This window comes from Pseudomonas sp. GW821-FHT01E10 (genome assembly GCF_059422365.1).
The window spans coordinates 1-55,082 of the sequence record NZ_JBWKWT010000012.1 but is presented as its reverse complement, the minus strand read 5'-3'; the positions used below and the strand labels follow the sequence as shown (position 1 = coordinate 55,082).

Sequence of the window (55,082 nt, the reverse complement as noted above, 5' to 3'; positions counted from 1 at the left end):
GCATGGCGGCGCCGGGCTCGTTGATCTGCGCGAGAAAACGCATGTGCCGGGACTCGGGCGACAGGCGCTTGATGAAGGCGTATTCAAGTTCGCGGTCCTTTTCCAGCAGTGGCCGGATCAGCACATGGCGGCCGTCCTTGAGCGCTTCGATCCAGTATTTTCCGGGGACTGCGGCATAGGCGGCCGCGGCCCGATCATTATGGTCTTTGACAGTGAGCATGGATGATCCTCCATCTTGTTTGAAAGGTCGGTGCGTATTCACCCATCACGCGGTTGATTCCTTTCTACGCCACTGGCAGCCCTTGAATCTGATCTGGATCAGACACCCGTCACGAGGGCGTTCATTTGCGGGTATTTGATGTAAATCAACCTCGGGGAGGGGGCAACGGGCGCAGTCTTGGCCCATGCCGGCGGGTAAGGGACCGGTTTCGAGCGGAGGTGTGAGATGGGGCAATATCAACGTTTGTTACTGATCGCCGACCGGACCCTGCATCAGTCTCCTGCCTTGCTCCGGGCCGTCGCGCTGGCCAAGGCGAGCGGGGCCGCGCTGGATGTGCGGGCCTTTGTCGATCCGGCACCGATTGTTCATTTATGGGAAGAAAAAATCGACGAGGCGGGGTATCAGCGTTATTTGCGCCACTGTCATCGTTGGGTGGCCGACGAGGTCGAGCGGCTCAGCGGGCAGGGCGTGGACGTAACGGTTGAAGCGGTCTTCACCACCCATCCGCTGCTGGATATTTTGAAGACAATCGAAGACCTCAAGCCCGACCTGCTGATCAAGGATGTCACCCTGGAACCGGCGCTCAAACGGGTGTTCATCACTCCGCTCGATTGCCATCTGCTGCGCGAATGCACGATCCCCGTGCACCTGGTCAATCAGGTCCGTTACGGGTTGCCGCACCGGGTCGTGGCCGCCGTGGACCCGTTCGATCCGGCGACGCAAATCAGTGGCCTGAACGACACCATCATCCAGACGGCCAACGCACTGGCGCTGCAATGCGATGCACCGCTGCACCTGCTGTACGCCTACGACTTGTCGCCGGCGTTCAATGGCGATGCGCCGCTGATCGCCGGTGGCTGGGGCATGGACTTCGTCGAGGAGCTGCGCGAATCCCTGCACCGGGCGTTTATCACCCTGGCGGATCGCTACGGTGTTCCTCCCGAGCGTCGGCACTTTGTCATGGGCCTGCCGGTGCCGGTGATCAGCGAGTTTGTCGAGCAATACCTGGCGGATGTGGTGGTGATGGGCACTGTGCATCGCGTGGGGATCGACCGGTTGATTGGCAGCAACACCGAGCGGGCGTTGTACTCGGTACCGGGCAGCATTCTGGCGGTCAGGCAGCCGGGTTCGAGCGTCGCGCGGTAAGCCGATCGCTGGCCGGCCATTAGTTGATAAAAATCAGAGCCGCCTGGCGAGAGCCCCCCGATACTTGAGCCACAACCTGAAGCTATCCAGATGAGGTGGGTGAGGGTGAAAATTCAACGTTTGCTATTGATTGCCCCGACCGAAATGGTCCGCACCCCGGCGTTCGATCGGGCGCGGGCCCTGGCCTGTGCAACCGGTGCGATGCTGCACATTGTCGCTTTCGATTATGTCCAGGCGCTGGCGGCGGCCGGCCTGTTTGACCACGACGCCATGGCCCAGGCGCGGGAGGGTTACTTGCAGGTACATCGTCAATGGCTGGAGCAGCAAGCCCGGTTTCAACGACGCGAAGGCGTGCAAGTGAGCACTGAAGTGGTGTGGGCCAGACCAACCCTGGCGCATCTGCTGGAGTACGTGAATGACTTCCATGCAGACCTGGTGATCAAGGACACCCACCGCGTATCAGCGCTCGATCGCGCCTTCCATCGTCCGCTGGACTGGCAGTTGCTGCGCGACTGTCCGGCGCCCTTGCACCTGGTCATCGATGCCACAAATCCCAAGCCGTTGAGCATACTGGCGACCATCGACTTGTCCCATCTGGAGGAACTGACCCAGGGGCTCAATGACCGGATTCTCGACTTGGCTTCGAGCCTGGCCGAATCTTGCGGCGCCACCTTGCACCTGCTCAATGTCAGCGGCTGGTCGGAGTTGGGGGAGGCGCAAGTGAATGTGCCGACGGCGACTCTCGATGGCAGTTTGGAAGACGCCGTCAACGATGCCCAGTTGGAGGCCTTTGAAGCGCTTGCCGAACGCTACGGAGTCGAGAAACAACGGCGCCATCTGCTGCCTGGCATCCCTCCCAAAGTCATTGCCCATTTCGCGCAACAACATGCCTTCGACATGGTGGTGCTGGGAACGACCTACCATCGCGGGATCGATATATTCATCGGCAGTACGGCGGAAAGCGTATTGAACCGGTCGCCTTGCAGCCTGACGATCATCAAGCCATTGCCGCGGCTCGACAAAGAAGATGAACCAGTGTGACCTCGATTGATAAAAATCAACTGCCCACAAGCGCAAAGGAGCGATCAATAGTGCTCCATGAATGCTCAAGGAAACGGCCATGCGAATGACATTTCTCGGTGCTGCGGGCACGGTCACGGGTAGCAAGTATTTGCTGGAACATCGCGACCAGCATGTGCTGATCGATTGCGGTCTGTTCCAGGGCTATAAACAACTGCGCTTGCACAACTGGGACCCGTTCCAGTTGCCGGTTCGCGACCTCGAAGCCATTGTGCTGACCCACGCTCATCTGGATCACAGCGGCTACCTGCCGGTGTTGGTGCGCAACGGTTATCGCGGCCCGGTGTATGCGACGCCAGCCACCTGTGAACTGGTGAAAATCCTGCTGTGCGACAGCGGCCGCTTGCAGGAAGAAGAGGCCGAGTTCGCCAATCGCCACGGCTTCTCCAAACACTCTCCGGCCTTGCCGCTGTACACCGAGCAAGACGCCGAGCGGGCATTGAAATTGCTGCGGCCGGTGCAGTTGCACCACCGGGTCGACATTGTCCCGGGGATGAGCATTCTGTTGCGCGGTGCCGGGCATATTCTGGGCGCAGCGACCGTGGAAGTCGTCGCCGATGGCATGACCCTGGTGTTTTCCGGGGATCTGGGGCGGCCGAACGATCCATTGATGTTTGCCCCGGAGACGATCGAGCAGGCCGATTATCTGCTGGTGGAGTCGACCTATGGTGACCGCCGGCATCCCGACGAATCCCCGGAAGATCAACTGGCCGAGGTCATCACCCGTACCGCGCTGCGCCATGGCATCACGCTGGTGCCATCGTTCGCGGTCGGTCGCGCGCAGTTGCTGATGTATCACCTGTATCGCTTGCAACAAAAACGCGCGATTCCCGATCTGCCGATCTACCTCAACAGCCCCATGGCCACCGACGTCACACGCTTGTACCAGCGCTTTCGCAGTGAACACCGGTTGTCCCTGGAAGAGTGCGAAGGCATGTGCCGTGTCACGCGTTTTGTGCGCTCCACCAGAGACTCCATCGACCTGGACCAGCAGCGCACACCCGCGGTGATCATCGCCGCCAGCGGCATGGCCACTGGCGGGCGGGTGCTGCACCACCTCAAGGCGCTGGCGCCCAACCCGCTCAATACGCTGCTGGTGCCGGGCTTTCAGGCGGGCGGCACCCGCGGCGCGCAGATCATCGCAGGCGCCCCGTCGGTACGTATTCACGGCAAAGACGTGCCGATCCGCGCCGAAGTGGTGCCGATGGAAACCCTGTCCGCACACGCCGACTGCGATGAAATCATGCTGTGGCTGCGCGGCTTCAAGCGGCCACCGAAACACACCTATGTGGTACATGGCGAACCCAATGCCTCGGATGTATTGCGCCGGCGCATCAGCCTGGAGCTGGGCTGGTCGGTCTCGGTGCCGGAGTACCGCGACAGTGTGGAGCTGACGGGGCCTCTTTAGTGCTCTGGCCACTACAGAAAAGGGGCTCTAAAAAAAGCCCCTGGCCGATTTGTTTCGCCACGCGAGCCGTCTATTTCGAGAACTTTCGTGCCCCGGCCACGCAAAGAATCACCGCCACGGTCACCCCCAGCATGGCAACGCTGACCTGCTCGTGCAGCAACGTGGCCGCCAGTGCCAGGCCAAAAAACGGCTGCAGCAACTGAAGCTGGCCGACGGCGGCAATCCCGCCCTGAGCCAGCCCGCGGTACCAGAACACAAAGCCAATCAACATGCTGAACAGCGACACGTAAGCCAGGCTCAACCACGCAGGCGGGGTAATTGCCGAGAGCGAAGGCGGGGCCAGCAACCAGGTCAACGGCGCCATGACGGGCAGCGACAGCACCAGCGCCCAGGAAATCACCTGCCAGCCTCCCAGAGTCTTGGAAAGCTTCGCACCTTCGGCATAGCCCAACCCGCACGCCAGGATCGCCAGCAACATCAGAATGTCTCCCGCAGGAGAGGCCGTCAGGCCTTGGGAGACGGCAAACCCCACCACCAGCAGGCTGCCCAGCACCGAGAAGAACCAGAACACCGGCCGGGGCCGCTCGCCGCCGCGCCAGACCCCGAACGCTGCGGTGGCGAGCGGCAACAGGCCAACGAAGACGATGGAGTGCGCAGACGTTACATATTGCAGCGCCAGCGCGGTCAACAGCGGAAACCCTAATACAACGCCCAGGGCCACGATGGCCAGGGAGAGCAACTGATGCCTGGCCGGGCGTTTTTCCTTGAACAGCAACAGCAAGCACAGCGCCACAATGGCAGCGATACTGGCCCGGGCAACCGTCAGGAAGACCGGGTCGAACTGTAGAACGGCCACCCGTGTCGCCGGCAGCGAGCCGCTGAAGATGAGCACGCCAATGAACCCGTTGAGCCATCCGCTCGCGGTCTTTTCCGTGGTGTGCTGTTGCAGGTTCGATGTGCGTTCCATTCTGGATCCCCTTCATGCTCAGGTTGCATGGAAGGCATCGTATGGACGAAACTCAATACAATCAAAATATTGTCATGGATACATCTGCTCATGCCTCGTTCCCGCTACAAATCACTGGTGGATACGTTTGCCGCGGATATTCGTTCAGGGCGCCTGTTGCCGGGCACACGCTTGCCGACTCACCGTCAGTTGGCGACCACGGAAGGCCTGGCCCTGGTGACGGCTAGCCGGGTCTATGCGGAGCTGGAAGCCATGGGCCTGGTCAGCGGGGAGACGGGGCGGGGGACGTTCGTCAGGGAAACCTCGTGGTCGCCCAACCAGGCTATCGATCAACACAGCGTTGCCGCCGGCATGACCGACCTGAACTTCAACTATCCGGCGCTACCCGGGCAGGCAGAACTGTTGCGCAATGCCCTGCGCCAACTCGCCTCGGCCGGTGATCTGGAAGCGTTGCTGCGCTACCAGCCTCACGCCGGGCGACCCCATGAGCGCGCCGCTGTGGCGCGCCATCTGCGCGTTCGAGGGCTGACGGTCGAGGCTGAGCAAGTGCTGATCGTCACCGGCGCCCAGCAAGGGCTGGCCGTGACGATGATGGCGCTGTTGCAACCCGGTGACGTGATTGCCGCGGACGCGTTGACCTACCCGGGGTTCAAGGCCCTGGCCGACACACTGCACCTTGAAATCGTGCCCATTCCGGTGCTCGATCACGGGCCTGATCTGCAAGCGCTGGAAAGCCTGTGCCGGCATCGACGCGTGCGGGCTGTGTACACGATGCCGACCCTGCACAATCCGCTGGGCTGGGTGATGAGTGCCGAGCAAAGGGAATACCTGGTGACGATTGCGCGCCAGCATGGGCTGCTGATCATAGAAGACGCCGCTTACGCCTTCCTCGCCGAAAATCCACCCGCGCCGCTGGCGGTACTCGCCCCCGAGAGGACGATTTATGTGTCAGGGCTCTCCAAAAGCGTGGCCACCGGACTGCGCGTCGGCTTCGTCGCCGCCCCCCTGCAGAACGTGCCCGCGCTGGAACGCACAATCAAAGCGACCACCTGGAATACCCCGGGTGTGATGACGGCGATTGCCACCACCTGGCTTGACGACGGCACCGTCATGCAACTGGAAGCCGAAAAGCGCCGGGACGCGCAGGCCCGGCAAATCGTGGCCGGCGAGGTACTGGCGGGGCTGCGCTGTATTCGCCACCCCTCGTCGTATTTTCTTTGGCTGCCATTGTCGGAAGACGCACGGGCCGACCAGATCGCCATGGCGTTGATGCGGGAAAACGTCTCGGTTTCAACCGCCGAACCGTTTGCCACGTCGGCCAACGTTCCACATGCGTTTCGCCTGGCGCTGGGCTCCGTGGAGATGGGGGCGCTCAGGGAGGTGCTGGAGAAAGTGAAGTGGGTGGTTGGGGCTTATACATAGTCTCGTTATTACCGAAGAGTATGTGCCTGCGCCGTAGTGGTCAGTAGAGAGCCTTTATTCCAACAACTAGCGCATTACAATCTCACTGAATTTGACGGTAAGCGTCTCATCATTCCCATCTCGAAACACCAACTTGATCGCTGGTGTTTTGCTGAGTTTGCTGTTGCTCTGCTGGAAGATCAGCGTAACGCGTGTAGGTACGTTGCGAATCAGCTGAAAGCGCAGCCAGGCGTTGTCCTCGACCTGGCCCACCCGGATCGACTCGAACTTCAGTGGACCGCCAGACTCGTCGAATAGCCGGGTGCCGTCGTCGAAGCGAAAGCTGCGGTCTACGTTCAGATTGGTCAGTTCAAAAGTGCAGGTGGGCAGACGGCCGATGTTCTCGCAACCCTCCAGTTCGATGCGAATGTTATCCAGCACTTCCATGCGTTTGCCGAGCAGGTTGTTGCCTTCGTTTTCGACTATTTTGGCTTGCAGTTTGGCGAACTCGAAAGAGGGCTTGGCGTATTCGGTGCCTAGGATGAAGAAGCCGAAAGACAAGCCGGCGATCATGAAAAACTGCAACGCGCCGCGGAGCATCGGCGTGAAATTACGAATCTGCCAGCCGATTGAAACGGCTCCCAGAAATATGAATGCACTCACCAGCAGGACCACGTTTTTCCAGCTGATGAAGCTGAAACCGAACACGCTCGGGTCCGGCACGGCATAGGTGATTAACGCCCACATGGCGCCCAGCACGACGCTGAGGCCTGCCATGCCGCGGGTGATCAACGAGGTGAATTTCTGAGTGCGGGTAAGCGGTATTGCTGAGTCTTGCTGGGATATCACGGTGCTGATTCCTTGTTCCGTAGCCGATCGTCCGTCCTTGAAGGTGACTGTCAGGCTGTAGCAATATAAAACCTTGAGAAATCAAGGTCAGAGCCTGGTTGTGGCAGGGGGCCATTATCCAGTAATGGCAGGCTGGGTAAAGACGTGGGAGCACCAATCACGAGTAGGTGAATGGCTCAAGAAAAATTTGCGGATCAATCCAGAGTCTTAAACCGTAAGGAATGACTGAATAGCCGTCGTAGCGACCCGAGAAGGTATTAGACGCAGCGAACTCTAAAAAACGACCACGTTTATCGTTAACGACGCGTATACCCGGGCAATCGAGCATTGAGTACCGCACTATTGGGTTTGGTAGCGGAGCCGCCCACAGCTGGACTTCAACATCGCAATCAAATTGCCAAATGGTCAATTGCAGTCTGACAGCGCCCTGTTCGACGATGTACTGGTGCGAGATCCCGGACTCTCCTTCAGAAGGAGCAACCCCAAGTACGTTGAAAAGGTCAAACGGGTCCCATATCAGCGGTGGCATTGCACTTTCCTTTATCGAAGAGCAGTTCGGGTTGTTTCACGCCCCATCGAGCCCAAATTTTTTGGAGTCCAGGCGTCGCTGTTAGCGTTATCTACAATGGGGTTCCTGGACTCCGAATACCTCATCCATCACTGGTCGATCATGGGTTAGTAAAAAACGCTGATGTTTCTGATACAGCTGCGCCAGGGCAGTCCTGTTCGGTCCGACGACATCCATGCCGCGATCATCGTAGGGAAATGCCATAACCTGCAGGTTCAGGTTGAAAAAGTAGATGTCACAAAACGGGCGGGGCCGAATGTCTCCAATGTCCTTCGCCAATGCACACCATAGAAAGTTCTGAAGTAGCGACAATGGGGCATGAAAGGCGACATTTGCCCAATGCTCTTCTTCATGTTCATTAAACCAATTGTCCGGATGAATGGGGTTAAGCCATCGGGAATGATTCGAGGGGATCTTGATACCGGCCGCCCGAAGCTCCGCTAGAACAGGTCGGTGTGCAAATGGATTTGCTCTGGAACGAACACGAAGACAGACAACGAGCGATCCTTCCTCGGAGAATATGTCCTCGCAAATGCACCGTGCTTTTTGAAGCGCCAGGAGAAACTGTTCAATGGCAGTTCCCTTTTCGGAAAGGCTGAATCGCAAACCTCCCGGGTAGGAATAGAACAGTGGCCGTTCGAAGGCTTTTCTTTCGTAAACCTCGTCAATTTCACGCTGTAGGTTCACTACTTTACGGTCCTTCGTAAGAGGAGTTAGTAAAAGGGAGTCGGCGGCCAAGAGCACAACTTTAGGCACATCGGGCTTTCCGGCGAGTCCAAAGACCCGTGGGGCCGGGCTTTTGAGGAGCAGGGGCTCTGCTGGGCTGGAATAACCCTCGAATATTTGCTTAAGTCCAGCTATCGCAGCCACACGGGTGCTGCACTTCAATCCCTGAAGGGCATTCCACCCGGAGAATTCCATGTCTCTTCGATTCCCGCGTTTAGCCGCATTGCTCGCCATCCTCACGATCGGCGTCTTGCCCTGTGCCCAAGCCGTTGAATACACCCGGGTCAACACCACCGCCAGCAAGATCTCCTTCACCTATAACCAGTTCGGCTCCAGGGTGTACGGCACCTTCGGCAAATTCGACGCCACGCTCGATTTCGACACGGCAAACCCCACCGCGGCCCATGCCAGGATGACCATCGACCTTGCCAGCATCGACGCCGGCAGCAGCGATGCCAATACCGAGCTGCAAAAGCCTGCCTGGTTCAACACGGCGGACTATCCGGTGGCGACCTTTGAATCGACTCGGGTAAAAGCGCTGGGCAATCAACGCTATCTGATCACCGGCAAACTTAACCTCAGGGGCATGACGCGCGAGTTGCAGGTGAAGGTGCTGTTGAAGCCGGAGCAGGCCATCGGGATTTTCGATGGCAACATCATTCTCAAACGCAGTGACTTCAAGATCGGGGAGGGGGAGTGGGCCGATACGGTGGTCTCCAACGACATCGACATCCGCTTCCGCATCGTCGCGCCGCAGCGTTGATTTTCCTGCGAGGGGCTCGATCTGTGACAATGGCCGGGCTGATGTTCAGTAAGCCTTGATCCGGAGTCAGAAACGCAATGCCCCAGCTCACCCACTTTGCCACTCCATGCCCGGAGCCCATCAACAGCCAGATTCTGCAGATGGTCGTCGACAACCTGACCGACATCAGCATGGTAGGCATCGCGCCGAGCAACCCGTTGTACAACGTCTATCAATACGCGGTGGGCTATGAGGTTCATCTCTACCTGGAAGCGCTCGGCGGCGCCAAAGGCATTGCGGTCGAGTTGATCGTCGCCATGGATGATGAAGATCCCGAGAAGGTCATCGGGTTTTTGCTGTACCTGCCGGTCAAGGACGATCCCGAGGCCTGCGGCGTGGCGTACATGGCGGTGCAGGCCAGTCACCGGCGACAGGGTGTCGCGCGGGCGATGCTGCAAGACATGCTCGGTCGCTACCCCCATGCCGAGTTGACATGCACCGTCGCCAAGGTGCCCTGGTTCGAGTCGATGGGTTTTCAAGTGCTGGGCGTGCGCGGCACTCAGGTGCTGATGAACACCCGGGATCACGGCACCGAAGGCCTGATGGGCCTGTTGGATGTCACCTCGATCTACAGTTCTTTGGAGGTGCGGCAGATACATACGTATCTGCTGCAAAAACACGGCAAGCGGGCAATGATCGATGCGGAAAAGCAACGCGACCGGCATCTCGACCAAATGACGCGCAACGCCAAGGCGTTTGTGCTGGATCGTTTGAGCAAAAACGCCGAGCGCGGGCCTCGTCCCGTCTAGACTGTCGAGTCCTTTCGGGCGCGCAGGCTGGCCGAGGCGTGATATTCTGTCGCATTAACTTGGTTTGACTTATTCGGTTCGTACGTCCACAGACGTGCGGCAGAATCAATGTCGCTCAAGTAGCTGAGCCAATAATGATAAGAAGTCAGTGCACGAGGGACATATAACTGAGGTCGATGGAGACACGTCGGCCTTGTGTGCCCACCTTCAAATCTTTCTGAATGCAGAAACCCGCGGCACGCTGCCTGCGTACCCGTGAACCTGGGTTGCTCATGAATGAGGGTTGGAGGCGGATGGCGTTTATCATAGGTGCTACAAATGTTTAAGAAACTGAACACAGCCCTGCTGGGGCTGGCTTTGTCGATGGGGATCACGTCCGCTTACGCGGAGGCAAAGAAAGTCGATGTGCTGCTCATTGGCGGCGGCATCATGAGTGCAACGCTGGGTGTATGGCTCAATGAGCTGGAACCCGACTTGTCGATGGAAATGGTAGAGCGCCTCGATGGCGTCGCCCTGGAAAGCTCCAACGGCTGGAACAACGCCGGTACCGGTCACTCCGCCCTGGCCGAGTTGAACTACACCCCGGAAGACGAGAATGGCAAAGTTCAGATCACGAAAGCCGTTGAAATCAACGAAGCCTTCCAGATCTCCCGTCAGTTCTGGGCCTGGCAAGTTCAGCAAGGCGTGCTGAAGAACCCGCGTTCGTTCATCAACTCCACTCCGCACATGAGCTTTGTGTGGGGCGATGACAACATCAAGTTCCTGAAGAAGCGCTACGAAGCCCTGCAAGCAAGCCCGCTGTTCGCCGGCATGCAGTACTCCGAAGACCCGGCAGTGATCAAGAAATGGGTTCCGCTGATGATGGAAGGGCGTGACCCGAACCAGAAAGTCGCGGCCACCTGGAGCCCGCTCGGTAACGACATGAACTTTGGCGAGATCACCCGCCAGTTCGTCGCGCACCTGCAAACCACGCCGAAGTTCGACTTGAAGTTGTCTAGCGAAGTGCAAGACATCACCAAGAACGCAGACGGCAGCTGGCGCGTCAGCTACAAAAACCTGAAAGACGGCACCAAAACCGAAACCGACGCCAAGTTCGTGTTCATCGGCGCGGGCGGCGGTGCACTGCACCTGCTGCAGAAGTCCGGCATTCCTGAAGCTCAGGAATACGCAGGCTTCCCGGTTGGCGGCTCGTTCCTGGTCACCGATAACCCGGCCATCGCCGAACAACACCTGGCCAAGGCCTACGGCAAAGCCTCCGTTGGCGCACCGCCAATGTCGGTTCCGCACCTGGACACCCGTGTCCTGGACGGCAAGCGCGTCATCCTGTTTGGCCCATTCGCGACCTTCAGCACCAAGTTCCTCAAAGAAGGCTCGTACCTGGACCTGCTGAGCACCACCACCACGCACAACGTGTGGCCAATGACCCGCGTCGGCATCAAGGAATACCCACTGGTCGAGTATCTGGCAGGCCAACTGATGCTGTCTGACGAAGACCGCATGAATGCCCTGAAAGAATACTTCCCGAATGCCAAAGCCGAAGACTGGCGCCTGTGGCAAGCCGGCCAGCGCGTGCAAATCATCAAGCGTGATGAAGCCGCCGGTGGCGTGCTGAAGCTGGGTACCGAAATCGTTGCTTCGCAAGACGGCACCATCGCCGGCCTGCTGGGCGCATCGCCAGGCGCATCGACTGCCGCACCGATCATGCTGACCGTGCTGCAGAAAGTGTTCAAGGACAAGGTTGCCACCCCAGCCTGGCAGGAAAAACTGCACCAGATCGTGCCAAGCTATGGCACTCAGCTGAACAACAGCCCTGAGAAAGTGGCTCAAGAGTGGGCTTACACCGCCAAGGTGCTGGAGCTGACTCCGCCGCCGGTGATTGGTCAGGTGGCGACTCCTGCTGCTCCGGCTGAGAAGCCTAAGGCTGTGAAAGAGAATGCTGCGACGGATATGGCTCTGTAACTAGAGGCCCTGTCAAAAGCCCACTGAACCGGTGACGGTCAGTGGGCTTTTTTGTGTCTGCGAAGATATCGCCGATACAAAACGACACCCATGAAAACCGAAAGCAACCCAACCCCCGCATTACCCAAAAGCCAAATTGCAAAGTTTCGACTTTGGTCTGCCTCACTCTCGTAGAACGGCCCAAAGTAGCCAGACACTGCCACGAATATCAAGTTAAACGCTCCAATGGCCAGGGCAACAATAAGAATGACGAACAACGCCCCTTTAACAGTTTTCATATGACCTTCCCAAACCATATTTCCTTCGACTCGTGGTAGTCGGAGAAGCTGCCCTCAATGGAAAACCCCAACTGAATACGAGGGTAGCTCAGCCAGTCCGTGAGTCTACGTCCGTTCCATAGATCAATATGATCGCCGCTGCGATTGCCGAAGGTCTCGTTTCCTCGGCGCCAGAAATCCTTGAAGAAAATGATGCCTTGTTGCCCTTCAAGATCATCTTCGAAGTCCTTTGGCTTTATCTTTTTGATGGCGTGCATACCGGGAATTTTGGCTTGGCTTAACGCTTGCGCTATTTCTTCTGCTGCCAGTACATGCCCTTCGCTCTTGGGGTGCTGCCAACAGTGGCGGACATCCTTGAGCTTGCCGAGATCAGCACCTGCCCGGCGTAGTGCCACGCCGAGGTTGATAGCACACTGATCACTGAAGTTTTTGGCGCCGTTGGTTCTGCACGGAGCTGCGTCTCCAAATATTTCTGGGTGGTTTTTCCATAACGTGTCGAATGTGAGGCACCCTGCCTTCTCCCTGTGGCCCTTTAATCCTGACGGCTAGCCTAGCAGAAGGCCCTGTTTGCTGAAGAGACCTCTCAGAGGTCAATGGAAAAATCGGAATTCCTTCATCATGCCGTAGGGAAGGGCAGTCTGTGGCAAGCCGGTCAACGCGTGCAAATCATCAAGCGTGATGAAGCCGCGGGTGGCGTGCTGAAGTTGGGTACCGAAATCGTTGCTTCCGCTGACGGCACCATCGCCGGTCTGCTGACCGTGCTGCAGAAAGTGTTCAAGGACAAGGTTGCCACCCCAGCCTGGCAGGAAAAACTGCATCAGATCGTGCCTAGCTACGGCACTCAGCTGAACAACAGCCCTGAGAAAGTGGCTCAAGAGTGGGCTTACACCGCCAAGGTGCTGGAGCTGACTCCGCCGCCGGTGATTGGTCAGGCAGCGGCTCCTGCTGCTCCGGCTGAGAAGCCTAAGGCTGTGAAAGAGAATGCTGCGACGGATATGGCTCTGTAACTAGAGGCCCTGTCAAAAGCCCACTGGACCGGTGACGGTCAGTGGGCTTTTTTGTGTCTGGGATTCAGCTCTGGCAGGTAGCGCAATACCTGAGTTTGGCGCGTTTTTTGTGGCGAGGGGGCTTGCCCCCGTTAGGCTGTGAAGCAGGCCTGAGGAGAGCGGTTTCACTCATCGTCATGCATCAATTCCAGGCTTTTTATCCATTTATCCGTAGCCTCAAACCTTGCGTAATACGCCTGCTTTTCTGAATCCAAAAATCTTCGCCTCCCTTACTGAACAGGGCTGCGGTTTGCGATTGCTTCCAAAACCGGCAAGGTTCCAGGTTCTATCATTTCAAGGGGGACGTTAACGAGGACCAGCTTTGCAAATTCGGGAAGTCCCATGAAGAGGATCGAGATCCGCGCGACACTGCTCATATGCGTTTCCAGCCGAAAGTAATTCATCTTCCTAGAGTATCGAACACTACAAACCTCGACCCAACTTAAATATCCGTGCTTTCGGAACACTCGGCCGAATGTAAGGCCGTGCTCCGAGACTTCGTGTCGTTCGAGAAAATAAACGGCAACTAGATAGAGTCCCAGTAGCGCAAAACTGAGAAAGCCAGCCGTTGTCCACGCAGTAGTCGTTTTATTGCTGATGATATTTGAGATAATTGCCAAGGCGGAGAATCCCAAGAGGCAAGTAAGGCCAACAATAAGGACGCCTCTCGGTAATCTCAATAGTCCTGATTCCTCAGTCGTCCGTTCCTTTATCTGCTCTTTCATGAGCCATCGAAGAATAATCAGTATCAGAAGAGTTACACTTGTCCATTGTATTATGGAAGCCAAGAATGAGTTGCTCATTGTGTCCCTCGTCGTTCTTGAATCCATATGTTTTTTGGTGCTGTGGAGTTTGTTTGAATGCTCTGAGGTTGGTGGGCGTCCCGACGCGACTGTATATCCGGTACGTGAAGCAGCATTGCCAGTCGCTCACCGTAACTTTGCCTTTGCCTTCTTCAAACATTCATCCATTGCTCTTTCTTGCACTGCTAATATCTTGTTTTGAGGTTGATAGAGTCCCGACACGGTTGTATATCCGGTACGTGATGCGGCATTGTCAGTCGCTCCCTGTAACTTTTCTTTTTCCTTCTTCAAACATTCATCCAATGCTCTTTCTTGCTCTGCCGATACATCGATTTGAGGTTGATGGTTTTCCGGGGTGGCTATATATCCACTGCTGTCATCATTGGGCTCATTGTTCTTAATGGCCCCATCCTTCAAGCGCTCCGATGAACTAGCTATTTCGCTTGAATTACTATCGTCTTTCTTGTTTTTAGTCGCAGCCTGGCTTGAGTTCTGACTGACAGTGTTGTCACTCGATGTCACGGTGTTTGCGGTGGGTGTATCACTAGCTTTATTAGATTTCAGAGGGTGGGCGGCGGGAGCGGAGACGGTGTCTAATTTAACTGTTGGCTTGTTTTTTTTTGTCGACTTATTGCTATTTTTTTGCGTTTTCTTGGCCATTGAAAAAGCAGAGTTCAGTTCTTTTTTGTTCTTGTGGATAAGACTGTCAATCGGCACGTAGCTAATAATTTGGTTGGGTTTTCTTTTGATATTTGAATTATAAAATTTCACTTGCTTCTGCGTTAGCTGGATGTCGGCAACAGGCGACAATCGAATGAGGCCAGAAATCGCCTCGCGAGCAATAGCGTATGTCAGTTGATCAAGGCTGTAAGAAAAGCTATTACTGGTTTTTGGTATGGCAGAGGGTGGTGCTATTAATTCAATGGTACTGTCATGCCTGGAGAGTATTTTTCCTGCCGCTAAATCTTTATATGTGTAAACAACATTGCATTTCGAACGAGTCCCGCCTCGGGCGTTGCTTATAGATACTGAAGATATTTCTGTACCTATTTCAATGCGGCCGCTGTAATGTCCAAATTCGATAAAGCGATCACTGTTATGAATTTCTTTCTGGGTCGCATTCTTGATGGAATTTCCCCAGTTTGAAATTTGTAATTCACCTGAAAAGTTGTTGTCTGTATCTGCATTTTCTTTGGTTTTTATTTCTGTAGGAAGCACAATAACATCTACATTGTATGCGAGGTCATAATAGTCAATATCAGGAACAATGCTCTTGTTTCTTTCGCTTGAGACTTCTGAATAATTTCTTATGTTGGCACAACTCGTCACTCCGAAAAAGCTAAAAGCCAGCACGAGTAAGGCAGTTATTTTTTTTGTCGACATGTTACCCTCCCATAATTATTGATTAAGGGCTTGCGTTGTCGTTGACGCATAACAATGATTGGGCCGAATTCGGCGATAACGAAATAATAGAAGCCTCTAGATAACTCTGCGCTACCAATTCCGACTTTTTTAAAAGTCTATATAAATCATAGGCCTATATTTTACGCCCAACCCCTTAGCTGTAATCGCGCGACTTCTGTTTTTTGACGTCAATATCCTGTTGGGTCAGATTGATCCGCAGGAGTAGGTGAAGTTCAAGACGGTATCTACGGTCACCAACTGCCTGTGCTCAACCAGTTCAGGCATATAACTGGGAGCCATGAAGTCAAGGCTCACCACTGGTCTTTCTGATCATTCTTTCCTGGCAAGGGATCAGAGGACTGGCAGCCGTGTTCAAACTGAATGTCCGCCCCCCCAGGAGAGATGCATCCGGTCCCATTATTCTGGCTTCAACAGCATGTCTACCCATCACCAACTACACTTTCTCCAGCCAGTCCGGGCAATCGTCCGGGGGCACACTCCAGGAGGAATCATGACAAGGAAAAATGTCTCCAGCCCTGAACCCTCAGCTACCGAAGCCAACGTGCTGTCGAGCCCGCCCGACATAGCTGCTCTCGCCGAGATATCCATCACTGATCCTGACAAAATGCACCCTGCGTGGATCAAGGAGCAGTTTCCCGAGTACGTGGACCCGCATGCAGGCCATGAGGCCAGGACGGTTCGCGAGATTAATCACAAAGGGCACGTTGTCCGGATCGTGACCACCTACCAGGTGGAGGTGGATGGGGCCCCGGTCCAGGCGCATCTGTTTGTGGACGATGCTGGACAGGTCCATACGCATGCCACTCCATTCGTTTCTTACGGATCGGCTCTCGATTTGATGACAGCGGTGATCGATGCCTATCCCGAGTCTTTCGCCAAGGGCAATGGCGACGGGGGAGAGCACTCCGACCATCCCGTTCACCATGATCACGGAGCACATCATGATCAGGTCTAATGCTGTCAAAGATCTCGCGGCGCTTCAGAAATACGTCGAAGGGGTGAAGCTGCTCAAGGACCCTGCGCTGAATCCCTGGCCTGGGCAGGCCAATCTCTCGATTTATGACTCCTTGGTGGCCTGGCACCACCGGGCCATGATGATTTCAACGCCTGCGGGGCAGATGGCCAGGAATGCTGCGCATGGAGGCCCATCATTTTTACCGTGGCATCGCTACTTTCTAGTGCGGCTGGAATCGTTGCTTCGCAAAGCGGTAAATGACCCACACTTTCGAATTCCATATTGGGACTGGAACACTGACGCGGAACTTCAGGACCCCAGGACATCAGTCATCTGGTCGAATCAGTACCTTGGACAGTTCGTGGACGGGAAGTGGCGGGTACGACTGATGGGTGATGGCCGCACCATGGAACTGGGCCGGGTAAACCGCCCCCTGGTGCGTTATCTGGGGGGAGGTGGGGCGCTGCCCAGCCGAGCCAATGTACGCAAGGTCATCCAGGAAAATACCCTGTATGACAAAGTGCCCTACGACGCGGCGCAATCCACCGGTGGTGCGCGCAACTACATCGAGGGATGGACTGGCAAAGAACGCATTCACAACAACGTCCATGTGTGGGTCGGCGGTGACATGGGGTTGTCGTCTTCGCCAAACGACCCGGTGTTCTTTCTGCATCATTGCAATGTCGACCGGCTCTGGGCGGCATGGCAAGCGAAGCATCCCGCCGCCGCTTACGTACCTGACGCAGCGGCTCCCGATACGCTCAAGTTCCATCGGATCGATGACCCGATGTACAGCCCTTTTCCGGAAAAGGTGACACCTCGAGATGTTCTGAATTACAGCCAGTACTACAAGTACGACACTTTGAGCGACCTGCTTTAGGCAGCATCAAGCGGGGGAGCCTCTAGTCATACTGAACGCCTGCTCTTGCAGACTCGTTTGTATCAACGCAGCCAATTGTCGGGGGGCAGGCGCCAAGTGTTCTGCCCCTCGATAAAGCACATAGCCGAGGGTCGGCAGCGGGGGTAGACCGGCAATCACGGCGAGATGCCCTGGCAGACCAATGCGGGTTCGCAACGTGAGGCCCAAACCGGCCGCAACGGCCGCCCAGATTCCACCAACGCTGGGGCTGGTCAGCGCGATTCGCCAGGGAATCCGCGCCTCATCCAGTGCCTGGGTGGCCGCGCTGCGCAACACGCAAGGGGCGTCGAACATGATCAATGGCAGGGGGGAATCGACAGAGCGGTTGATGGGGGGCGAGTCACGAGGCCCGATCCAGTGCATCTGCGTTTCACCCAGGTGCGTGGCATAGGGGGACTTGTGCCCTGTGTCCCAAGACAGGGCCAGGTCCAGGCCGCCGCTGTCGATCAATGCAAGCAGTTCGGCATTGCGCGCGATCCTGACTTCGAGGCTCACCATCGGGTACATCTTGACGTAGCGTCGCAGAATGTCGCTGAGAAAGTGTTCGCCAAAGTCTTCCTGAAGCCCCAGGCGTACCGTGGCGGCGGTCTGGCTTTCGTGCAGGGTCTGGAAAATGCTGTCGTTCAGTTCAAGCAGTCGGCGTGCATGGCTGAGCAGGGTTTCACCCACCGGCGTCAACACCAGCCCTCGACCGGATTTTGACAGCACTGGTGTGCCTACCTGTTCCTCAAGCTTCTTGAGTTGTGCGCTCACGGCAGACGTCGAGCGATTAAGCCGATCCGCCGCCTTGGCGAAGCTGTTGAACTCCACGCCGGTCACGAAAGTACGCAGCACATCAAGATCGAAGGTCGGACGGCGCATCGAATCATCCATTAATTCGGGACTAAGGCCGCTATTAAATCTGATATTCGGAATGATCGCGACTTGATAGTTTTCCCCTGTCAGTTGGATTTTCAGGAGTAGGTCTTAATGCCATTTGCACGTATTTCACTGCACCGGGGAAAGTCTGCCGAGTATTTACAGGCCCTCTCACAAGGGCTGCACGACGCCTTGGTAGAAAGCTTCGAAGTGCCGATGGCTGATCGATTCCAGGTCATTCACCAACATGAAACGGGCGAGCTGATCTTTGATCCCGACTACCTGGGCGGTCCTCGTAGTGATGACTTTGTGCTGATCGCGATTACTGCCGGTCGCCCTCGAGACATCGAGACGAAACAGCGTTTTTATCGCAACCTGGTCGAGAAACTGGGCCGAGCGCCGGGCATCGATTCTGAGGACGTGATGGTGGTGATTACCACGACAGCGGCAGATGAGTGGTCGTTTGGTGGCGGGCGGGGCAACTAGTTTTTGCTCTCAAGCCTGTATTCCGTAAATGTGGGCTATCTGTGTCTATCGGCAGCGTGGCCCGGTTGATAGGGTCCGTATTCACTTCAAGTTGATGAGGCAATAATGGACCTTACCGCCATCCCCTTTGGGACTACCGATTGGTCGAAGATCGAACCGGTCGAACATGCCGGCCAGACGGGCATGGCCTATTGGCGGACCTGCCAGTTTGGTTCAACGCGTGTGCGGATGGTTGAATACAGCCCCGGATATCTGGCCGATCACTGGTGCTGGAGAGGTCATATCCTGTTGTGCCTGGAAGGCGAGCTACACACAGAACTGGAAGATGGCCGCCAGTTCACACTGACTGCCGGAATGAGCTATCAGGTGGGCAACGATGCCGAGGGGCACCGCTCGTTTACCACCAGCGGTGCGAAGTTGTTCATTGTGGATTGATGCGTCGGATCTGATCCGTATTTTTCTTGGCTATCTGCATCTGTAATGGGATCAGCCCGCGGCTCACAATGACAGCACGGTCAGCAGTTACGCCAACCGCTGCACCGCAAACTCATAGCGTAGGAGGCCCCATGGGCAAGATGGCAATTTTCCTGGGTGGATTTCTGGTGTTGACCATTTTGATTGGTGCGCTGGCTACGATTTCTCCCGTTTAGTCTCGTCCTGCGATCAGCAAAAAGCACAACGCCTCCACACTGGGAGGCGTTGGTTTTCTTCGGACAAGCTGATGGCAGGGGGGCCAAGACCGCCTCAACGAATATGCTTGGAATAGGCCGCTTTAAGTGCCTCGGATACAAGGGCAATCAGTATCGGGGTAGAGCTGGACTGCATGTCTCTGCCGATGTCAGTTCGCCGTTCCAGCACTTTGCCAGCGTATTTGGATGCCTGGCCTTCAGACGCGAGTGATAACAGCTCTTCTTCAGTAAAAGACTTCTCATAAGCCGCGGCAAGATTTTGATTCCATTTCGGCTGGTACTGCGGAAGTAGCGCGTCAATTTCGCTCGATACGGCACTGTGTGCTTTTTCACTTCCTAACTTTTCAATGAGCATCGCAAAGGTTTGTGTTTTCTTTGCCGCCAGCAGTGCCAGTGTTGGCAGGCTGTCACCCACATGGGTTTGGGCAACAAAAGCGAGCGCTGTCTTATGCGCAAGTACTTCAGCCGTGACCGTGGTGGACAACACGATGGGCGCTACGAATGCGACCGCGACACAAAAAGACCTCATCAATTGATCTGGCTCCTTCGGTTCGCCACGTCGGTGATGCGCTACTGAGAACCCTAGTTGGGAAATACCTATATCGCTAGTGATTCGGTTCCACTTTGGCTTGAGCCAGGGCGACGTTGATGGCGTGACAGCCGTCGTGTACCCAGACTTGAAAAGCCCACTGAACCAGTAACGGTCAGTGGGCTTTTTTCACGCTGGATTGAGCGCCAGCATCACCTCAGATCAAACCGATCCAGATTCATCACCTTGACCCAGGCTGCCACGAAGTCTTTCACAAACTTCTCCTTCGCGTCGTTGCTGGCATAAACCTCAGCCAACGCCCTCAGCTGTGCATTCGAGCCAAACACCAGATCAACACGCGTCCCCGTCCATTTGAGATCGCCGGTTTTGCGGTCGCGCCCCTCGAACTCTTCATTGGCCTCAGAGACCGGTTTCCATTCCACGCCCATGTCGAGCAGGTTTTTGAAGAAGTCGTTGGTCAACGCTCCCGGTTGCTTCGTGAACACGCCGTGTTGGGTTTGGCCGACGTTGGTGTTCAGCACGCGCAGGCCACCAATGAGCACGGTCATTTCCGGCGCGGTGAGGGTCAGCAGTTGGGCCTTGTCGATCAGCAGGGCCTCGGCCGGTACGCTGTAGCGGGTTTTGAGGTAGTTGCGGAAGCCATCGGCGGCGGGTTCGAGGTAGCCGAAGGATTCAACGTCCGTTTGCTCTTGCGAGGCGTCCATGCGTCCCGGTGTGAAAGGCACCGTGATGGTATGGCCGGCATTTTTTGCCGCTTGTTCGACGCCGGCACAACCGGCCAGCACGATCAGGTCGGCCAGGGAGATTTTCTTGCCGCCGGTTTGCGCGTTGTTGAACTCGTTCTGGATGCTTGCGAGTTTCGCCAACACGCTCGCCAGTTGCTCAGGCTGGTTGGCCTGCCAGGATTTCTGCGGGGCCAGGCGCAGGCGTCCGCCGTTGGCGCCGCCGCGTTTGTCGGAGCCGCGGAAGGTGGAAGCCGCTGCCCAGGCGGTCGACACCAGTTGCGAGACGGTCAGGCCGCTGGCCAGGAGCTTGCCCTTGAGTGCGGCGATGTCGCTGTCGTTGACCAAGGCATGGTCGACCGGCGGGATCGGGTCTTGCCACAGGAGTACTTCGTTGGGCATTTCCGGGCCGAGGTAGCGGGTGAGGGGGCCCATGTCGCGGTGGATCAGTTTGAACCAGGCGCGGGCGAAGGCGTCGGCCAACTGATCCGGATTGGCGAGGAAGCGCCGCGAAATCGGTTCATAGATCGGGTCGAATCGCAGCGACAGGTCCGTGGTCAGCATGGTCGGATTACGCCGCTTGGACGGGTCGTGAGCATCCGGAATGATGCCCGCGCCGGCACCGCCTTTCGCCGTCCACTGGTTGGCGCCCGCCGGGCTCTTGGTCAGTTCCCACTCGAAGCCGAACAGGTTTTCCAGGTAGTTGTTGCTCCATTTGGTCGGCGTGGTGGTCCAGGTCACTTCCAGGCCGCTGGTGATGGTGTCGCCGCCTTTGCCGCTGCCGAAAGTGCTCTTCCAGCCCAGGCCCTGTTGTTCGAGACCAGCGGCTTCGGGCTCGGCACCGACGTTGTCGGCAGGGCCGGCGCCGTGGGTTTTGCCGAAAGCGTGGCCGCCAGCGATCAGCGCCACTGTTTCTTCGTCATTCATCGCCATGCGCCCGAAGGTTTCGCGGATGTCTATCGCCGCAGCGACCGGGTCCGGGTTGCCTTCCGGGCCTTCGGGGTTGACGTAGATCAGGCCCATTTGCACGGCGGCGAGCGGGTTCTCCAGGTTGCGTTCGCCGGGTTGTTGCGTGGCTTCTTTGTCTTTGCCGTAGCGGACGTCACCGCCCAGCCACTTGTTTTCGGTGCCCCAGTAGACGTCCTCATCCGGTTCCCAGACGTCTGGCCGACCGCCGGAAAAACCAAAGGTCTTGAAGCCCATGGACTCCAGCGCGACGTTGCCGGTGAGGACGATCAGGTCAGCCCAGGAGATGCTGTTGCCATACTTTTGCTTGATCGGCCAAAGCAGTCGCCGCGCCTTGTCGAGGCTGACGTTGTCCGGCCAGCTGTTGAGCGGGGCGAAGCGCTGCTGACCGGAGCCGGCACCGCCACGACCGTCACCGACGCGGTACGTGCCGGCGGCGTGCCAGGCCATGCGAATAAACAGTGGCCCATAGTGACCGAAGTCCGCAGGCCACCAGTCTTGCGAATCAGTCATCAGTGCATGCAGGTCTTGCTTGACCGCCGCAAAGTCCAGTTTTTTGAACGCTTCGGCGTAGTTGAAGCCCTCGTCCATAGGGTCGGACAGGGGCGAGTGCTGGTGCAGGATCTTCAGATTCAGTTGGTTCGGCCACCAATCGCGGTTCGTCGTACCACCGCCAGCGGCGGCGTGTTTGAACGGGCATTTCGATTCATTTGCCATGTGTGCGCTACCTTTGGTCGTGTTCATCCGGCTATCCGGCCCGGGGTGGGCACGCAATAGCGACGAGCGGAATCAATGACATAGGCTGCGGCCGTGCGATCAATTGATCGTCGTGGTCACACGGGAAATCCGGATAGCGGCAATCGAGTTGCCAGCACGGTGGCCCACGGCAAGCCTAGTACGTTTCCTGACTCATTCGTATCTCTTCTCAGGTCTCAACCGGCCGGCTGATGCCAGCGCTCCAGTAAGGGTAGACGCCTATAAAGCAGTCAGCTAATAGGGGGAGTATTGGGAGGTGATAGGGATAGTCTTTTATCTGAGCCGTCGAGATGGAGTCGCTGTTACGCGTTTCTTTTATCCAGCGCCGGCAAAACGTAATCTGTCGCATCGACCTTTGGATGGAACCAAACCAATGCTGCTAACCCACCGCCCCGTCAGTGCTGAAGACGTGTTGACGATTTGCGACTTTCCTCAAACGCCCCAAGAGCTTTTTTTCATGTTCCCGAAGGCACAGTACCCGCTGACGGAGGCTCAGCTGCTTGCATCGATAGCTCAACGCTCGGACTCAACGGTGGTTGAAGGGGATAATGCTGTTGTCGGTTTTGCTAACTTTTATTCGTTTGAGCGCGATGGCGTTTGCTCAATCGGCAATGTGATCGTTTCGCCCAAGGCTCGGGGGAAAGGTGTCGCGCGGTTTTTGGTGGAAACGATGGTGGGGCTGGCGTTTGAACGTCATCGGGCAAGCGAGGTGCAGCTTTCATGTTTCAACGAGAACACGGCGGGGCTGCTTTTGTATCCGCAGCTCGGGTTTGTGCCGTTTGGGGTTGAGGAGCGGGTGTCGCAGGATGGGCGCCGTGTCGCGCTGATACACATGCGAAAGACAAGCAAGTAGGACGATGGCGGCAGGTCTGAGGAGAAAATCAACTTCGCATTCGTTCCGTGTCTTGTTTACGGAACGAGCCGAAAAGGCGAGTGAGGTCACGTATGATGGGCCTTTTCCGTTGACCGCCACCCAAGGATCCACCCGATGTCTTTAAGCAAACGCGATCAGGCACACATCGAACGTCGCCTGGTCGCCACTCTGACCGAGGCGTGCGAAACAGCCAAGGCGGAAATAGTCGGGTTTTGCTGGTTGACCCACGAAATCGATTACGACGCCTTTCCATCCAGCCTGCGGGTGATCTGGGTCTTCGATACGCAGGCCCATAAGGATCAGGCGCTGGAGAGCGGGCAGGGCGAGCGCATGGTCGAACTGACGGCCGTAGCATTAAATGAAGCGGACGTTCTCGTCAGCCCGGTCGCGGCCCATGTGCAGTTTGATTCTGAAGAGCAATGTCAGCGCGCCAATGGCGGCAACTGGCAGCAACGCCTGGCGCCCAAGCGCTCGACGCGAGGTTGAGCCGTGGCCAAGGATATCGAAAATCCGTGTATTTCCGTTTGCCAGCTCAGTGGTGAACTGTGTGTCAGTTGTGGTCGCACCAAGGACGACATCAGAAAGTGGAAACGCATGAAGCGCCCGGAAAAAATGGCGGCGGCGCAGCGGGCGAGTGTGCGGTTGAAGGGGCTTCAGAAAAGGAAGGGTTGAGGGGAAATACCTGTTGAAGGTCGTATGCGATCTGTAGCAGCTGGCGAAGCCTGCGTTCGGCAGCTGCTACAACGAGTGCGTGTTTGGACACGTACCAAGCATCAGATTAAACGCTCAGTTCAGGCGTAAAACCTTGAACCCACTGGCGTCTGGCTCAGCATCAACACCACCTGCTTCCTCTGGTTGCCCTTTTCGGTTACCCATCAGGTTTTTTCTGGACGCGACGTGCCGATCATCACAAAAAGTGCTCGGGCTATCCGCTCGCTTTTGTTCCGCCAGGCGTGCCGGGTGCCGTTCTGAATAACGATCTCGCCTGCCTTTACCAGACGGCTCTGCCCGTTATCCAGCTCCAGCCACATCTCACCCTCCAGAATGATTCCGTAATCAATGGTGGCGGTGGTGTGCATGCCCGGATTTTCCGGCTCAAACGTTTCGATCAGGCCCGGCAGTGCGGCGCTCAGCTCTTCAAAAGCCTTAATGCCATCTACGAGATTCTGCATGACGGTGTCAGGCGGGAAATCAAACATGGCGATGCTGGTGCCACCCTGAGGAGGAATCAGCGACGCATAATCGAGCGTGGGATCGTGTTCCTGTGCAAGGAGTACCGGATTGGCGGGAGTGGTCCACAGTTGTGCCATCGCTTGCCCCGGGATGGAGGCAAAGGATTGCGCCCTTGGGGCATAGTCGTCGGAAACGAACACGGAATTCCCTTGTTCGTCGTGGCCGGTCACGATTCTTCTTATCTTCATTCTGGATTACTCAAAGAGGCAGTTCCTGACCCTGGCCCGTGGTGAACCAGGCCGACCCGCTGATCTGGATATCGTTGTCCATGATCCATTGTAGGTCGACGGGGACTTCGCCGGTGATGGCGCCGACGTCCGAACCCCTAAGGTTGCGCGCACACCGCCCGAAGGCAATCACGCAGCCACCGATGCGCCGAATCGGCATCCATCCGTGGATGCCACAGCATCGAAATGGTGATCGGCGGCAGCTCGAACGGCAGCTCGAAACTGTGCAGGCCGGTGCGCAGGTTTTGGGTATGTCGGGCAGGCACGGTGGCGATCAGGTCCGAGGCGCGAGCCAGCGCCAGGGCGGCCGAGAAACCGCCGACGACGGTGATGATTTCCCGCTGCAGTCCCAGCGCTTCCAACGCTTTATCCATCGGTCCTTTGTCGAGCCCGCGCCGTGAGACCAGGATGTGCCGGCCAGCGGCATAACGGGAGGCAGTAATCTCGCCCTCGCTCAGCGGATGCCCCGTGCGAACGACGCCCACGAAACGATCCTCGAACAATGCACGGGTGCGCACTTCCGGGCTGGTCGTGCCGCCAACCACACCGGTTTCCAGATCGACCGAGCCGTCGCGAAGTGCGGCGCTGTCCTTGCTCAGCTTCTGCACGAAGTGCAAACGCACGCCGGGGGCTTGCTCACCGGCGCGGGCGATCAGCGCCGGGCCGAAGTTTTCGACGAAACCGTCACTGGTGCGCAGCGTGAATGTTCGAACCAGTTGCATGAGGTCGAGCTGTTCGGCGGGGCGCAAAACCGCTTCGGCGTCTTGCACCAATCGACTGACGTGTTCGCGCAATTCAAGCGCTCGTGGCGTCGGCACCAGGCCGCGTCCGGCCCGGACCAGCAGCGGGTCGCCTGTCGTTTCGCGCAACCGCGCCAGCGCTCGGCTCATGGCCGACGGGCTCAGCCGCAGTCGTTGGGCGGCGCGGGCGACGCTGCCTTCGGCGAGCAGCACGTCCAGGGTAATCAGCAGATTGAGATCGGGAGTGGTCATGCCGCAACGTTAGCACGGTGCGGGGCTGACATGGCGTCAAACGCATCTATCAAGTGCAAATGCTGCGCCTTCCGCCTTGTCACGCACGGGCATACGCTGCTGCTCTACCTTTCAGATGTGGCCAGACAATGAAATCCATCACTCAATCAGGTTCGGTGCGCTGGGCGCTTGCGAGTCTTTCGCTATCGATGTTGATGCCTTCACTCGACACCAGCATCGCCAATGCGGGATTGCCGACGTTGGCCGAGGCGTTCGATGCTTCCTTCCAACACGTGCAGTGGATTGTTCTGGCGTATCTGCTGGCGATCACCACGCTGATCGTCAGCGTCGGACAGCTCGGCGACATGCTCGGCCGTCGGCGTTTGCTACTGGTGGGCATCGCCATTTTTACCCTGTCATCGCTGGCCTGCGGTGTCGCGCCGTCGCTTGGGTGGCTGGTCGGCGCCCGGGCGGTGCAGGGGCTTGGGGCGGCGATGATGCTGGCGCTGACCGTGGCGTTTGTCGGTGAGACGGTGCCGAAAGCGCAGACCGGCAGCGCCATGGGGTTGCTCGGAACGATGTCGGCGATCGGCACCACGCTGGGGCCGTCGCTCGGTGGGATGTTGATTGCCGGCGTTGGCTGGCAAGCGATTTTTCTGATCAACATACCGTTGGGTGTGCTGAACATCTGGCTCGCATATCGCTATTTGCCGGCGGATGTTCAGCGAGTGAAAGCGGGGCGGGTGGGGTTCGACAAGGCCGGCACGTTGTTGCTGGCGCTGACGCTCGCAGCGTACGCGCTGGCCATGACGATCGGGCACGGTGAATTTGGACCGCTCAATATCGCGCTGCTGCTGGCGGCTGTTTTCGGCGTTGGGCTTTTCATCTTCGTTGAGGCCACGGTCGCATCGCCATTGATCACATTAGCGCTGTTCCGCCAACAGGGATTGAGCGCCAGCCTGGCCATGAGCGCGCTCGTTTCGACGGTGATGATGGCGACGCTGGTGGTCGGGCCGTTTTATCTCTCGGGTGCGCTTGGCCTCGGCACGGCACTTGTCGGTTTCGCCTTGTCGGTCGGACCGTTGGTGGCTGCATTGACCGGCGTGCCGGCCGGTCGCCTGGTGGACCGTTTTGGCACTCGGCGCATGACCCGTCTCGGGCTCGCGACAATGGCGCTCGGCGCGAGTGCTTTATCAATGATGCCAGCGGGGTTCGGCCTCCTCGGTTACCTCGCGCCCATCGCGGTGATCACGGCCAGCTACGCGTTGTTTCAGGCGGCCAACAACACCGCGATCATGACCGACATCCGCCCGGACCAGCGCGGCGTGATTTCCGGCATGCTCAGCCTGTCACGCAATCTCGGCCTGATCACTGGAGCTTCGGTGATGGGCGCGGTGTTTGCGCTTGCTTCGGCGACGACAGACATCACCAGCGCGTCTCCCGCAGCCGTCGCCAGCGGCATGCGGATAACGTTTGCCGTCGCCGTGGCACTGATTCTCCTGGCCCTTGCTGTGGCCCTGTTGCCGAAGGTTTCTGACTGCTGCACTGTGTGCAGTAATGAACTGCAGTGAGCCTATATTGTTCATCTAAAATCGAATACCGATACTGCCTGAACATCGCGCAGTCGACGCTCATGGCGTTCAAGACATGGCTGGAGGCCAGATTTGCAGAGGGGCCGCCTTGGCTGCATGTGGACCGAAGCGAACTAAAACCTATGGGGCACGCCGATTAAATGTGGGAGCGGGCTTGCTCGCGAAGGCGGTGTGTCAGGCAACATCAGTGTTTACTGACACTCCCTCTTCGCGAGCAAGCTCGCTCCTACAGGTTCTGCACCTGACTGCGTTCCTTTTAGTGAGCGCCTCTGATGACAGCCGCTTGCGCCGTGCGCAACGCATGCCGATTGCCCCGGAACAACACCAGTGTCGCGATCAACCCCAGCACCGCCGCGCCACTGAGCCAGATCCCCGGCGCTGCCTTGTTGTCCAGCACATGGATCAGGTACGTACAGGCCGCCGGGGTGAAACCACCGAATGTTGCGGTCGCCAGGCTGTAGGCCAAGGAGAAACCGGTCGTACGCACTTCTACCGGCATGATCTCGGTCAGGGCCACCACCATGGCGCCGTTGTACGAGCCATACAGGAACGACAGCCACAGTTCGACAATCAGCAAGTGGCTGAAGCTGGGGTTCGCCACCAGCCACGACAGCGCCGGATAAGCCGTGAGGATCGCCAGAATCGTCGCGCCCAGCAGCAGAGGTTTGCGGCCGATCTTGTCGGAAAGCGCGCCCATCACCGGCAGCCAGAAGAAGTTCGACAGGCCGATGCACACCGTCACCAGCAACGCATCCAGATCCGACAGATGCAGCTCGGCTTTGCCGAAGGTCGGGGTGTAGGCGGTGATCAGGTAGAACGACACCGTGGTCATCACCACCAGCGCCATGCCGGCGAGGACGATGCCGAAGTTCTGACTGATCGAGCGGACGATGTCCCGCAGGGTAGGGCGGTGTTTGCGTGCCTGGAATTCCGGGGTTTCTTCCAGCGAACGGCGGATCACGAAGATCGCCGGCACGATCATGCAGCCGATCAGGAACGGCACGCGCCAGCCCCACTCACCCATTTGGTCGGGGCTCAGCCAGTGGTTCAAACCCACGCCGAGCAGGCCGGCGAATACCACCGCGGCTTGCTGGCTGGCGGACTGCCAACTGACGAAGAAGCCTTTGCGGCCCGGTGTGGAGATTTCGGCGAGGTACACCGACACACCGCCCAGTTCCACGCCTGCTGAAAAGCCCTGCAACAGACGACCGAACAATACGATCAGCGGCGCCGCGACGCCCAGCGTGGCATAACCCGGCACACCGGCAATCAGCACTGTGCCGGCGGCCATCAACGCCAGTGTGATGATCAGGCCTTTGCGGCGGCCGTGGCGGTCGATGTAGGCACCGAGGAAAATCGCCCCCAGCGGACGCATCAGGAAACCGGCCCCGAAAGTGGCCAGAGACAGCATCAGGGAAGCAAACGCGCTATCGGCGGGAAAGAAGGTTTTGGCAATGGCCGTGGCGTAAAAGCCGTAGACCATGAAGTCGAACATTTCGAGAAAGTTACCGCTGACAACGCGAAAAATCGCTTTGCCTTTGCTCGTATTGGAAGACATGTGTAGGTACTCACTCTGGTCGATCTTGTTTGAAAGCGCTGCACCTATGTGGCGAGGGAGCTTGCTCCCGTTCGATTGCGCAGCAATCGTAAAACCGGTCACCGCTATCGCGAGCAGGCTCGCTCCCATGCGCTCTGAAGCCCATAATGGCGGGCGCGGTTTTGAGGGGAGATGAAGATTTGTTAACTGGACGGTGGGGAGGGCTTGTGGTAATGGTCGGGATTTTGTCCGGTTGTGGCAACGGCGATAGCCTGGAACGCTTCGACGGCCCGACCATGGGCAGCAGCTATTCGATCCAATACGTGCGCCATGCCGGTCTTCCCGCACCGGCGGAAGTCCGCGTCCAGGTCGAAAAAATACTCTCTGATGTCGATCGGCAAATGTCGACCTATCGCAGTGACTCCGACATCGAACGCTTCAATAACCTGCCCGCCAACCACTGCCAGACAATGCCTGCGCCGATCCTCGAATTGGTCCGCGTCGGCGAGCGCTTGTCTTTGCAAAGTGACGGCTCCTACGACCTGACGGTGGAACCGCTGCTCAACCTCTGGGGATTTGGCCCGCAGGCGCGTGAGGAAAAAGTCCCGAGCGCCGAAGCACTGGCCGAGGTGCAGCAGCGTGTCGGTCATAATCACCTGCGCATCGAAGGTGACCAGTTGTGCAAGGATGCCGCGGTCGAGGTCGACTTCAATAGCATCGCTGCCGGTTACGCGGTCGACACGATTGCCGCTAGACTCGAAGCGCTGGGCATCCACGACTACCTCGCTGAAGCCACCGGTGAACTCAAGGCTGTCGGCAAAAAACTCGACGGCTCACCGTGGCGCATCGCCCTGGAAGAACCCCGTGATGATCAGCAAGTGGCCGAGCGCATCATTGCCGTCGACGGCTACGGCGTGTCCACCTCCGGTGATTACCGTAACTATTTCGAGCAGGGTGGCCGGCGCTATTCCCACACCTTCGATGCCCGCACCGGAACACCGGTCCTACACACCCTGGCGTCAGTCACGGTGATTCATCCTTCAGCTTTGATGGCCGATGGCTTATCGACGCTGTTGCTGATTCTTGGCCCTGAACGGGGTTGGGACTATGCCCAAACGCATGACATTGCTGCATTCTTTGTGATTCGTGCCGATACAGGTTTTGTCACACGCACCAATCAGGCTTTTGAGCGCCTGGCCGGTGAGAAAACCGAGTGATTGCGGCTGCAAAAGCATTTTTCGATGGCTTTGTAGTGCAGGCAAAACTAGCCTACGACGCGACCAAGGGTTAATGTGCGCGGCGTTGACGCTTCTATAGACTGTGTCCGGGTTCTGCACTGGCCCCAAATTGTTCCTTCACGCCGCCGATCGGCGTGATTTAGCCGCAGGCGCCGAGGGTGTCGCGGCCTGTTCTGAGGAGTACGCATGGCTGTCTACAACTACGATGTGGTGGTGTTGGGTTCCGGCCCGGCGGGAGAAGGCGCGGCAATGAACGCTGCCAAGGCAGGGCGCAAGGTGGCGATGGTCGATAGCCGTCGCCAGGTCGGCGGCAACTGCACCCACCTGGGCACCATCCCGTCCAAGGCCTTGCGTCACTCGGTCCGGCAGATCATGCAGTTCAACACCAACCCGATGTTCCGGGCCATTGGTGAGCCGCGTTGGTTCTCGTTCCCGGACGTGTTGAAAAGCGCTGAAAAAGTCATCTCCAAACAAGTCGCCTCGCGCACCGGCTACTACGCCCGTAACCGCGTCGACGTGTTCTTCGGCACCGGCAGCTTCGCCGACGAGCAAACCATCGAAGTCGTCTGCGCCAACGGCGTGGTCGAAAAACTGGTGGCCAAGCACATCATCATCGCCACCGGTTCGCGTCCTTATCGCCCGGCGGACATCGATTTCCATCACCCGCGTATCTACGATAGCGACACCATCCTCAGCCTCGGCCACACCCCGCGTAAACTCATCGTTTACGGCGCCGGCGTGATCGGCTGCGAATACGCCTCGATCTTCAGTGGTCTGGGTGTATTGGTTGAGCTGGTGGACAACCGTGGTCAGTTGCTGAGCTTCCTCGACTCGGAAATTTCCCAGGCCCTGAGCTACCACTTCAGCAACAACAACATCACGGTTCGCCACAACGAAGACTACGACCGCGTCGAAGGCGTGGACAACGGCGTGATCCTGCACCTCAAGTCCGGCAAGAAGATCAAGGCCGACGCCTTGCTCTGGTGCAACGGCCGTACCGGCAACACCGATCAGCTGGGTCTGGAAAACATCGGCGTGAAGGTCAACAGCCGTGGCCAGATCGAAGTCGACGAGAACTACCGCACCTGCGTGCCGAACATTTATGGCGCCGGTGACGTGATCGGCTGGCCGAGCCTGGCCAGTGCCGCCCATGACCAGGGGCGTTCGGCCGCTGGCAGCATCGTCGACAACGGCAGCTGGCGCTTCGTCAACGACGTGCCGACCGGCATCTACACCATTCCGGAGATCAGCTCGATCGGCAAGAACGAGCAGGAGCTGACTCAGGCCAAGGTGCCGTATGAAGTGGGCAAGGCATTCTTCAAGAGCATGGCGCGTGCGCAGATCGCCGGCGAACCGCAAGGCATGCTGAAGATCCTGTTCCACCGCGAGACGCTGGAAGTGCTGGGCGTTCACTGCTTCGGTTATCAGGCATCGGAGATCGTGCACATCGGTCAGGCGATCATGAACCAGCCGGGCGAGCAGAACACCCTGAAGTACTTCGTCAACACGACGTTCAACTACCCGACCATGGCCGAAGCCTATCGGGTAGCGGCGTACGATGGCCTCAACCGGCTTTTTTGAGTGGCTCCGGCCGGTGGCCTGAGCCGGCCGGGGAGACCGATTTCAGCAATTCTCGAGCGTGGCGCTGGCCAAACCGGGAAAGTCTGTAATCAGGCTGTCAACGCCGAAGTCGGCGAGCCTGCGCATCAGCGCGGGCTCGTTGACTGTCCACACCGACACATGCAGCCCCTGACGCTGCGCCTTCTGCAGGCGTTCCGGCGTACACAGGGTCCAGTTCAGCGCCAGCATCTCACAGCCATAGTTTTGCGCGACCTTCAGCGGGTCGAGCCAGGCGTACTCGGCCACCAGTCCGCGAGACACGTCCGGCACCAGGTCCAGCGCGGCTTTCAACACTTCGCGTGAACTCGAGGTAATCGTGACCTTGTCCCGTATGCCGAAACGCTGGGCCATTTCGCGAATCGCCAGCACGGTGGTTGCGGCACGGGTGCGTGATGCGCTTTTGACTTCCAGCTGCCAGTGCTCGAAATCGCATTTTTCGAACAACTCTTCCAGCGTCGGGATCGGGCAGGGTTTGATCCAGCCTGGGCCGCCCTTGCGCGCGTCGTAGGTCACCAGTTCCGCAGCCGTGTGTTCGGCCACTTTGCCGCGGCGGTCGGTGGTGCGTTTGAGGGTCGGGTCGTGGATCACCATCAACTCGCCGTCCTTGGACAGGTGCAGGTCCAGTTCGCAGCGGCGCACGCCGTGCTTGAGGCATTGCTGAAAGCTGGTCAGGGTGTTTTCCGGTGCTTCGCCTTTGGCGCCGCGATGGCCGTAGATGAGAGTCACGGTTCTTCCTTAATTAATGGCCGTTTTCGTTTTGTTCGCGCGCCAGGCGTCGTTCTTGTGCCTGTCGCTGCAAGATGTAGCGGGCCAGCAGTTGTCGCTGGGCATCGGACAGGTATTCGAATTCGGTGCCGACGTCGTAGCCGCCGCCCTTGCGGTCGCAATGGGTGACGCGGGCCCGCAGCAACAGGCCGAGGGCTTGTGGCATCAGCACCAGCTTGACCGACAGGTGCGCGCCGACGGCAATGGGCGTCGGATGCTGAAAGTCGATGCCGCCTTCGGAGATGATCACCGGCTGCGGTTCGCCGATCTGTCCGAGCACGGTCAGGGCGACCACCTGGCTCAGCAGATCGATGCGTTTGTTCTGTGATTTGAGGAACGCGGCGATGGCTCGGTCGCGTTCGTTGATCTGGCGCAACAGGTGTTGCGACTCGAATTCGCTCAGGTGCAGTTCGCTGAGCAGGTTGAATAGCGGGGAAGCATCCTGCAACACTTCCTGGCCTGCTGCTTCGGGAGCAGACAGGGGCCGAATTTCCAGTGCGATCGTGTCCTCGATACGGTAGTATTCGCGGCGATCTTCTTCATCTAATGTCGACATGGCGAACCCATGGTAGCGGCGGTGGTCTGAGTGTAAAGCTGGTTATCGACCCCCGCCACAAGGACGTTCCTTTTCCCTCCGAACAAGCCCCGACATGTTCAGACCTCTCTTCGTATTTATCGGCACGCGTTATACCCGTGCAAAACGTCGCAATCATTTTGTGTCATTCATTTCCCTGACCTCGATGATCGGACTCGCCCTCGGCGTGGTCGTGATGATCGTGGTGCTGTCGGTCATGAACGGCTTCGATCATGAGATGCGCACCCGCGTGCTGGGCATGGTGCCCCACGCGACCATCGAGTCCGGCGAGCCGATCAGCGACTGGCAAAGCCTGGCCGCCAAGGTCAAGCAGAACCCGCAGGTGGCGGCGGTTGCGCCCTTCGTCCAGATGCAGGGCCTGCTGACCAACAACGGCAAGGTTTCCAAAGTGCTGCTCAATGCCATCGACCCTGTGCAGGAACGGCAGGTGTCGATCATTGATAACTTCATGCAGCAGGGCAAACTCGACGACCTGGCGCCGGGCAGTTTCGGCATCGTCATCGGCGACAAGGCGGCAGCCAAGCTCGGCGCGGCGGTTGGCGACAAGCTGACGTTTGTCGCGCCGGAAGTCACCGTGACCCCGGCCGGGATGTTCCCGCGCATGAAACGCTTTACTGTGGTCGGCATCTTCCATGTCGGCGCCGGTGAGTTGGACGGCTATCTGGGCCTGACCAATCTGCAGGATCTGGCCAGGTTGCACCGCTGGCAACCGGATCAGGTCCAGGGCCTGCGACTGAAGTTCGACGACCTGTTCCAGGCACCGCGCACCGCGTGGACCATCGCCCAGCAGCTCGGCGAAGACCGTTACTACGCCCGCGACTGGACCCGCACCCACGGCAACCTGTATCAGGCGATCCGCATGGAAAAAGCCATGATCGGCCTGCTGTTGCTGCTGATCGTCGCTGTCGCTGCGTTCAACATCATTTCCACGCTGGTGATGGTGGTGAACGACAAGAAGGGCGACATCGCGATCCTGCGTACCCTGGGCGCCACGCCGGGTTCGATCATGGCGACGTTCATGGTCCAGGGCACGGTCATTGGTGTGGTCGGTACGCTGATCGGCGCCGTGGTCGGGATCTTCGCCGCGCTGAACGTCAGCGCCGCGATCGCGGCCCTGGAAGGGCTGATCGGCCACAAGTTCTTGAACGCCGACGTGTATTTCATCGATTACCTGCCGTCGCAAGTGCAGAGCCAGGACGTGTTGATGGTCTGCGCCGCCGCGTTGGTCCTGAGTTTCCTCGCCACCCTGTATCCAGCCTGGCGTGCCGCGCGCACCCAGCCTGCGGAGGCGCTACGTTATGAGTGAGTCGGGCATGAGTGATAAAGCAATCTTGAGCTGCCGCAACCTGGGCAAATCCTACGTGGAAGGCCCGGAATCGGTAGAGGTTCTGGCCGGTCTGCAACTGGAACTGCATCCGGGTGAGCGCGTGGCGATCGTCGGTACGTCGGGTTCGGGCAAAAGTACCTTGCTCAACCTGCTGGGCGGCCTCGATACGCCGACCAAGGGCAGCGTCTGGCTGGCCGGTGAAGAACTCTCGGCATTGAACGAAAAGGCCCGTGGCCTGTTACGCAACCGGTCGCTGGGCTTCGTTTACCAGTTCCACCACTTGCTGCCTGAGTTCACCGCGCTGGAAAACGTCTGCATGCCGCTGCTGATCGGCAAGACCGCGATCCCGGAAGCGCGTCAGCGTGCGACGGCGTTGCTGGAGCGGGTAGGGCTGGGCCATCGCCTGGAGCACAAACCGGCGGAATTGTCCGGTGGCGAACGCCAGCGTGTGGCCATTGCCCGCGCCCTGGTGAACAAGCCAGGCCTGGTGATGCTCGACGAGCCGACCGGCAACCTCGACTCCCACACCGCCCAGGGCATTCAGGATTTGATGCTGGAACTCAGCACCTCGATGCGCACGGCGTTCCTGGTGGTGACCCACGACATGAACCTGGCTCGCCAGATGGATCGCGTCCTGCATTTGCAGGAAGGTTGCCTGACCCCCATCTGATTGGCTGAAACCCGGCACACTGAACAGTGCGTCGGGTCTTTTATTTTTATACGGTGCCCCAGCGAATGTTCAGACCGTTATCGATCTTTATCGGCACGCGCTATACCCGCGCCAAGCGCCGCAATCGCTTTGTTTCCTTCATCTCGATGACCTCGATGATCGGCCTCGCCCTGGGCGTGCTGGCGATGATCGTGGTGCTGTCGGTGATGAACGGCTTCCAGCGCGAAATGAGCTCGCGCATCCTCGGCATGGTGCCCCACGCGACCATCGTCGGCGTGAACCCTATCGACGATTGGCAGCCGGTGGCCGCCGCGGCGATGAAGAATCCTGAAGTCACCGCCGCCGTGCCATTCACCGAGATGGAAGGCATGCTGTCCTACAAGGGCACCATGCAGCCGATCCAGGTCAGCGGGGTCGATCCGGCGCTGGAAAGCAAGGTCTCGATCGTTGCCAAGCACATTGTTCAGGGGCGTCTCGACGCCTTGAAGCCGGGCGAGTTCGGCGTGGTGATCGGCGAGATCACCGCGCGGCGCTTTCGCTTGAACGTCGGCGACAAGATCACCCTGATCGTGCCGGAAGTCAGCAATGCGCCGGGTGGCATCACCCCGCGCATGCAGCGGCTGAACGTGGTGGGCGTGTTCAAGGTCGGTGCCGAACTGGACGGTTCGATGGCGCTGATCCACATGGCCGATGCCGCGCAGATGCAGCACTGGCAACCGAATCAGGTACAGAGCGTGCGCCTGGCGGTGAAGGATCTGTACGCCGCGCCGCAAGTATCGAGCGACATCGCGACCGGTCTGGGCGCCGCCTACAAGGCTGACGACTGGACCCACACCCAGGGCAGTCTGTTCAGTGCGATGAAAATGGAAAAAACCATGATCGGCCTGCTGTTGCTGATGATCGTCGCCGTGGCGGCGTTCAACATCATCGCCACCCTGATCATGGTGGTCAACGACAAGGGCGCGGACATCGCCATCCTGCGCACCATCGGCGCCACACCTCGGCAGATCATGGCGATCTTCATGGTGCAGGGCACGGTGATCGGGATTGTCGGCACGTTGATCGGTGGTGTGCTGGGTGTGATCGCGGCGTTGAACGTCAGTGAACTGGTGGGCTGGATGGAGCGGGTCAGCGGGCAGCACATCTTCAGTTCCGATGTGTACTTCGTCAGCAACTTGCCGTCCGAATTGCAGGGCGCAGATGTGCTGTTGATCTGCTCCGCCGGTTTCATCATGAGCTTTCTGGCGACGGTTTATCCGGCGTGGCGGGCGGCGAAAGTCGAGCCGGCTACCGCGTTGCGGTATTCGTGAGTCCCCAATGATCGTTCCCACGCTCCGCGTGGGAATGCCTCAACGGACGCTCTGCGTTCGGCTCCTGATGTGACGCAGAGCGTCACTGGCTGCATTCCCACGCAGAGCGTGGGAATGATCAGGTTTGCGGTAACTCAATCACAAACCGCGTCCACCCCTGGGCCGATTCGCAACGAATCTGCCCGCCATGGGCGCGGATGATCGACTGGGTGATCGCCAATCCCAATCCCGCATGCTCACTGCTGCCTTCACGGCGCGCGGGGTCTGCCCGGTAGAAGCGGTCAAACAAACGCGGCACCAGGTCCTCGGAAATCCCTTCACCACTGTTTTCAACGGTCAGGCTCAAGCCTGCCGGTTGCTCGACGATCTTTACCCGCACCTCACCACCAGCCGGGGTAAACCGCAACGCATTGTCCAGCAAATTGGACAGTGCCCGGCGCAACATGCTGCGATCGCCCTGCATGCTCGCGTGGCCGTCACGACTCAACTTCACCCGGGCGTCCTCGGCCAGCGGCGCAAAAAACTCCAGCAGCACATCCGCTTCTTCCGCCAGGTCCAGCGGTTCACGCTTGGGCATCAGCAAACCGTGGTCAGCCTTGGCCAGGTACAACATGTCGTTGACCAGTTGCGCCATCCATTGCAGTTCTTCGAGGTTGCTGTGCAGCGCCTCGCGGTAATCCTCAAGGGGGCGAGGGCGGGTGAGGGTGACTTGGGTGTGGGTCAGCAGGTTCGACAGCGGTGTGCGCAGTTCATGGGCGATGTCGGCGGAGAAGGCCGAGAGCCGCTGAAAAGAGTCATCGAGACGTCCGAGCATGGCGTTGAAGCTGTGGGCCATTTCCGCGAGTTCGGGCGGCATGTCTGCTTCCGGCAGGCGGGCGTTGAGCGATTGCGCCGATACGCCGCTGGCGACCGCACTCATGCGCAGCAACGGACGCAAACCACTGCGCGCCGCCCAGGCACCGAGCAGGGCGGTGGCCAGGGCCGAGAGGCCGACCGTCAGCCAGATCAGGTGCTGCATGCGCTGCAGAAAATGCTGGTGATGGGTGATGTCCAGCAACAAGGTCAGTTGCGGTGAGTCGGGTTTGTCGAGGAACAGCGGCGCATTCAGGACGCGGTAATCGGTGCCATCGTCGCTCACCGTCGACAGGCCAGGTTTGCGCGGTAAATCTTTGGGCACGCTGGGCGAGCTGTCGTACATGCGTTGGCCGTCACTGCTAATGATGCGCAGCGAAAGATCGGCCTGTCGGCTCAATTCATCGGCCAACCTGGCTTCGGCGTCGCCGGCCTGAATGTCATCCAGCGCCCGGCGTAAACCAATCAATTTGTCATCCAGCAACTGCTGGTCCAACTCGACAAAGTGCGCCTCGCTGGCGCGGCTGAACAACACCCCGGCGAACAACGACACCACCGCAGTGCAGGCGGCAAACAGCAGTGCCAGGCGGTTGCTTAATGAAAGCCGGCGCATCAGGCGGGGCGCTCTTCAAGGACGTAACCCATGCCGCGCACGGTGTGAATCAACTTGTTCGGGAAATCGTCGTCGATCTTCAGGCGCAACCGGCGGATCGCCACTTCGATGACGTTGGTGTCGCTGTCGAAATTCATGTCCCACACCTGGGACGCGATCAGCGACTTGGGCAGAACTTCGCCCTGGCGCCGCAGGAGCATTTCCAGCAGGGCGAATTCCTTGGCGGTCAGGTCGATGCGCTGACCGTTACGCTCGACCCGGCGACGGATCAGGTCCAGGCGCAAATCGGCCAGTTGCAAGCTGGTTTCCTGGGGCGTGGCGCTGCCGCGACGCAGCAGGCTGCGAACCCGGGCCAGCAGTTCGGAGAAGGCGAAAGGTTTGACCAGGTAATCGTCGGCGCCCAGTTCCAGGCCATGGACTCGGTCCTCCACCGCGTCTCGTGCGGTCAGAAACAGTACCGGCGTGTCCAGGCCTGCACTGCGCACCGCTTGCAGAATCTGCCAGCCATCGCGACCGGGGAGCATCACATCGAGAATCAACAAGGCGTAATCGCCGCTCAAGGCCAGTTGCTGGCCGGTGGTGCCATCGGCCACCAGTTCGGTGTTGAAGCCAGCCTCGGTCAGGCCCTGGCGTAAGTAATGGCCGGTTTTCGGTTGGTCTTCGACGATCAGCAGTTTCATGGGCGACTCGGGCAGTTTGAACAGGTGCGTTATACCGTGGGCGGCGAGGAAGCAGGCCAACCTGACAAAGTTGTAATCTGCCTGTCAGGTAGCTGGCAGAGCCGACGGGGTAGAGTTTCCCACAAGCTGAACCTCATCTTGTTGGAGTGCGACTATGTTTTTGCAAAAGCGTCTGGCACTGGCCGCTTGTTTGCTGACTCTGAGTTTAGGGCTGGAAGCCTCACCGGCGCAGACCTACGATTTCGGTCAACCGGCCTCGGCCGCCCAGGCCACCCGCAGCGTCGAAGTGGTAATGGGCGATATGACCTTCAGTCCCAAGACCATCGATATCAAGGCCGGGGAAACCGTGCGTCTTGTACTGGTGAATAAAGGCCAGTTGCTGCACGAATTCAACCTCGGCGATGCACAGATGCATGCCAGGCATCAGCAGGAAATGCTCCAGATGCAGCAAAGCGGCATGCTGATGCCTACAGGTATGAAGGCCATGGACCACGGTTCCATGGCCGGAATGGATCATGGCGCCATGGATCACGGCATGAAGCATGACGACCCCAACAGTGTGTTGGTGGAGCCGGGTAAAACCGCCGAGCTGACCTGGACCTTCACCAAGGCCACTAACCTGGAATTCGCCTGCAACATCCCCGGCCATTACCAGGCCGGCATGGTCGGCAAACTGACAGTCAGTCAGTAAGCACTCAAAGGCGGGAGCAAAGGCTGGTAGAATCCGCTGATTCTTCAGTCAGGTTTCCGCCATGCATCCCGCAGCCGAACATTCGCCGCTGGGCAAATCCAGCGAATACATCGCCACCTACACGCCGTCCTTGCTGTTCCCGATCCCGCGCGCCGCGAAATGGGCCGAGTTGGGCCTGACCGCGCAAACCCTGCCGTACAAGGGCGTGGACTTCTGGAACTGCTTCGAGCTGTCGTGGCTGTTGCCGTCCGGCAAGCCTGTGGTGGCGATCGGCGAATTCAGCATCCCGGCGGATTCGCCGAACATCATCGAGTCGAAGTCGTTCAAGCTGTACCTCAACTCGCTGAACCAGACGCCATTTGCCGACACCGCGAGCCTTGAAGCGACGCTGGTGAAAGATCTCTCGGCCGCTGCCGGCAAACCGGTGGGCGTGCGGGTTCGCAGCCTGAAAGAGGTAGAGGCGGAAGGCGTCGTGGCGTTGCCGGGCGTGTGCATCGATGACCTGGACATCAGTGTCAGCAACTATGAGCATCCGCGTCCGGAACTGCTGCGTTGCAATGAGTCGCGGATCGTTGAAGAGTGCGTGCACAGCCATTTGCTCAAATCCAACTGCCCGGTCACCAGTCAGCCGGACTGGGGCAGCGTGGTGGTGGAGTATCGTGGCGCGGCGCTGGATCACGCGAGTTTGCTGGAATACATCGTGAGCTTCCGCCAGCACTCGGACTTCCATGAGCAGTGCGTAGAGCGGATTTTCCTCGACCTGCAGCGGTTGCTGAAGCCGGAGAAATTGACGGTGTACGCGCGGTATGTGCGTCGTGGTGGATTGGACATCAACCCGTATCGCAGCACCGAAGAGGTGCAACTGCCGAACCATCGCTTGGTCCGACAATAAAGAGCCAGTGTGGGATTGCATTTGCACATCCCGGATATGAAAAAGCCCCGCTATCGATAGCGGGGCTTTTTTGCATCTGGCAGGTTCAGATCCCCATATTGCCCAAGGCTTGCACAATGTTGCGCAAGGTGCCGGCCAATGTGGGATGTTCGAGTTCGAAGCGCTCGACGGCCAGATTCACATTGTCGGCGAGGTTGGCGTCCTGGGTTTTGGTTTCCAGCTCAAGCTCCAGTTGGATCTGTTGCATCAGCGCGTGCAGGTCATCGCGCTCGGCTTCGGTCAGTGGCGGATTCTGTTCCAATTGCTCGCGCAGTTTGTTGAGCTGTTCTTGCAGTTCGCGGGCAGGCATGGCGTTCTTCCTTTTCTCGATAGGCACTGGCATAGACCGCAGCAGCGTGCCAAAGGTCTATGGCTGACCTTTAGATTAATCCACTCGCGCGCAACCTGCATGATCTCAGTCAGGGCTTTTCGCCTTTGAGCCGACGCAGGCTGATATCGGCCAGGCAGGTATCGAGCTCGCCCAGATGATCGATCACCGAATGCACGCCCAGGCCGAACAACTGCACCGTCGCCTTGCCGCGCAAGTGTTCCCGTTCCTTCTGGCTCAAGGCTTGCCATTCGTTCGGCGCGAGCCCGCATAGCGAGCCGCACGACGCCAGGCCGATGGTCCACAGCCCGGCGTTCAGGCCCGATTGCAGCAGTCGCGGCTCGCCGCTGACCAGCACGCAACCGTCCAGGCGCTCGACATTCAACGCCATCAAGGCTTGCCAGCAGGCATTCGGGGCCGGCCATGGATTGATTGTTTCCGAGTGTTGCAAAGATTTGATCCAGGCCGGAAGTGCGACGGCCAGAGAATGGCTGAGGGCAGGGGGGAGTTCATCAAGCCAGGCGCAGGGAATCCGTTGTCGCTGCAAGCTGGACAGGCTCTCCAGGGCGCCGGGCGTGACCTCGGCATGCTCGGCAGAAACGGTGCCGTGCTGACGCGTGCGCGCGCCGAAATCCACCAGGCAACCACTGAGACCGAACAGCACGGCGGTCAGATTCGGTGCGGCAAGGGGCAAGACTTCGGCGTGCGGCATGGAAACGTCCCTGAAATAGCGACAAGGCTATTCATGGACGATGACAATCGAGTGACACGGATGTGAATCGCTCGCCGTCAGGAGGCGTCGTTCGTAGACCATCGTGCACGATGCTGCCTAAACCGGGTTTTCCGTCATATACTAGCGGTCTTTGCGGCTGGGCCAAGCGCCCGCGTCAGTACAATCCAAGGAGTTTTTCTATGCGCTGGAGCAATCGACTCGCTCAGCTTTGTATGTGTGCCAGTGTATTGCTGGTTCCGTTTGCGACTCAGGCCGCCACGGAAGAAGACCCTTGGGAAAGCATCAACCGCCCGATCTACAAATTCAACGACTTTGTCGACACCTACGCACTGAAGCCGTTGGCTCAGGGCTACCAGTTCGTCACACCGCAGTTCCTGGAAGACGGCATCCACAACATGTTCCGCAACGTCGGCGATGTGACCAACCTCGCCAACGACGTGTTGCAGGCCAAGCCCGCTGCGGCTGGCGTCGACACCGCGCGTTTGATCTTCAACACCACCTTCGGCCTGCTGGGCTTCTTCGACGTGGGCACCAAGATGGGCCTGCACCGCAACGACGAAGACTTCGGCCAGACCCTCGGTTACTGGGGCGTGGGCAGCGGCCCGTACGTGATGCTGCCGCTGCTGGGTCCAAGCACCTTGCGTGATACGCCTTCCAAGTATGTCGATGGCTATACCGGTCCGTACCCTTACATCAACGATATACCGGTACGTAACTCGATTTACGGCCTGAACATCGTCGACACTCGCGCCAGCCTGTTGTCGGCCGAGAAACTGATCACTGGCGACAAATACACCTTTATTCGCAATGCATACCTGCAAAACCGCGAATTCAAGGTCAAGGACGGTAAGGTCGAAGACGATTTTTAATCTCGACCGGTAAAACGAAGAGGGCGGCCAATTGGCCGCCTTCTTTCGTTTGGCTTGCGGGGTTAAGTCAGGGCTATTTCATCTTCAGGATTGTAAGCCCGAGTTTCTGGCCGCCACCGTCCTGTGCTTTCACCCACACCACCTCGGTGTCGGCTTCAAGGCCTTTGAGGGCTGCGTGATCGGAATCGATCCGCACGCTGAGCCGGTCACCGACCTTGAATGAGCGGGGCGCCTCCAGCTGCATGCCACTGCTGGAAAGGTCGATGCAGACGGCTTGCACCTCATCGCCTTCATGAATCAGCGACACATCGGCATCAACCCGCATGCGGATGAAATCGCGCTTTTCGCTGTAGTCCCGATCGGTTTGGCTCATGGGCTCGATCCTTCCTTTGGGTTACGGTTTTGCCTGTTCTTATAACTCTCGGTGATTTGACAAGTAAAGACGTCAAGCGACCATCGGCGTGAGCTTGAAACGCCTCGCGGATGGGAGTACCGTCTGCGCCTTAGAAGGGCACCTCTGGTGGAACAGTGAGTAGGGCAAACGCTCGAAAACGGTGCAGCAGAGAGGCTAGAAAGCGAATCCAGTAGTGTGTGCAGGGCCAAATGCCCAGCCTGCTACGCCAACCTAATTCTGGCGCCGTTTGCCCACATGCCAAAAACCAGTGCCACGCTGCTGATAATCGATGATGACGAAGTAGTGCGTGCGAGCCTCGCGGCCTACTTGGAAGACAGTGGTTTCAGTGTCCTGCAGGCCAGCAATGGCCAGCAGGGTCTTCAGGTATTCGAGCAAGACAAGCCCGACTTGGTCATCTGCGATCTGCGCATGCCGCAGATGGGCGGACTCGAACTCATTCGCCAGGTCACCGAACTGTCGCCGCAAACCCCGGTAATCGTGGTTTCGGGCGCCGGTGTGATGAACGACGCCGTCGAGGCCCTGCGCCTGGGCGCAGCGGACTACCTGATCAAGCCTCTCGAAGATCTCGCCGTACTCGAGCACTCCGTGCGCCGTGCCCTGGATCGTGCGCGTCTGCTGCTGGAAAACCAGCGCTACCGCGAGAAGCTGGAAAAGGCCAACCGCGAGCTCGAAGCCAGCCTGAACTTGCTCCAGGAAGACCAGAACGCCGGTCGCCAGGTGCAGATGAACATGCTGCCGGTGAGCCCCTGGACCATCAACGAGTTCCAGTTTGCGCACCAGATCATCCCGTCGCTGTACCTGTCGGGCGATTTCGTCGACTACTTTCGGGTCGACGAGCGTCGGGTAGCGTTCTACCTGGCGGACGTTTCCGGTCATGGCGCCTCTTCAGCCTTCGTCACCGTGCTGCTGAAGTTCATGACCACGCGCTTGCTGTTCGAATCCAAGCGCAACGGCACATTGCCGGAATTCAAGCCTTCAGAAGTCCTTGGTCATATCAACCGGGGCCTGATCAGTTGTAAGCTGGGTAAACACGTCACAATGGTCGGTGGAGTCATCGACGAGGAGACAGGTTTGTTGACCTATAGCATCGGCGGTCATCTGCCGTTGCCCGTGTTGTACACGCCAGACAGTGTTCGTTACCTGGAAGGGCGTGGTCTGCCGGTGGGCCTCTTCAATGAAGCCACCTACGAAGACCACGTACTGGAGCTGCCGCCGGTATTCAGCCTGACGCTGATGTCTGATGGCATTCTGGACCTTTTGCCAGAACCCACACTCAAAGATAAAGAAGCTGCTTTGCCTCAACGGGTGAAAGCGGCGGGCGGCAGCCTGGATGGTCTGCGCCAGGTTTTTGGATTGGCCACGCTAGGGGAGATGCCGGATGATATCGCCCTGTTGGTGTTGAGCAGGAATCTTTAATGAGTACCGGTAGAATCCAGTTCGCCGAGCAGGACGGCACCTTCGTCCTGAAGTTCGTCGGTGAAGTTCGCCTGACCCTGTGTTCGGCGTTGGATGCGACTATTGAGCGGATCTTCACTGCGTTGAACTTCAACGCCATCGTGATCGACCTGACCGAAACCCGTAGCATCGACAGCACCACTCTGGGCCTGCTGGCCAAGCTGTCGATCCTGTCGCGGCAAAAAGTCGGCCTGTTGCCGACTGTCGTCACCACCCACGAAGACATCACCCGTCTGCTGCAGTCCATGGGCTTTGAGCAAGTGTTCAACATCGTTGACCGCCCGATCCCATGCCCTGAATGCCTGACCGACCTGCCAGACCAGGACCAGTCCGAAGAAGTGGTGCGGATCAAAGTCCTCGAAGCACACAAAATCCTCATGGGCCTGAACGACTCCAACCGTGAGGCGTTTCATGACCTGGTGAACGCGCTGGAGCGTCACTGATTAATTCCCTGTGGGAGCGGGCTTGCCCGCGAAGGCGCCCTAACAATCACCACATCTTCCAGTGCTAAGCCCATTACCCGAATTCAACGCAAAAAAAGGGCGAACCCATGGTTCGCCCTTTTTGCATCCAGCTAACTCAAATCACAGCTTGGCCTGCAACAACGCCTCAAGCTTCTCCTGGTCCCGAGCAAACTGACGAATGCCCTCAGCCAGCTTCTCGGTCGCCATCGCATCCTCGTTGGACAACCAACGGAACTGCGCTTCATTCAAGCTCAGACGCGCTTCACCCGTATGCCCCGGCACCAATTTACGCTCCAGCTTGCCGGTATCCGCCGCCAGTTTCTCCAGCAGATCAGGGCTGATGGTCAACCGATCACAACCGGCCAATTGCTCGATCTGATTCAGATTACGGAAGCTGGCACCCATCACTACGGTTTTGTAGTCATTGGCCTTGTAGTAGTTGTAGATGCGCGTCACCGACTGCACGCCCGGATCATCCGCGCCGGTGTAGTCGTTGCCGGTGGCCTTCTTGTACCAGTCGTAGATACGGCCCACGAACGGCGAAATCAGGAAAACTCCAGCGTCAGCACATGCCGCCGCCTGAGCGAAAGAGAACAGCAAGGTCAGGTTGGTCTGAATGCCTTCCTTTTCCAGCTTCTCGGCAGCGCGGATGCCTTCCCAGGTCGAAGCGATCTTGATCAGCACACGGTCACGGCCAACGCCGGCTTTCTCGTACAAGTCGATCAGACGGTGCGCACGCTTCAATACGGCGTCAGTGTCGAACGACAGGCGCGCATCCACTTCAGTGGAAATACGGCCAGGAATCACCTTCAGAATCTCTTGCCCTACCGCCACACCAAAACGGTCACTGGCCAGGCCCACATCGCCCTTGCAGTCGCTGACGCAAGCGTTCAGCAACTCGGCATAACCGGGAATGGCCGCCGCTTTGAGCAGCAGGGAAGGGTTGGTGGTGGCGTCCACGGGTTTAACGCGAGCGATTGCTTCGAAGTCGCCAGTGTCGGCAACCACGGTGGTCATTTGTTTGAGTTGTTCCAGCTTGGAAGTCATGGGCGTGCTCTGTCCTATGGGTCTAATGACATTACCCGAGCGCTGACAGCCACTCAAGGGTGCATGTGCGTATCGAAGGCCCCAGTGGCAACATCCTGGAAACGGATGTTTGAAAGGCGGGGCGTGGTCTCGGTAAATACGATGCTGAAATGGAGGGCAGGTTCAATGGAGGTGACGGTTAGCGTGCTGAGCAGGCCTGGGTCATGTCCTCAATGCTTACCGATTTGACCAGCTTGCGAATTAGACCTTTGAGCGCTCGGGCCGAACAAGTGACGGCCGCCATTTCAAAGCGGCCATTTTCTAACGAGACAGAGCGCGGACACCGGCGCGCGAAACCTGCAAGCGAGTGACGAGGGATTAACGTCCCTCCAACAACTCTGCCGCCTGATCCAGCAACGCCAACGGCTCTTTAGCCTTGTGAATATCCACCGACAACAACTGCCGAAACTTGCGTGCCCCCGGAAACCCGGTGCCCAGCCCCAGCACATGCCGAGTGATGTGATGCATCGCGCCACCCGCCAGCAGATGCTCGGCAATATAAGGCCGCAACTGCGCCAGCGCCTCGGCCCGGCTGATCACCGGCGCCGTGCTGCCAAACAGCTGCTGATCCACCTCAGCCATCACATAAGGGTTGTGATACGCCTCACGGCCCAGCATCACACCGTCGAACGTCTGCAAATGCTCGTGACAGGCCTCGAGCGTCTTGATCCCGCCGTTGAGAATAATCTCCAGCTCCGGAAAATCCGCCTTCAACCGCGCCGCCACGTCATAACGCAGAGGCGGAATGTCACGGTTCTCCTTCGGTGACAACCCCTCCAGAATCGCAATCCGCGCGTGCACGGTAAAACTCGTGCACCCGGCATCCCGAACCGTGCCGACGAAATCACACAGCTCCTCGTAACTGTCCCGTCCATTAATCCCGATCCGATGCTTCACCGTCACCGGAATCGACACCGCATCACGCATCGCCTTCACACAATCGGCCACCAACTGCGGATGCCCCATCAGGCACGCGCCGATCATATTGTTCTGCACCCGATCACTCGGGCAGCCGACATTCAGGTTTACCTCGTCGTAACCGTGCTCCTGGGCCATGCGGGCGCAGGCGGCCAGGTCCAGCGGAACACTGCCACCGAGTTGCAGGGCGAGCGGGTGCTCGGCTTCGTTGTGACGCAAGAAGCGGTCGTGGTCGCCGTTGAGCAGCGCGCCGGTGGTGACCATTTCGGTGTAGAGCAGGGCGTGCTTGGAGAGCAGGCGCAGGAAGAAGCGGCAGTGGCGGTCGGTCCAATCCATCATCGGCGCAACGCTAAAGCGTCTAGACACTGTAGAGCTTGAATTTACTGAGTATGTAGCTGATTTCTGTACCATTTCGCTCTACGTGTTCAAAGCCGGTTTTAGGGGGTAAATGGGCGTTTTGAGGGGCGTTGATACAATGTACCAACCCCTTTAACAATTGTACCAGTTGACTATGGCCACGATCAGAGCACGCAAGCGCACCGACGGCGGCACCAGTTACACGGCACAGATACGCCTGTTCCGATATTGTCAGGCAAGATTAAGCTCAGGCCCGACATCTAACGTGACTCAACCGAACGTGCCTCAGTCGGCTTCGTCTCTTTTCGCGCGCCATGCCAGCGCCAGTGATAAACGTGACTAGCGCCAATGGCGTAAAGCCGATGTATCCAATGCTTGCCACGCTTCGGAGTGACACAGTTGATCCTTCGTCAGCCAGAGTCCTGCGTGCGGGCACAGGGACTCGGCGGGGAGTGCCAGCAGGTCGCTCAACTTCATTGCGCTGATTGAGCCTCGGTCTCTTTCATCCTCGGCTTCCCAGTCGCGCAGAAATAGTCGCACCTTCAAGACATCGGCATTAAAACCTTCAAACTGTGGTCGATTGTGGAGCCACTGAGGTGAATGCCTCAAGGTTCGCTCCTGGACATCCAACAGCAAGATCTGCCATGCCAAGCGACCTCCGTGGTCATCGTCGACGTTGGTATGGAGTCGAGTCAGCGCGAGATAACGTGCATCCTCGGACCAGATCATCGAGGGCGCGAGATGGCTGATGGCGCAACCGGACGCCGTCAGCAAATGCCCGCCCAGGCGTGGGCTCTGGACGCGTAGCCAACTGTCGGCGTATTCGGTTTCACAACCGAACAGCCACGCGGCATCTTTATCCATCGGTGCTGGCTGGACAAAGTTTCCATCGGCGATTGCAGACTGTGGCTGTTTAACCAGGCGCCAATCGGGGAGGGCGCTCAGGCCTTGTTGGCTGACATTGAGCTCACACCACTCGTAGTAAAGCCGGGAGTCCTGTCGATACTGGCAAAATGCAGCGGCATCGTCCGCCTCGGGTGGCGATTGATCAAAGCGCTGCAATGGACTGCTTTGCCGATCCTGATCCAGGCGACCTCGAATCACTGCCAGGCTCAGTCTCGGCCCACGAAAGTCCAACAATCGTGCGACCAACAGAGGAGGGCTGTTCATCAATTGTCGTTCCTGTGCGTCGACCACCACCACGTGACCTGCTGTGGCGGGCGGCAGGGCGAACGGTATTAATGCGATGTAACGTCCAGTGTCTGAAACTCGATGATCGAGCAGCCAAACGCCCGGTAACTCCCAGCCCCCAATCCTGCAGGTATAACCCCCGAGCCCCAGGCTGTTGTCTTGCCGCCAGCTAAATTGAGCCCGCGTATCATCAGTCAATGGTGCCGACTCGACCATCGTCGCGCCTCGCTGTCCATCACCCAACAGAGGCACGGCCAACCGCACGCGAGTCAGGTGCCGCTGCGCAACCTGCACCCGGCCGTTCGGATCATGGCCCACCTGAGACTCACAGTCGCTGTGTATGCTGTACAAGCCATAACCATAGCGACCGCGATCAGGCTGCGGGTAGTCGAAGTAGGACGATAGCCGCAGGTAGTGGTCATCCAGCTCCAGGGGGGCGCTCCAACCCACGGAAGGTTCGCTGTCGGCGGATAGCCACGGACAAGGCAATGCTTGCCAGCCGCGGTCTACGTGCCAGAGCCAGTATTCGAGGGCTTGCGGTTGCTCATCATCCATCCGTGCATGGCAAGCGAACGAGCGACTATCGTGATTCCAGATGATTGAGGTATCGGCCCTGATCAGCAACGAAGTGGGCTCACCGTTTATGCTCACGCGGTATTCCGGGTTCATCAGCGGGGCGCAAGGCTGTGGCAATTCACGCAGGCTGGCCGGCAGCGCCAGGCAGGCGTCCAAACTTTGCTGACCATCGGGAGACGTATGCCGGAACGCGTCGAGCGCAAGGTTTTTTTGCCAGTCACCAGGCTCAACCCAAAGGTCAATAACGGGCACCAGGCTGACCTTTTCAGCCGTCGTCAGCAGTTGCTCCAGGCTGATCTCCCGTGCGCCGTTGTCGACCAGCGGACTGTAACGCCCACTCAGGATGCCGTCGTTAAAGGCATCCAGTTCCCAAAATTCATCACACGAACACTGGTAAAGCTGACGCAACTGTCGATCCAGAATCACCAACCCCCAGGCTTGGCGCGAGGGTAAAGGCGCGGCGAAATAACGTCCGTCATTCGAGAAGCGAGCCGACGACCCAAGGCCCTGGAGCAGCACCCCATCGGGAAACAGGTAATCGCACAGGACGGGCCCGCCCATGGCGATTTCGCTGTAGTTGAACACCCTGATGGGCTCGCCCTCGGGAGTTTGCTGAGGTTCGTCCCCACCCCAGGCACTGGCGCCGCCTGAAGACTGACCAGGCGATAGCGGTGACGACTTGGCCTGTGTTTTATCGACCAGGCCAAAACGTCTTTCCAAGTGACTGACGCAAGCCAGCCCGAAGAACATCACAGCCGCTGCCCCCGCAATATCCCAGTACGCCGGCAAAGCCCTGCCCAGATTAAAACCCAGGCCTAGTGCGGCAGAGGTCATGAGCCGTGCAGCCCCTCGGCCGGTTCGTTGCCAACCGGCCCGCGCGGTCAGCCACATTAAGGCAGTACAACCCAGTACCACACCGAGTGCCCATAACAGCGGTAGTACCGCCACGAGGAAAATCGGGATCAACAGTACGGCGATTTGCCAAAGTAGATCGAGCAATAATCGAGGCAGGCTTTTTTCGTCAGTACGTTGATCCGAAGAGTGAGTCACCATTACCTCGAGAATAAATGGGCGATTTCAAATAAGCGTGTTTGCGTAAAAGAGAGATGCTGAGTTACCAACGACCAGCCTGACCGAGGCTGGGAGGTGGGGAGTTTATCAGGATTGGGCTTGCGGGGCTCAGGTGAGTCTAGCGGAGGTAGTTGAGAGCGAGTGAAAACAGGAGCGGAAGGGGTTGAGTGACTTGCAACAAAGAGCCATCGATATACGGACACCCCTGTAAGTTAATACGTGGTGTTCGCGTAATTACTTAGTGAGGTCAGTACTAAGTAGTAGCTAATTTTTTAACGTATGAGGCGAGCTCCAATTAATGCCATTGATGCTTGATTTCCTGCCACTGGTCGTCTGAAAGCCACTTATCTGCCGCCGGAAAGAAAATATTCTCCTCGGCGTCCATGTGATCGTAATATTTTTTGATGAAGTCATCGATAGTGTCAGCAATTACTCTCGTTTCGTGAGTTGTATCCTTCAGCATCTTCAACTGTCCAGCAATGCGCCCAAATGCCTGATGATCTCGCTCGATATCCTTGACCCGTTGGTGGATCGGCGCCTCAGTCGCTAGCAAGGCCAGCCGAATAAGTTCTTCATTTTCATGGTGGTGTCGCTCTGCATCACCATGCAAGGCCTCCAGCATCGTGAACAACAGCTTGCAGTCATCAGTTCCATCGGGTTCATGTCTGATTTTCCTCAGCAACTCTTTGATCTGAGTAATTTTCATAGACACTTCGTGATGATAGGTTAGAAGTTCTTTCAATAAAATGTTCATGTCAAATCCTCGTTACGACACCAGATCATCACAGAAATATGTTTTTTAACCAGTCACTCCAAAAGACGCCTGAATTTCAATAATTTCAATATCTTGTTAAGCGCACTCGCTGACACTGTTCAATCTTTTTAGTATAGGCGAGCACAAAGCTCCCACCCCGGGAAATTTTCCACCTTTGGAAAAAATTGAAATATCGAGTGTATGTTTATATGCACTATCTGATCTGCCGGATCTGCGCCCGCGAAAACGGAATGAGAAAGCAGCGCCCAAATCGATGCGGTGGCAGCTGTGCGCGGGTCTGCAAGACCGGGAAACCAGGAACCCGGCAGACCCGAAGGTCTCCCGCACAAAGCCGCCATTGAGCAGGTGTGTCGCTTCAGAAAAAACAAGGATGCTGAACCAACGCTGTCGCTCAGCAATGTTTCATCAAGTTGGGCAGGCTCGCGGCATAGGATGACCACCTAAGACCGTGCTGCCTCACCTCCAGCCCACAGGAAACAACAAGATGATCTCGAACCTCTTCAAAGCCATGCTGATCACCGGTGCTTTGCTCTTGAGCGCCTGTTCGGGTGTGAGCACCAGTTCCTGCTTTTCAGAAGGCTGCCAACAATTCGATGGCCATAACCCCAACAAGGTGAACTTTGGTGGGAGCGCGATCGGCAACAGCTTTAATGAGTACAGCTCGGGCTTGCTGCACGACTAAGGAATGACGCAACGGCTGGGGTGTTTTCGCCGTTGCGTGATTTACCTGATGACCCGCGTGTTCTGATTTTACGACTGCTGCGCAGCCGAACGCAGGCTGCGCCAGCTGCTACGGGGAATGGACTAACGGGCTATTTAGCCTCTGGCACCGCAATCCACTGACCGAGGATTTTCTGGTAATTCCCCGTTACCTTGGCCAGGTGCAGCCCCTGATCGACATACATCTTCCAGCTGATGTCATCCCGCGGCAACAGATATGCCTTCTCCCCATACTGCATGTATTGCGTCGGGTTGACCGCGCACAAACCCGGTTTGAGTTTCTGCTGATACAGCGCTTCCGACGCATCGGTGATCATCACGTCAGCCTTCTTGTCCAGCAGTTCCTGGAAGATGGTCACGTTGTCGTGCAGCTGCAATTGCGCCTTGGGCAGGAAGGCGTGGACGAAGGCTTCGTTGGTGCCGCCGGCCGGTTCGACCAGGCGAACCGAAGGCTGGTTGATTTGTTCGAGGGTCTGGTATTTCGCCTGATCTTCGCAGCGCACCAGCGGGATTTTGCCGTCGACGTCCAGGGTGGTGCTGAAGAAGGCTTTTTTCTGGCGTTCCAGGGTGACGGAGATGCCGCCGACGCCGATGTCGCATTTGCCCGCGAGCATGTCGGGCATCAGGGTTTTCCAGGTGGTCTGGACCCACTCGACCTTCACGCCCAGGCTGTCGGCCAGCGAGCGGGCCATGGCGATGTCGATGCCCGAGTATTCGCCGTCTTCACCTTTGAAGGTATAGGGTTTGTAGTCGCCTGTGGTGCAAACGAGCAGTTGGCCTTGTTGCAGGACGGTGTCCAGGTGCGAAGGGCTTTGCTCTGCCTGAGCGCCGCAGGATAGCGCCAGCAGGCCACTGAGCAGCAATGTGCTTTTTATGGTTTTCATGGTTATCGGGCTTTTGTGATGGAGTGGGGGGCAAGGCTGGATCAGTGTAGTGAAACCGCTTCCTGGCTGTCAGCAATGTGCTCAGTCAATCACGGCCCGGCGCAGGCGCAAGGCATTGAACACCACTGAGGCAGAGCTCACGCTCATGGCCAGTGCCGCCACCAACGGGGACAGCAAATGCCCGGTCAGCGGGTAGAACAACCCGGCGGCGAGGGGGATGCCCATGGCGTTGTAAGCCAGGGCAAAGGCAAGGTTCTGGTGCATGTTGCGCACGGTTGCCACCGACAGGTTGCGGGCATGCAGAATGCCGAGCAGGTCGCCCTTGACCAGGGTGACTTGAGCGCTGTTCATCGCGACATCGGTGCCAGTGCCCATGGCGATACCGACGTCGGCACGGGCCAGGGCCGGGGCGTCGTTGATGCCGTCGCCGGCCATTGCCACTCGGTGCCCGCGTTCCTGCAATGCGGCGGCCAGGCGTTCCTTGTCCTGTGGCTTGACCTCGCCGTGGACCTCTTCGATACCCAGTTGGCGGGCGACGGCACGGGCAGTGGTGAGGCCGTCTCCGGTCGCCATGATCACCCGCACGCCATCGGCCTGCAGGCGTTCGACAGCGAGCCGGGTGGTGGGTTTGATCGGGTCGGCGACGGCGAGCAACCCCGCGAGCACGCCATCCACGGCCAGGTACATGATGCTGGTTCCGTCGCTGCGCAGTTGCTCGGCTTGAGGTTGCAAGGCTTCCAGGGCGATGCCGGCTTCTGCCATCAGGGCGGTGTTGCCCAGTTGAACACGGTGCCCGTCGACCTGGCCGCGCACGCCGATGCCTGACGCCGACTCGAACGTCTGCGCTGTGCTCAACACCAAGCCATTGGCGCGTGCATGTTCGACGATGGCGTGGGCCAACGGGTGCTCGCTGCCCTGGTCGAGGCTGGCGGCCAGGCGCAGCACCTCGTCAGCACTGTAGCCAGGCGCAGGTTCGACGCTGTGAAACGCCGGGCGGCCTTCGGTGAGGGTGCCGGTCTTGTCCACGATCAGGGTGTCGATTTTGCGCAGGTTTTCGATCGCCGCCGCATCCCGAAAGAGCACGCCGCTGCTGGCCGCCTTGCCGGTGGCGACCATCACCGACATCGGTGTGGCCAGGCCGAGGGCACACGGGCAGGCGATGATCAGCACCGCCACTGCATTGATGAGGCCGAACACCCAGCTCGGTTGCGGCCCCCACAACCCCCAGCCGACAAAAGTCAGGACGGCAATGGCGATCACCACCATGACGAAGTAGCCAGCAATCACGTCCGCCAGGCGTTGCATCGGTGCTTTGGAGCGTTGTGCCTGGGCCACCATCTGCACAATTTGCGCAAGCACGGTGGCTGAGCCCACCTTCTGCGCCTGCATCACCAGGCTGCCGTGGGTATTGAGGGTGGCGCCGATCAGCCCGTCACCAGGGCGTTTCATCACGGGGACCGGCTCGCCTGTGAGCATGGACTCGTCCACCGCGCTTTCGCCCTGCAACACCACACCATCGACCGGGACCTTCTCGCCGGGGCGCACGCGCAAGGTGTCGCCGCTGTGCACATGGCTCAGTGCAATGTCTGTTTCGCTGCCGTCGGTGTTGATCCGGCGCGCAGTCTTGGGCGCCAGGCCGAGCAGTGATTTGATCGCGGCCGAGGTTTGCGAGCGCGCCTTGAGTTCCAGCATCTGTCCGAGCAGCGTCAGGGAAATAATGACCGCCGCTGCTTCGTAGTACACGCCAACCCGGCCGTCCATCATGAAGGTGGCTGGAAACAGGCCGGGTGTCAGGGTGGCGGCAAGGCTATAGAGGAAGGCCGCCGCGGTGCCGAGGCCGATCAGCGTCCACATGTTGGGGCTGCGCTGGATGACCGAACGGGCGCCGCGCACATAGAACGGCCAGCCGGCCCAAAGCACGACGGGCGTGGCGAGCACCAGTTCGACCAGGTTCTGTGTGGCGCCGTGAAACAGGCTCAAGCCATGGCTGCCCATCGCCAGTGCGGTCACCGCCAGAGTCAGAGGAAGGGTCCACCAGAAGCGCCGGGAAAAGTCCGCGAGCTCAGGGTTGTCCGATTCCTCCAGTTCGGGCAACACCGGCTCAAGGGTCATGCCGCACTTGGGGCATGTACCCGGACTGTGCTGGCGGATCTCCGGATGCATGGGGCAGGTGTACTCTTTTTCGGTCGTCGGCTCCGCCGCCTGCTGCGCCAAAGCAGGTGATTTGAGGTGATCGAGATGGCGATGCATGGGTCAGTGTCTGCCGTGGTGATGCCCGAACAGGTGCATCAGCGGGCACAGCAATAGAATCAGATAGGGCAAAAGCGGGTAGATATGACCGTAATGCTCGCGGGCCAGGTAGAACAGTCCGATCACCAGCAGCATGCCTAGCGCGATGCCGGGTTTGCTGCGCCAGAATGAGGTGGCTGGAGGTGTCGAGGGGTTTGAGTGGTTCATGTGATGCGCTCCGTTCTGACGAAAATCTTCCGGGGTGTCGTCCGGCTATGCCGGCCAATGCCAACCGTCTACGACGGGGGCTATGGCGCGATGCTTATTGGCCCATCGGCATCTTCATCATCATGGATTGCTGATCCATCATTTTCATCATCATGTCCATCATCGCCGTATCCGAGCTGCCCTTGCCACCGGACATGCCCATGCCCATCCCCATACCTCTGCAATTGTCGTGCAGCATGCCGAGGCTTGTTCTCATCGTAGTCATGGCTTCCTGCATGGCTGCCCGGCGTTCGGCCGGGGTTTTGGCGGCGATCATTTTGTCGTGGGCCGCCTGCATTTTCTTCATCTGTTCGCTCATGGCCTTGTCTTGCATGGGCGTGGCTTGGGTTGCGTCCTCGGAGGGGGCGGCGGGCGTTGTTTCGGGGTATTCGGCAGCCAGCGTCAGCAATGGGCTGCTCATGACCAGTGCGGCCAGGAGGGACTTGACGTAGATGTGCATGGCGATCTCCACATTGATAACGCGGATCGGCAGCGTCGGATGGCTGCGGACCAAGGTATGTTGTGTTCCCGTTAGAGGGAGTGATCTTGAACTTACGCCACGGTCGCAGGGCGTTGTTGATCCATATCAAACGACGTCCACAGAGGTTTGTTGTGCGTAAGCGTCCGGCCAACACACCTTTCTGATCCCAACGCTTAGGGCGATGGTGGACACCTATTGTAAGTGGACAC

Annotated in this window: 57 protein-coding genes (1 of these 57 running past the window's edge); 27 read left to right on the top strand and 30 right to left on the bottom strand. The window is 58.3% G+C overall.

The annotated features are described in order from the left end of the window. On the bottom strand, nt 1–220 hold the 5' portion of the coding sequence (locus tag AC07V0_RS20480; protein ID WP_086945372.1) for a GNAT family N-acetyltransferase. 347 nt of this gene lie to the left of the window's left edge; 220 of the gene's 567 nt are visible here — the first part of the coding sequence; it begins with the start codon at nt 218–220; its stop codon lies beyond the left edge, outside the window. A gap of 225 nt (nt 221–445) precedes the next feature. Here AC07V0_RS20480 and AC07V0_RS20475 point away from each other — a divergent pair, with 225 nt between their 5' ends. The 3 genes from AC07V0_RS20475 (at nt 446) to AC07V0_RS20465 (ending at nt 3,854) form a co-directional block, all read left to right on the top strand. Continuing rightward, on the top strand, nt 446–1,366 hold the full coding sequence (locus AC07V0_RS20475) for a universal stress protein (RefSeq protein ID WP_086945373.1): 921 nt from the start codon (nt 446–448) through the stop codon (nt 1,364–1,366). Nucleotides 1,367–1,471: 105 nt separating this feature from the next. Continuing rightward, nucleotides 1,472–2,407, top strand: coding sequence for a universal stress protein (locus tag AC07V0_RS20470; RefSeq protein ID WP_086945374.1), 936 nt, complete (start codon nt 1,472–1,474; stop codon nt 2,405–2,407). A 79-nt stretch (nt 2,408–2,486) separates the two neighbouring features. Next, nucleotides 2,487–3,854, top strand: a complete 1,368-nt coding sequence (locus AC07V0_RS20465) for an MBL fold metallo-hydrolase RNA specificity domain-containing protein (protein WP_245846275.1) — start codon at nt 2,487–2,489, stop codon at nt 3,852–3,854. Between the two features lie 70 nt (nt 3,855–3,924). On the opposite strand, the gene AC07V0_RS20460 is transcribed toward AC07V0_RS20465, so the two are convergent. Then, nucleotides 3,925–4,821, bottom strand: coding sequence for a DMT family transporter (locus tag AC07V0_RS20460; RefSeq protein ID WP_018928177.1), 897 nt, complete (start codon nt 4,819–4,821; stop codon nt 3,925–3,927). 90 nt (nt 4,822–4,911) lie between these two features. On the opposite strand from AC07V0_RS20460, the gene AC07V0_RS20455 reads away from it, so the two are divergent. Continuing rightward, nucleotides 4,912–6,243 (top strand): aminotransferase-like domain-containing protein, encoded by a 1,332-nt coding sequence (locus AC07V0_RS20455; RefSeq protein WP_086945376.1) that lies wholly within the window; start codon nt 4,912–4,914, stop codon nt 6,241–6,243. Nucleotides 6,244–6,309: 66 nt separating this feature from the next. On the opposite strand, the gene AC07V0_RS20450 is transcribed toward AC07V0_RS20455, so the two are convergent. From AC07V0_RS20450 to AC07V0_RS20440, 3 genes are all read right to left on the bottom strand, one after another. Next, the gene (locus tag AC07V0_RS20450) at nt 6,310–7,071 is read right to left on the bottom strand and encodes a hypothetical protein (protein WP_018928175.1); all 762 of its coding nucleotides are present in this window, start codon (nt 7,069–7,071) and stop codon (nt 6,310–6,312) included. Between the two features lie 157 nt (nt 7,072–7,228). After that, a complete protein-coding gene (locus tag AC07V0_RS20445; protein WP_018928174.1) occupies nt 7,229–7,600 on the bottom strand; it encodes a hypothetical protein in 372 nt (123 codons plus the stop codon). A gap of 87 nt (nt 7,601–7,687) precedes the next feature. Then, entirely contained in the window at nt 7,688–8,560 is an 873-nt protein-coding gene (locus tag AC07V0_RS20440; protein WP_245846272.1) for a DUF3885 domain-containing protein, read from the bottom strand. On the opposite strand from AC07V0_RS20440, the gene AC07V0_RS20435 reads away from it, so the two are divergent. The 3 genes from AC07V0_RS20435 to mqo all read left to right on the top strand — a co-directional run bounded on the left by AC07V0_RS20435 (nt 8,559) and on the right by mqo (nt 11,875). Then, nucleotides 8,559–9,128, top strand: a complete 570-nt coding sequence (locus AC07V0_RS20435; protein ID WP_064616936.1) for a YceI family protein — start codon at nt 8,559–8,561, stop codon at nt 9,126–9,128. The genes AC07V0_RS20440 and AC07V0_RS20435 overlap by 2 nt on opposite strands. Before the next feature lie 77 nt (nt 9,129–9,205). Further along, the gene (locus AC07V0_RS20430; protein ID WP_086945377.1) at nt 9,206–9,916 is read left to right on the top strand and encodes a GNAT family N-acetyltransferase; all 711 of its coding nucleotides are present in this window, start codon (nt 9,206–9,208) and stop codon (nt 9,914–9,916) included. A 318-nt stretch (nt 9,917–10,234) separates the two neighbouring features. After that, nucleotides 10,235–11,875, top strand: a complete 1,641-nt coding sequence (gene mqo, locus AC07V0_RS20425; protein ID WP_086945378.1) for a malate dehydrogenase (quinone) — start codon at nt 10,235–10,237, stop codon at nt 11,873–11,875. A gap of 38 nt (nt 11,876–11,913) precedes the next feature. On the opposite strand, the gene AC07V0_RS20420 is transcribed toward mqo, so the two are convergent. Together AC07V0_RS20420 and AC07V0_RS20415 are read right to left on the bottom strand one after the other, a co-directional pair. After that, nucleotides 11,914–12,153: a hypothetical protein gene (locus AC07V0_RS20420; protein ID WP_086945379.1), complete on the bottom strand. Its 240-nt coding sequence runs from the start codon at nt 12,151–12,153 to the stop codon at nt 11,914–11,916. Then, the gene (locus tag AC07V0_RS20415; RefSeq protein WP_245846271.1) at nt 12,150–12,548 is read right to left on the bottom strand and encodes a T6SS effector amidase Tae4 family protein; all 399 of its coding nucleotides are present in this window, start codon (nt 12,546–12,548) and stop codon (nt 12,150–12,152) included. The genes AC07V0_RS20420 and AC07V0_RS20415 overlap by 4 nt, the downstream gene beginning before the upstream one ends. A 168-nt stretch (nt 12,549–12,716) precedes the next feature. Here AC07V0_RS20415 and AC07V0_RS20410 point away from each other — a divergent pair, with 168 nt between their 5' ends. Beyond that, nucleotides 12,717–13,160, top strand: coding sequence for a malate:quinone oxidoreductase (locus tag AC07V0_RS20410; RefSeq protein ID WP_256580702.1), 444 nt, complete (start codon nt 12,717–12,719; stop codon nt 13,158–13,160). A 269-nt stretch (nt 13,161–13,429) separates the two neighbouring features. Here AC07V0_RS20410 and AC07V0_RS20405 read toward each other — a convergent pair whose 3' ends face one another. Both AC07V0_RS20405 and AC07V0_RS20400 read right to left on the bottom strand, forming a co-directional pair. Continuing rightward, the gene (locus tag AC07V0_RS20405; RefSeq protein ID WP_495019826.1) at nt 13,430–13,576 is read right to left on the bottom strand and encodes a hypothetical protein; all 147 of its coding nucleotides are present in this window, start codon (nt 13,574–13,576) and stop codon (nt 13,430–13,432) included. 552 nt (nt 13,577–14,128) lie between these two features. Then, a complete protein-coding gene (locus AC07V0_RS20400; RefSeq protein ID WP_086945382.1) occupies nt 14,129–15,385 on the bottom strand; it encodes a hypothetical protein in 1,257 nt (418 codons plus the stop codon). 532 nt (nt 15,386–15,917) lie between these two features. On the opposite strand from AC07V0_RS20400, the gene AC07V0_RS20395 reads away from it, so the two are divergent. Both AC07V0_RS20395 and AC07V0_RS20390 read left to right on the top strand, forming a co-directional pair. Continuing rightward, nucleotides 15,918–16,382, top strand: a complete 465-nt coding sequence (locus AC07V0_RS20395; protein ID WP_086945383.1) for a hypothetical protein — start codon at nt 15,918–15,920, stop codon at nt 16,380–16,382. Further along, the gene (locus AC07V0_RS20390; protein ID WP_018928164.1) at nt 16,369–17,262 is read left to right on the top strand and encodes a tyrosinase family protein; all 894 of its coding nucleotides are present in this window, start codon (nt 16,369–16,371) and stop codon (nt 17,260–17,262) included. Before AC07V0_RS20395 ends, AC07V0_RS20390 begins: the two co-directional genes overlap by 14 nt. 6 nt (nt 17,263–17,268) lie before the next feature. Here the strand turns inward: AC07V0_RS20390 and AC07V0_RS20385 are convergent, their stop codons facing one another. Then, the gene (locus AC07V0_RS20385) at nt 17,269–18,162 is read right to left on the bottom strand and encodes a LysR substrate-binding domain-containing protein (RefSeq protein WP_086945385.1); all 894 of its coding nucleotides are present in this window, start codon (nt 18,160–18,162) and stop codon (nt 17,269–17,271) included. 108 nt (nt 18,163–18,270) lie between these two features. On the opposite strand from AC07V0_RS20385, the gene AC07V0_RS20380 reads away from it, so the two are divergent. Continuing rightward, on the top strand, nt 18,271–18,645 hold the full coding sequence (locus AC07V0_RS20380) for a tautomerase family protein (protein WP_064616942.1): 375 nt from the start codon (nt 18,271–18,273) through the stop codon (nt 18,643–18,645). 105 nt (nt 18,646–18,750) lie between these two features. Then, complete coding sequence (locus AC07V0_RS20375; protein WP_018928161.1) at nt 18,751–19,080, top strand: DHCW motif cupin fold protein; 330 nt, start codon at nt 18,751–18,753, stop codon at nt 19,078–19,080. Nucleotides 19,081–19,389: 309 nt separating this feature from the next. Here AC07V0_RS20375 and AC07V0_RS20370 read toward each other — a convergent pair whose 3' ends face one another. Further along, nucleotides 19,390–19,863 (bottom strand): hypothetical protein, encoded by a 474-nt coding sequence (locus AC07V0_RS20370; RefSeq protein ID WP_018928159.1) that lies wholly within the window; start codon nt 19,861–19,863, stop codon nt 19,390–19,392. A 212-nt stretch (nt 19,864–20,075) separates the two neighbouring features. Beyond that, complete coding sequence (gene katG / locus AC07V0_RS20365; protein WP_086945386.1) at nt 20,076–22,316, bottom strand: catalase/peroxidase HPI; 2,241 nt, start codon at nt 22,314–22,316, stop codon at nt 20,076–20,078. Between the two features lie 385 nt (nt 22,317–22,701). Between katG and AC07V0_RS20360 the strand changes: the two genes are divergently transcribed. The 3 genes from AC07V0_RS20360 to AC07V0_RS20350 all read left to right on the top strand — a co-directional run bounded on the left by AC07V0_RS20360 (nt 22,702) and on the right by AC07V0_RS20350 (nt 23,874). Next, nucleotides 22,702–23,181 carry a GNAT family N-acetyltransferase gene (locus tag AC07V0_RS20360; protein ID WP_064616944.1) on the top strand — a complete coding sequence of 160 codons (480 nt, stop codon included), beginning with the start codon at nt 22,702–22,704 and terminating at the stop codon, nt 23,179–23,181. Between the two features lie 135 nt (nt 23,182–23,316). Beyond that, nucleotides 23,317–23,688: a hypothetical protein gene (locus tag AC07V0_RS20355; protein WP_018928157.1), complete on the top strand. Its 372-nt coding sequence runs from the start codon at nt 23,317–23,319 to the stop codon at nt 23,686–23,688. Between the two features lie 3 nt (nt 23,689–23,691). After that, nucleotides 23,692–23,874 carry a DUF1289 domain-containing protein gene (locus AC07V0_RS20350; protein WP_081626539.1) on the top strand — a complete coding sequence of 61 codons (183 nt, stop codon included), beginning with the start codon at nt 23,692–23,694 and terminating at the stop codon, nt 23,872–23,874. Between the two features lie 203 nt (nt 23,875–24,077). Here AC07V0_RS20350 and AC07V0_RS20345 read toward each other — a convergent pair whose 3' ends face one another. Further along, complete coding sequence (locus AC07V0_RS20345; RefSeq protein WP_086945387.1) at nt 24,078–24,623, bottom strand: cupin domain-containing protein; 546 nt, start codon at nt 24,621–24,623, stop codon at nt 24,078–24,080. A gap of 137 nt (nt 24,624–24,760) precedes the next feature. Next, entirely contained in the window at nt 24,761–25,654 is an 894-nt protein-coding gene (locus AC07V0_RS20340; RefSeq protein ID WP_086945388.1) for a LysR family transcriptional regulator, read from the bottom strand. Between the two features lie 128 nt (nt 25,655–25,782). Between AC07V0_RS20340 and AC07V0_RS20335 the strand changes: the two genes are divergently transcribed. Next, on the top strand, nt 25,783–27,204 hold the full coding sequence (locus AC07V0_RS20335; RefSeq protein ID WP_086945389.1) for an MFS transporter: 1,422 nt from the start codon (nt 25,783–25,785) through the stop codon (nt 27,202–27,204). A 277-nt stretch (nt 27,205–27,481) separates the two neighbouring features. On the opposite strand, the gene AC07V0_RS20330 is transcribed toward AC07V0_RS20335, so the two are convergent. Continuing rightward, the gene (locus AC07V0_RS20330) at nt 27,482–28,783 is read right to left on the bottom strand and encodes an MFS transporter (RefSeq protein ID WP_064616948.1); all 1,302 of its coding nucleotides are present in this window, start codon (nt 28,781–28,783) and stop codon (nt 27,482–27,484) included. Between the two features lie 212 nt (nt 28,784–28,995). Here AC07V0_RS20330 and AC07V0_RS20325 point away from each other — a divergent pair, with 212 nt between their 5' ends. Then, nucleotides 28,996–29,979, top strand: a complete 984-nt coding sequence (locus AC07V0_RS20325; protein WP_370741118.1) for an FAD:protein FMN transferase — start codon at nt 28,996–28,998, stop codon at nt 29,977–29,979. Nucleotides 29,980–30,186: 207 nt separating this feature from the next. Further along, complete coding sequence (gene sthA / locus AC07V0_RS20320) at nt 30,187–31,581, top strand: Si-specific NAD(P)(+) transhydrogenase (RefSeq protein ID WP_007935284.1); 1,395 nt, start codon at nt 30,187–30,189, stop codon at nt 31,579–31,581. 42 nt (nt 31,582–31,623) lie between these two features. Here the strand turns inward: sthA and AC07V0_RS20315 are convergent, their stop codons facing one another. Next, the gene (locus AC07V0_RS20315) at nt 31,624–32,346 is read right to left on the bottom strand and encodes a glycerophosphodiester phosphodiesterase (protein WP_018928152.1); all 723 of its coding nucleotides are present in this window, start codon (nt 32,344–32,346) and stop codon (nt 31,624–31,626) included. A 13-nt stretch (nt 32,347–32,359) separates the two neighbouring features. Beyond that, a complete protein-coding gene (locus tag AC07V0_RS20310) occupies nt 32,360–32,941 on the bottom strand; it encodes a PilZ domain-containing protein (RefSeq protein ID WP_028939700.1) in 582 nt (193 codons plus the stop codon). A 94-nt stretch (nt 32,942–33,035) separates the two neighbouring features. Here AC07V0_RS20310 and AC07V0_RS20305 point away from each other — a divergent pair, with 94 nt between their 5' ends. From AC07V0_RS20305 to AC07V0_RS20295, 3 genes are all read left to right on the top strand, one after another. Then, a complete protein-coding gene (locus AC07V0_RS20305; protein WP_018928150.1) occupies nt 33,036–34,286 on the top strand; it encodes a lipoprotein-releasing ABC transporter permease subunit in 1,251 nt (416 codons plus the stop codon). A gap of 7 nt (nt 34,287–34,293) precedes the next feature. Continuing rightward, nucleotides 34,294–34,977: a lipoprotein-releasing ABC transporter ATP-binding protein LolD gene (gene lolD, locus AC07V0_RS20300; protein WP_018928149.1), complete on the top strand. Its 684-nt coding sequence runs from the start codon at nt 34,294–34,296 to the stop codon at nt 34,975–34,977. Between the two features lie 65 nt (nt 34,978–35,042). Then, nucleotides 35,043–36,287: a lipoprotein-releasing ABC transporter permease subunit gene (locus tag AC07V0_RS20295; protein ID WP_018928148.1), complete on the top strand. Its 1,245-nt coding sequence runs from the start codon at nt 35,043–35,045 to the stop codon at nt 36,285–36,287. Nucleotides 36,288–36,405: 118 nt separating this feature from the next. Here the strand turns inward: AC07V0_RS20295 and AC07V0_RS20290 are convergent, their stop codons facing one another. Next, nucleotides 36,406–37,752, bottom strand: coding sequence for a heavy metal sensor histidine kinase (locus AC07V0_RS20290; protein ID WP_086945391.1), 1,347 nt, complete (start codon nt 37,750–37,752; stop codon nt 36,406–36,408). After that, entirely contained in the window at nt 37,752–38,432 is a 681-nt protein-coding gene (locus AC07V0_RS20285; RefSeq protein WP_064616953.1) for a heavy metal response regulator transcription factor, read from the bottom strand. Before AC07V0_RS20285 ends, AC07V0_RS20290 begins: the two co-directional genes overlap by 1 nt. A gap of 154 nt (nt 38,433–38,586) precedes the next feature. Between AC07V0_RS20285 and copI the strand changes: the two genes are divergently transcribed. Together copI and queF are read left to right on the top strand one after the other, a co-directional pair. After that, entirely contained in the window at nt 38,587–39,123 is a 537-nt protein-coding gene (gene copI / locus AC07V0_RS20280; protein ID WP_064616954.1) for a copper-resistant cuproprotein CopI, read from the top strand. A gap of 61 nt (nt 39,124–39,184) precedes the next feature. After that, nucleotides 39,185–40,015, top strand: coding sequence for an NADPH-dependent 7-cyano-7-deazaguanine reductase QueF (gene queF, locus AC07V0_RS20275; RefSeq protein WP_086945392.1), 831 nt, complete (start codon nt 39,185–39,187; stop codon nt 40,013–40,015). A gap of 85 nt (nt 40,016–40,100) precedes the next feature. On the opposite strand, the gene AC07V0_RS20270 is transcribed toward queF, so the two are convergent. Together AC07V0_RS20270 and pcrP are read right to left on the bottom strand one after the other, a co-directional pair. Next, a complete protein-coding gene (locus tag AC07V0_RS20270; RefSeq protein WP_086945393.1) occupies nt 40,101–40,364 on the bottom strand; it encodes a DUF4404 family protein in 264 nt (87 codons plus the stop codon). A gap of 109 nt (nt 40,365–40,473) precedes the next feature. Then, complete coding sequence (gene pcrP / locus AC07V0_RS20265) at nt 40,474–41,094, bottom strand: HAD superfamily inactivated hydrolase PcrP (protein ID WP_064616956.1); 621 nt, start codon at nt 41,092–41,094, stop codon at nt 40,474–40,476. 200 nt (nt 41,095–41,294) lie between these two features. Here pcrP and AC07V0_RS20260 point away from each other — a divergent pair, with 200 nt between their 5' ends. Continuing rightward, complete coding sequence (locus AC07V0_RS20260) at nt 41,295–41,984, top strand: MlaA family lipoprotein (RefSeq protein WP_018928141.1); 690 nt, start codon at nt 41,295–41,297, stop codon at nt 41,982–41,984. A 73-nt stretch (nt 41,985–42,057) separates the two neighbouring features. Here the strand turns inward: AC07V0_RS20260 and AC07V0_RS20255 are convergent, their stop codons facing one another. Then, on the bottom strand, nt 42,058–42,357 hold the full coding sequence (locus AC07V0_RS20255) for a PilZ domain-containing protein (protein ID WP_007935265.1): 300 nt from the start codon (nt 42,355–42,357) through the stop codon (nt 42,058–42,060). Between the two features lie 276 nt (nt 42,358–42,633). On the opposite strand from AC07V0_RS20255, the gene rssB reads away from it, so the two are divergent. Together rssB and rssC are read left to right on the top strand one after the other, a co-directional pair. Next, complete coding sequence (gene rssB, locus AC07V0_RS20250) at nt 42,634–43,815, top strand: two-component system response regulator RssB (protein WP_018928140.1); 1,182 nt, start codon at nt 42,634–42,636, stop codon at nt 43,813–43,815. Then, entirely contained in the window at nt 43,815–44,297 is a 483-nt protein-coding gene (rssC, locus tag AC07V0_RS20245) for an anti-sigma factor antagonist RssC (RefSeq protein ID WP_007935262.1), read from the top strand. Before rssB ends, rssC begins: the two co-directional genes overlap by 1 nt. A 141-nt stretch (nt 44,298–44,438) precedes the next feature. Here the strand turns inward: rssC and tal are convergent, their stop codons facing one another. From tal to AC07V0_RS20225, 4 genes are all read right to left on the bottom strand, one after another. After that, nucleotides 44,439–45,365, bottom strand: coding sequence for a transaldolase (gene tal / locus AC07V0_RS20240; RefSeq protein WP_018928139.1), 927 nt, complete (start codon nt 45,363–45,365; stop codon nt 44,439–44,441). 357 nt (nt 45,366–45,722) lie between these two features. After that, complete coding sequence (dusA, locus tag AC07V0_RS20235) at nt 45,723–46,733, bottom strand: tRNA dihydrouridine(20/20a) synthase DusA (protein ID WP_457326948.1); 1,011 nt, start codon at nt 46,731–46,733, stop codon at nt 45,723–45,725. A 285-nt stretch (nt 46,734–47,018) separates the two neighbouring features. Further along, entirely contained in the window at nt 47,019–49,499 is a 2,481-nt protein-coding gene (locus AC07V0_RS20230) for a hypothetical protein (protein WP_457326949.1), read from the bottom strand. Nucleotides 49,500–49,812: 313 nt separating this feature from the next. Then, on the bottom strand, nt 49,813–50,271 hold the full coding sequence (locus AC07V0_RS20225) for a hemerythrin domain-containing protein (protein ID WP_064616968.1): 459 nt from the start codon (nt 50,269–50,271) through the stop codon (nt 49,813–49,815). A 505-nt stretch (nt 50,272–50,776) separates the two neighbouring features. On the opposite strand from AC07V0_RS20225, the gene AC07V0_RS20220 reads away from it, so the two are divergent. After that, entirely contained in the window at nt 50,777–50,974 is a 198-nt protein-coding gene (locus AC07V0_RS20220; protein WP_019582096.1) for a hypothetical protein, read from the top strand. 130 nt (nt 50,975–51,104) lie between these two features. On the opposite strand, the gene AC07V0_RS20215 is transcribed toward AC07V0_RS20220, so the two are convergent. The 4 genes from AC07V0_RS20215 to AC07V0_RS20200 form a co-directional block, all read right to left on the bottom strand. Next, nucleotides 51,105–51,896 (bottom strand): transporter substrate-binding domain-containing protein, encoded by a 792-nt coding sequence (locus AC07V0_RS20215; RefSeq protein WP_495019825.1) that lies wholly within the window; start codon nt 51,894–51,896, stop codon nt 51,105–51,107. A gap of 81 nt (nt 51,897–51,977) precedes the next feature. Next, entirely contained in the window at nt 51,978–54,059 is a 2,082-nt protein-coding gene (locus AC07V0_RS20210; protein ID WP_457327007.1) for a copper-transporting P-type ATPase, read from the bottom strand. 90 nt (nt 54,060–54,149) lie between these two features. After that, complete coding sequence (locus AC07V0_RS20205; RefSeq protein ID WP_018928127.1) at nt 54,150–54,353, bottom strand: DUF2933 domain-containing protein; 204 nt, start codon at nt 54,351–54,353, stop codon at nt 54,150–54,152. A gap of 94 nt (nt 54,354–54,447) precedes the next feature. Further along, nucleotides 54,448–54,852: a hypothetical protein gene (locus AC07V0_RS20200; RefSeq protein ID WP_064616971.1), complete on the bottom strand. Its 405-nt coding sequence runs from the start codon at nt 54,850–54,852 to the stop codon at nt 54,448–54,450. Between the last annotated feature and the right edge of the window lie 230 nt (nt 54,853–55,082).

Coding starts and splice junctions, on each gene's coding strand:
- AC07V0_RS20475 (WP_086945373.1), top strand. CDS start 446: ATGGGGCAATATCAACGTTTGTTACTGATCGCCGACCGGACCCTGCAT.
- AC07V0_RS20465 (WP_245846275.1), top strand. CDS start 2,487: ATGCGAATGACATTTCTCGGTGCTGCGGGCACGGTCACGGGTAGCAAG.
- AC07V0_RS20460 (WP_018928177.1), bottom strand. CDS start 4,821: ATGGAACGCACATCGAACCTGCAACAGCACACCACGGAAAAGACCGCG.
- AC07V0_RS20455 (WP_086945376.1), top strand. CDS start 4,912: ATGCCTCGTTCCCGCTACAAATCACTGGTGGATACGTTTGCCGCGGAT.
- AC07V0_RS20445 (WP_018928174.1), bottom strand. CDS start 7,600: ATGCCACCGCTGATATGGGACCCGTTTGACCTTTTCAACGTACTTGGG.
- AC07V0_RS20435 (WP_064616936.1), top strand. CDS start 8,559: ATGTCTCTTCGATTCCCGCGTTTAGCCGCATTGCTCGCCATCCTCACG.
- AC07V0_RS20440 (WP_245846272.1), bottom strand. CDS start 8,560: ATGGAATTCTCCGGGTGGAATGCCCTTCAGGGATTGAAGTGCAGCACC.
- AC07V0_RS20430 (WP_086945377.1), top strand. CDS start 9,206: ATGCCCCAGCTCACCCACTTTGCCACTCCATGCCCGGAGCCCATCAAC.
- mqo (WP_086945378.1), top strand. CDS start 10,235: ATGTTTAAGAAACTGAACACAGCCCTGCTGGGGCTGGCTTTGTCGATG.
- AC07V0_RS20420 (WP_086945379.1), bottom strand. CDS start 12,153: ATGAAAACTGTTAAAGGGGCGTTGTTCGTCATTCTTATTGTTGCCCTG.
- AC07V0_RS20405 (WP_495019826.1), bottom strand. CDS start 13,576: ATGAGCAGTGTCGCGCGGATCTCGATCCTCTTCATGGGACTTCCCGAA.
- AC07V0_RS20400 (WP_086945382.1), bottom strand. CDS start 15,385: ATGTCGACAAAAAAAATAACTGCCTTACTCGTGCTGGCTTTTAGCTTT.
- AC07V0_RS20395 (WP_086945383.1), top strand. CDS start 15,918: ATGACAAGGAAAAATGTCTCCAGCCCTGAACCCTCAGCTACCGAAGCC.
- AC07V0_RS20390 (WP_018928164.1), top strand. CDS start 16,369: ATGATCAGGTCTAATGCTGTCAAAGATCTCGCGGCGCTTCAGAAATAC.
- AC07V0_RS20385 (WP_086945385.1), bottom strand. CDS start 18,162: ATGCGCCGTCCGACCTTCGATCTTGATGTGCTGCGTACTTTCGTGACC.
- AC07V0_RS20380 (WP_064616942.1), top strand. CDS start 18,271: ATGCCATTTGCACGTATTTCACTGCACCGGGGAAAGTCTGCCGAGTAT.
- AC07V0_RS20375 (WP_018928161.1), top strand. CDS start 18,751: ATGGACCTTACCGCCATCCCCTTTGGGACTACCGATTGGTCGAAGATC.
- AC07V0_RS20370 (WP_018928159.1), bottom strand. CDS start 19,863: ATGAGGTCTTTTTGTGTCGCGGTCGCATTCGTAGCGCCCATCGTGTTG.
- katG (WP_086945386.1), bottom strand. CDS start 22,316: ATGAACACGACCAAAGGTAGCGCACACATGGCAAATGAATCGAAATGC.
- AC07V0_RS20360 (WP_064616944.1), top strand. CDS start 22,702: ATGCTGCTAACCCACCGCCCCGTCAGTGCTGAAGACGTGTTGACGATT.
- AC07V0_RS20355 (WP_018928157.1), top strand. CDS start 23,317: ATGTCTTTAAGCAAACGCGATCAGGCACACATCGAACGTCGCCTGGTC.
- AC07V0_RS20345 (WP_086945387.1), bottom strand. CDS start 24,623: ATGAAGATAAGAAGAATCGTGACCGGCCACGACGAACAAGGGAATTCC.
- AC07V0_RS20340 (WP_086945388.1), bottom strand. CDS start 25,654: ATGACCACTCCCGATCTCAATCTGCTGATTACCCTGGACGTGCTGCTC.
- AC07V0_RS20335 (WP_086945389.1), top strand. CDS start 25,783: ATGAAATCCATCACTCAATCAGGTTCGGTGCGCTGGGCGCTTGCGAGT.
- AC07V0_RS20330 (WP_064616948.1), bottom strand. CDS start 28,783: ATGTCTTCCAATACGAGCAAAGGCAAAGCGATTTTTCGCGTTGTCAGC.
- AC07V0_RS20325 (WP_370741118.1), top strand. CDS start 28,996: ATGGTCGGGATTTTGTCCGGTTGTGGCAACGGCGATAGCCTGGAACGC.
- sthA (WP_007935284.1), top strand. CDS start 30,187: ATGGCTGTCTACAACTACGATGTGGTGGTGTTGGGTTCCGGCCCGGCG.
- AC07V0_RS20310 (WP_028939700.1), bottom strand. CDS start 32,941: ATGTCGACATTAGATGAAGAAGATCGCCGCGAATACTACCGTATCGAG.
- AC07V0_RS20305 (WP_018928150.1), top strand. CDS start 33,036: ATGTTCAGACCTCTCTTCGTATTTATCGGCACGCGTTATACCCGTGCA.
- lolD (WP_018928149.1), top strand. CDS start 34,294: ATGAGTGATAAAGCAATCTTGAGCTGCCGCAACCTGGGCAAATCCTAC.
- AC07V0_RS20295 (WP_018928148.1), top strand. CDS start 35,043: ATGTTCAGACCGTTATCGATCTTTATCGGCACGCGCTATACCCGCGCC.
- AC07V0_RS20290 (WP_086945391.1), bottom strand. CDS start 37,752: ATGCGCCGGCTTTCATTAAGCAACCGCCTGGCACTGCTGTTTGCCGCC.
- AC07V0_RS20285 (WP_064616953.1), bottom strand. CDS start 38,432: ATGAAACTGCTGATCGTCGAAGACCAACCGAAAACCGGCCATTACTTA.
- copI (WP_064616954.1), top strand. CDS start 38,587: ATGTTTTTGCAAAAGCGTCTGGCACTGGCCGCTTGTTTGCTGACTCTG.
- queF (WP_086945392.1), top strand. CDS start 39,185: ATGCATCCCGCAGCCGAACATTCGCCGCTGGGCAAATCCAGCGAATAC.
- AC07V0_RS20270 (WP_086945393.1), bottom strand. CDS start 40,364: ATGCCTGCCCGCGAACTGCAAGAACAGCTCAACAAACTGCGCGAGCAA.
- pcrP (WP_064616956.1), bottom strand. CDS start 41,094: ATGCCGCACGCCGAAGTCTTGCCCCTTGCCGCACCGAATCTGACCGCC.
- AC07V0_RS20260 (WP_018928141.1), top strand. CDS start 41,295: ATGCGCTGGAGCAATCGACTCGCTCAGCTTTGTATGTGTGCCAGTGTA.
- AC07V0_RS20255 (WP_007935265.1), bottom strand. CDS start 42,357: ATGAGCCAAACCGATCGGGACTACAGCGAAAAGCGCGATTTCATCCGC.
- rssB (WP_018928140.1), top strand. CDS start 42,634: ATGCCAAAAACCAGTGCCACGCTGCTGATAATCGATGATGACGAAGTA.
- rssC (WP_007935262.1), top strand. CDS start 43,815: ATGAGTACCGGTAGAATCCAGTTCGCCGAGCAGGACGGCACCTTCGTC.
- tal (WP_018928139.1), bottom strand. CDS start 45,365: ATGACTTCCAAGCTGGAACAACTCAAACAAATGACCACCGTGGTTGCC.
- dusA (WP_457326948.1), bottom strand. CDS start 46,733: ATGGTACAGAAATCAGCTACATACTCAGTAAATTCAAGCTCTACAGTG.
- AC07V0_RS20230 (WP_457326949.1), bottom strand. CDS start 49,499: ATGGTGACTCACTCTTCGGATCAACGTACTGACGAAAAAAGCCTGCCT.
- AC07V0_RS20225 (WP_064616968.1), bottom strand. CDS start 50,271: ATGAACATTTTATTGAAAGAACTTCTAACCTATCATCACGAAGTGTCT.
- AC07V0_RS20220 (WP_019582096.1), top strand. CDS start 50,777: ATGATCTCGAACCTCTTCAAAGCCATGCTGATCACCGGTGCTTTGCTC.
- AC07V0_RS20215 (WP_495019825.1), bottom strand. CDS start 51,896: ATGAAAACCATAAAAAGCACATTGCTGCTCAGTGGCCTGCTGGCGCTA.
- AC07V0_RS20210 (WP_457327007.1), bottom strand. CDS start 54,059: ATGCATCCGGAGATCCGCCAGCACAGTCCGGGTACATGCCCCAAGTGC.
- AC07V0_RS20205 (WP_018928127.1), bottom strand. CDS start 54,353: ATGAACCACTCAAACCCCTCGACACCTCCAGCCACCTCATTCTGGCGC.
- AC07V0_RS20200 (WP_064616971.1), bottom strand. CDS start 54,852: ATGCACATCTACGTCAAGTCCCTCCTGGCCGCACTGGTCATGAGCAGC.